The following is a 56,201-nucleotide window of genomic DNA, read 5'->3' as shown; positions in this document are numbered from 1 at the left end:
ATCGGCCGGGCCGATGGGGCCGGAAGCGGCCGGCCGGAATACCCCTTGGGGCCGGGGCCGTTGGCACCGGGGAACCACCCACCGGACGGAGCACATGACATGACCCTCGACGCCCCGCGCGCCCCGCACGGCCCGGACTTCTCGGACCGCTCGTTCCTCTTCGTCCTCGGCAGCTCCCGCCCGGACGGCAACTCCGAGATCCTGGCCCGCGCGGCCGCCGCCGGGCTCCCGGCCGGCGTCCCTCAGCGCTGGGTGGACCTGAACCGGCTGGACCTGCCCGACTTCCAGGACGGCCGGCACGAGGCCGGCGGTCCGCCGGCCGGCGAGACCGAGCGGATGCTGCTCGACGCGACGGTGCAGGCCACGGACGTCGTCATCGTGTCGCCCCTGTACTGGTACAGCCTGTCCGCCCAGGCCAAGCGCTATCTGGACTACTGGTCGGGCTGGCTGAACGTGCCGGGCTCCGACTTCAAGGAGCGCATGGCGGGCGGGACGCTGTGGGGCGTGACCGCACTGGCCCACGAGGAACACGTCGTCGCGGACGGCCTGGTGACCTCCCTGAGCAACTCGGCGGCGTACCTGCGGATGCGCTTCGGCGGCGTCCTGACGGGCACCGGTTCCCGCCCGGGCCGGGTGCGGGCGGACGCGGCGGCGATGACCCGCGCCGAGCGCTTCTTCCACCAGGAGGCCCCGCTCGCCCGCTTCCCGTACGAGGAGGTGGCCGTCGGCGTGTGAGTGCGCCGACGGCCTGCGCCCGACCGGTCGGTGGCCGGTCAGGAAGGGGGCGCGGGATGGCAGGCGCACCCGCACACCAGATGACGGACGCCCTGTACGCCGCTGTCCCGGGGCGCGTGGTCCCGGCAGCGGTCGTGCCGGCCCACGATGCAGCGCGGTGACCGGAACTCCGGCTCGGGCCCGGCCGCCAGGGCGTGGGTCAGCAGGGACACGCTCACCGCGTCGGCGATCTCCGGCGTCACCCACCACGCGTCCCCCGCGCGGTCGCGGTGGGGGCCGCCATGCCCGACGGCGAGCACACAGACCGAGCCCGCGCACACCGCCCGCATCGCCTCGACGACCGCGATCACGGGCCGCCGGGCCCCGCAGCGGCTCATCGGGCGGCCCCGGCGTGGATGTTCCGGCGGTCGACGTCCACCCCCACGGTGGCCAGCCACAACGCCCGCCGGCGCCTGCGCTGCACCGCCCGCGCCGAGGCGGCGGCGAGGTAGGGACGCTCCAGGGGCGACCGGCCGCCGTCGAGGAGCATCGCCTGCTCCCGGGCGTAGGGGGACCGCGGGGCGGGGACGCGGGGACGCGGCGCGGGAGCAGGCGGAGGTGCCACGGGGCGAGGCCGAGCGCCCGGCCGGGGCCGGTGCCTGCCGGTCGGTGGGAGGGTCAGAACGAGCAGCCAGATGAGCAGGTGCGCGATAGGGTTCCGCACGTCATCAACTCCTGTGTAGTTGGTGGCCATGCCCCGGGGCCGGTCGCACGGCCGCCGGGGTTTTTGTGGCTCCGACTCTATGAGCGATGTATAGCTCTGCATAGCTCAACGATGGTCCGCACAGGTATTCGATGCTTACGTTGGCCGTGTGACCGACCGAAGCCAGATCCCCGAGTTCGACCCGCAGGGCCCCCAGCTGGTCTACGTCGCCCTGGCGGACCACATCACCGCCCGCATCGCGGCCGGCGAGCTGACGCCGGGCGCCCGGCTGCCCGCCGAGCGGGACCTCGCCGAGGAGTACGGGGTCGCCTACCTGACGGTCCGCCGAGCAGCCAGAGTCCTGCGCGAGCGCGGCCTGATCCTGACCGTCCACGGCAAGGGCACGTTCGTCGCCGATCCGCTGCCGACCGACCAGGTGTGATCTTCGGCGTCCGTGGGGGAACAGTCCCCCCATGGACGACGACCACGCCCGCCGCCTGCTCCGCACCGCCCTCGACGAGGCGCGGGCCGGGCTCGCCGAGGGTGGGATCCCGATCGGCGCCGCGTTGTACGGGGCCGACGGCACGCTGCTCGGGCGAGGGCACAACCGGCGGGTGCAGGACGGGGACCCGTCGGCGCACGCCGAGACGGACGCGTTCCGGGCGGCCGGACGCCAGCGGTCGTACCGGGGGACGACGATGGTGACGACCCTGTCGCCGTGCTGGTACTGCTCCGGCCTGGTGCGGCAGTTCGGCATCTCCCGGGTGGTGATCGGGGAGGCCCGCACCTTCCACGGCGGCCACGACTGGCTCGCCGAGCACGGGGTCGACGTCCTCGTGCTCGACGATCCCGAGTGCGTCCTTCTGATGCGGGAGTTCGTCCACCGGCGGCCCGAACTGTGGAACGAGGACATCGGCGATGACTGAGGCGAGCCTTCCGACGATCGACCTCGGCCGGGACCCGGCGGATCAGCTGCCCGCCGTCGACCGCGCCCTGCGGCAGGCCGGCTTCCTGCTGGTCACCGGACACGGAGTCTCCCCCGGACTGCGGGCGGAGATCCGGAAGAGCGCCCGCGCCTTCTTCCACCTGCCCGCCGCCGTGAAGGAGCCGTACGCCGTGAAGGTCGGCGGGCGCGGCTGGCTCGGCCCCGGCGCCGAGGCCAACGGTCATGCCGAGGGCACCGCCACCCCGCCCGACCTGAAGGAGTCGCTCTCCTTCGCCGCGGAGGAGCCCACCGGCGACCCGGCGGTGGACGCCGAGTGGTTCCTGCCGAACACCTGGCCCGCCGAGGTGCCGGAACTGAGGCCGCTCGTCGAGGAGTACCTGGGCCGGATGCGGGCCCTGTCGGACCGGGTCCTGGACGTGCTGGGCCTCGCGCTCGGCGAGGGGGCCGACTTCTTCACCCGGCACACCGGCCATCCCACCTTCGGCTTCAACATCAACTGGTACCCGGGCAGGGAAAGGGTCGGAGACCCGGCGCCGGGTCAGTTCCGCATCGGCCCGCACACCGACTTCGGCACGGTCACGATCCTCGACCGGCAGGCGGGCAGGGGCGGACTGCAGCTGCACACGGAGGCGGAGGGCTGGCAGGACGCCCCGTACGACCCGGAGGCCCTCACCGTCAACATCGGCGACCTGATGGCGGGCTGGACCGGCGGCCGCTGGCGCTCCGGCCGCCACCGGGTCCTCCCGCCGCCGGCCGACGCGCCCGCCGAGGAGCTGATGTCGCTCGTCTACTTCTACGAGTGCGACCCCGGGACCACGGTGAACGGCATCGAGTCCCACGCCTATCTGCGCGCGCAGCTCGACGCGATCGCCGCCGCATAGCCGCACGACTTGCCGCCGCCTTCCCAAAAACCTGGCCGAAGCCCAACTCCCCGTCGATAATTCGTTCTTGGGGATGTGACGGGGCACGTCTGGTGGGATACGGGGGGTAGCGGGTGGAGAGGGTCCTTTACGGCCGCGAGGCGGTGCTCCACCGCACGGGGCTCGCCGCGCGACTGACCGGGCTCGGCGGCGAGGGCCTGGCCCGGGTGCCGTACGAGCACGGGGACGACCCGCCGGTCGTCGTGTTCACCGGCGGGCGCGGCCTCGGCAAGACCGCCCTGCTCAAGCAGCTCCGCAACACCTACAAAGGGGCCACCCCGCTCGCTCTGCTCGACTGCGCGCACATCGAGCCGCCCGCCGACCACGGCCCCGGCTGGACCGAGGTCACCGGCGCGCTCTCCGAGCTCGCCGTGCAGCTGTCCCCGCGGGTGACCGGGGCGAAGCCCGTGCAGTTCCCGCGGCTCTCGCTCGGTCTGGTCGCCGTCGCCTCCATCGGCTGGACGCAGGAGGACGACGAACGGGCCCAGCGCGACCTCCAGCGGCTCGGCCCGGTGCTCTCCACTGTCGACGCCACCAAGGGCGCCGCCGCCAACTGGGTCACCAAGGTGCTCAGCAAGCTCGCCGCCTCCTTCGCCGAGACCACCGCGCCGCTCGCCGGACTCCTCGCCGAGGCCACCGTCGAGACCGTCCTCGAAGAGGTCTTCGGCCGGGTCCAGCAGCGCTCCGAAGGCTTCTACGGCAGCTACCGCAACGCCGGCGGCCGCGGCAAGGCCGGGCTCCAGCAGCTCGCCGTCGACTTCGAGCAGGGCGGCCGGCGCCGCCAGGAAGCCGAGGACTTCCTCGTCGGCGCGCTCCTGGAGGACCTCGGCCAGGCGTACAAGGGCATCACCCGGGTCGGCACCCGCCGCGGCCGGCCCGTCCTGCTCCTCGACAACGCCCACGGCGAGCTCGGCCGCCGGCTGGTCGAACCGATCCTGCGCGCCCGCCACGACGGCCGGCGCGACAAGGTCGTCGTCCTCGCCACCTCCCGCGTCCGCGAACACGAGGGCATGCGCCACGCCCACCGGCTGCGGCTGCCCGAGACCGCCCACCGGGCGCCCGCCCCGCGCGGCGGGGACATCACCTCCGGCATCCTCGCCGTCGAGCTCACCCCGCTCTCCGCCGCCCAGACGCAGGCCGCCTTCGACCGCCTCGACCCCTCCGGCCGCACCCCCGCCGAGCTCGCCCGCGGCGTCCACCGGCTCACCGGCGGCCGGCCGCTCGGCGTGATGCTGCTCGCGCAGGCCGCCGCCGAGGCCCCGCGCCGCTCACGGCCCGCCCTCACCCCCGGCGCCCTGCTCGACCTGACCGTGGAGCTCCGCGAGGACGCCCGGCCCGTGCCCGTCGCCCCCGCCCTGCTCGGCGCCCTGCTCCCGCAGCCCCGCCTGGAGCCCTTCACCGTCCTGGCCGCCGCCCACGACGAGGAGTCGGCCCGGCTGCTGGCCCGCACCCGCCTGCACACCGAGTCCCGCGACGGCGACATGGCGCTCCTCGTCCGCGACGAGCTGCGCGCCGAGGACTGGCCCGAGGGCCCCGAGCACTTCGTCGCCGACCCGCTGCTGCGCGCCCTGCTGCTGCACCGGCTGCGCTTCGAGGACGCCGACCACCCGCGCCACGCCGCCTGGCGCGCCGTCCACGAGACCCTCCACCGGCACTACGAGCAGACCGGGAACATCCCGTACGAACTGCACCACGAACTGGCCCTCGGGCGGGTCGAGGACGCCGTGACCCACCTGCGGACCACCTTCCCCGAGCCCGACGTGGTGGGCTGGCTCGGCCGGCTCCGGTTCATCGCCTCCGCCCCCTATCCCCGCGACCCGCACGGCGACGGCGGCCCCGACCCGCGCCGCGCCGTCGCGCTGGGCCGGCAGGCGTCCGACCTGCCCGACGGGCTCGACGCCGAGGCGGTCGCCCTCCACCTGTCCGTACGGCGCCTGCTGCACGCCGTATGGCTGCTCACCGATCCACTCGCCCTGCCCGACGGCGAGGTGACCGAGAAGCTGGCCCACGAGCTGCGCCAGCTCTCCGGCCGCCACCTGACCGGCAACAGCCCCCTGTGGGACGCGGCCACCCACTGGCCGAGGGACATCCACGCCTGGCGCCGGCCCTCGCTGCCGCCGGGCCGCGACGAGGACGGAGTCTGAGCCGATGGCCAACCGGCTGCGCAACCGCTACCTCTACACCCCGAGACAGAAGCTCTTCGCCGCCCTGATCGCCCTCGTCGTGATCGGCGTGCCGCTGGGATACGGCATCAAGACCTGGACCACTCCGGAGGACCGTTCCTGCGCGCCGGGCGTCGAACGCCCGGCCGGCTCCGACGAGTGCATCGGCGTCAACGGCGACGGCTACGCCTTCGGCGTGCCCGAACTCGCCGAGGTCGCCGGGCTCATCGGCCGCGAGAACGCCACCCTCAAGGCCGACGAGTACGCCACCGTCGCCGTCCTCCTGCCGCTGACCTCCACCGACCCCGGCATGCGGGTCAAGGTCGTGCACGAGCTCCAGGGCGCCTACGCCCGCCAGTACCGGGCCAACCACGAGTCCAACAGCGAGACCCCGAGGATCCGGCTCGTCCTCGCCAACACCGGCAAGGGCAACGCCCACTGGAAGACCACCGTCGAGCAGCTGAAGACGATGACGGCCGCCCCGCAGCGGCTGCGTGCCGTCACCGGCGTGGCCACCTCCTCCGCCGAGGTGCGGCAGGCCGTCGCCGCCCTCACCGGCGCGGGCATCGCCGTCGTCGGCACCACGATCACCGCCGACGACCTCGCCAACGGCCCCGGGCCCGGCCACAACCGCTTCCCCGGCCTCGCCCGCGTCTCCCCCACCAACGGCGACGAGGCCAAGGCCCTCGCCCACTTCGGCGAGGTCGACGCCGCCAAGGCCATCCTCGTCCAGGACACCCGCACCGGCGACCACTACACCGACACCCTCAAGGCGGCCTTCGCCGCCTCCCTCCAAGGCGCCCCCTACGAGCCGCAGCTGTTCACCTCGCCCCCCGACCCCACCGAGGAGGGCACCACCGCCAACACCTTCCGGCAGATCACCCACCTCATCTGCGACACCCGCGCCGACACCGTCTTCTTCGCCGGCCGCCACACCCAGCTGCGCCAGTTCATCAACGCGCTCGGGGCGCGCGGCTGCGCCGAGCGCCCCTTCACCATCCTCACCGGCGACGAGGGCTCCTACCTGGGGGCCGACAGCAAGCTCAACCGCTCGGCGCTCAGGGCCCGGCTGACCGTCCGCTACGCGGCCCTGGCCCACCCGGACGCCTGGCGGCCCGCGCCGGGCCGCCCGGTGCCGGCGACGGGCGGCTCCACCGTCGCGTACGAGACCTTCCTGACGGACATCGCCCGCGCGTCGAAGCAGCCGGTCGCGCTCGCCGACGGGCAGGCGATCGTCGCGTACGACGCGATGGCGACCGCCGTCCACGCGATCCGCCAGGCCACCCCGGCCGGCGCGGCCCACCCCGAGCTCGCCGACGTCGCCAACCAGTGGCCGCAGGTGAAGGGCTCGCTGCGGGTGCAGGGCGCGAGCGGCTGGATCTGCTTGGACAACTTCGGCAACCCGTACAACAAGGCGGTGCCGATCGTGCAGCTGACCCAGGACGGCAAGCAGCGCTTCGTCGCCCTGGCCTGGCCGGAGCGCACCCCGCCGACGGCGAGCTGCCTGCCGCCGAAACGGGGCTGAGCGGCGGGGGCCGGTGCGCGGCAGGGTCAGGAGCGCACCGGCCCGTACGCGCCAGCGCCCAGGAGCGCACCGGCCCGTACGCGACCGGTGCGCGTGCGTCCCGGTGCGCGTGCGTCCCGGACGCGAGCGGCCCCGTTCGCGCCGGCCCCTACGGCACCCACTTCGGCCAGGGCGCGTCGTCCCGCGCGTACAGCTCCCGCAGCTCCTCACGGCGGTCGGCGGACCAGTCGAGCCAGTCGGTCGGCCGCCCGTCCAGCGCGTCCAGGAGCCGTTCCAGCTGCTCGTGCCAGCCGGCCAGCATGTCCAGCTTGACCTCCCGCGTCCCGCGGAACTCGGCCGTGAAACGCAGCACGGCCGACCCGGCGGCGTCCGGGCGGCCCGGTTCCAGGTGGAACCGGATCCGGCCGTGCGGCGGATCGACCGTGTACTCGGCCACGTACTCCGGGTCCCAGGCGGTCACCCGCCCCGAGGCGACGGCGTCGCTGTCGAACCGGCGCAGGGTGACGCGCCCGCCCAGCCGCGGCTCCAGCGGCTCCGCGGCGCACAGCCACTGCCGCAGGCCCTCGGGCGTGGCGACGGCGGCCCACACGCGTGCCATCGGGTGCGGCAGCTCGACCACGTACCGCAGCAGGTGCGCGTCGCCGTCGTGGGTCTCGCACCTGCCCCGCCGTATCCCGCTCGTACCTCCAGCGTGCATGTCTCCAGCGTGGCCCGGGGGCCCGCGCCCCGCCAACACGAGCGGCCGGCAGGGCTGCCCGGGTCACGCTCCGGGCTCACCCCTGGGGCTCACCCCCGGGGCGCACGCTCGGGGGCTCACACTCCGGCGTAGGAGTGCTTGCTGCTCACGAAGATGTTGACACCGTAGTAGTTGAAGAGGAAGCAGCCGAAGGCGATGAGCGCGATGTACGCGGCCTTGCGGCCCTTCCAGCCGGCCGTGGCCCGGGCGTGCAGGTACGCCGCGTAGCCGACCCAGGTGATGAAGGACCAGACCTCCTTGGCGTCCCAACCCCAGTAGCGGCCCCACGCGTCACCGGCCCAGATCGCGCCCGCGATGATCGTGAAGGTCCACAGCGGGAAGATCGCCGCGTTGACCCGGTAGGCGAACTTGTCCAGGCTGGCGGCGGCCGGCAGCCGCTCCAGGACCGAGCGCGCGAAGGCGCCGGGCTGGCCGCCGCCCGCGAGCTTGTTCTCGTACGCGTCCCGGAACAGGTACAGCAGGGTGGCGACGGCGCCCAGGTACAGGACGGCGCCGCAGAAGATGGCGGTGGAGACGTGGATCCACAGCCAGTACGAGTGCAGGGCGGGGACCAGCTGGTCGCTGTCGGTGTAGAGCCAGGTGGTGGCCACGCCGAGGTCGAGCAGGACGGTCGTCACCAGCGGCAGACCGATCCAGCGGACGTTCTTCTTGAACAGCAGGAAGCCGAGGTACACGCCGACCGCCACCGTGGAGAAGGTGGTGGAGAACTCGTACATGTTGCCCCAGGGGGCCCGCTGCACGGACAGCGCGCGGGTGACCACGCCGGCCGCCTCGACGAGGAAGCCCAGCGCGGTCAGGGAGACCGCGATCCGGCCGTACAGGTCGCCCTTGACGGTGCCGCCGGCCGCGCCGGGGCCGTCCGGGACGTCCCGGGCGCCGGCCGCGGAACGGGTGACCACCTTCGGCTTGTCGAGGACGGCGGTGCCGCCGCCCGCCGTCGTGCCCCGCACGGTCACGGCGGGGGCCGCGGCGGTGTCCGGCCGCGTGAGCGCGGCGGCGGTGCGGCCGACCTTGCTGCGGCTGCCGAGCACCCACTCGGCGATGTGGGCGAAAAAGGCCAGCGTGTAGACGGCCATGGACGAGTAGATGAGCGTGTTGCTCATCTGCGCCAGGCTCTCGTTGGTCGCGGCGGCGAGGATCACTTCTCAGCCCCTTCGGACTCTTCGGCAGGTTCTTCTGCGGGTTCCGGCGCGGTCGGCGCCTCGGTGTGGAGCGTGGCCGCGAGCTCGGCCAGCTCCTCGGGCAGCCGGGCGGACTCGCTCCGGCCGAGGCCCGCCATCTCGACGACGGTGACGCCGTCGGCCCCCTTCACGGCCCGCACCCAGATCCGGCGCCGCTGGATGAACAGCGAGGCGGCGAGTCCGGTGATGGCGGCGATCGCGCCCGCGAGGGCGAGGCCGTTGCCGGGCTGCTGGGAGATCTGGAAGCTCGCCCACTCCTTGATCTCCTTCTCGAAGGTGACCGAGCCGGCGCCGTTCGGCAGTGTCATGGTCTCGCCCGGCAGGAGCCGGTTGGCCTTGCCGGTGCCGCCCTCGACCGCGAACTGCTTCATCTTCGAGGTGTCGAGCTGGTACACGTTCTGCGGCAGACCGGAGTCGACGCGCAGGTCGCCGTGGTAGCCGGTGAGCGCCAGGACGGGGAAGTCGAGGGCGGGGAACTGGGAGAACATCGTGCCCTTGCCCGCGCCCGCGAAGGTCGGCACGAAGAACGCCTGGAAGCCGAGCTGTTCCTTCTTGCCGGACGGGTCGCGGTAGCCGTCCATCACCTTGAGCGCGCCGGTCGAGGTGATGTTGTTGTCGATCGGCAGCAGCGGTACGGGGCCGCTGCTGACGACCTTGCCGCGGCCGTCGCGCACGGTGATGACCGGTGCGTAGCCGTGGGCGATCAGATAGACCTTGGAGCCGCCGACCTGGAGCGGCTCGTTGACGCGGATGACGGCCTTCTTGTCCGGGCCGCCGTTCTCGGCGTAGGTGACGGCCGCCTCGAAGGTGCGGGGGGTGCCGCGCTGGGGGCCGTTCTTCTCGTACGTGCCGGTGAAGCTGTCCAGGCTGAAGCTGAACGGGGCCAGGTCCTCGGTGGAGAACTGGGAGCCGGACTTGAAGTCGTCGTACTGGGTGAGCGTGTTGGAGAAGCCGTCGCCCTCGACGATCAGCTTGCCGCCCTCGGACTTGTAGAGCTGTCCGACGGCGAAGGCCACGAGGATGACGATCAGCGCCACGTGGAAGAGCAGGTTTCCGGTCTCGCGCAGATAGCCCTTCTCGGCGGCGACGGCGTCACCTGCCACATGGGCGCGGAAGCGGCGTCCCCTGAGCATCGCGAGGGCGGCCTCGCGGACCTGCTCGGGCTCGCTCGCGGTGCGCCAGGTCGTGTAGGCCGGCAGCCGGGTGAGCCGCTTGGGGGCGCCCGGCGGGCGGCCGCGGAGCTGGCCGACGAACTGCCAGGTGCGGGGCACGATGCAGCCGATGAGCGAGACGAACAGCAGGATGTAGATCGCGGAGAACCACACCGAGCCGTAGACGTCGAAGAGCTGGAGCTTCTCGTAGACCGGCGTGAGGGTCTCGTGGGCGTCCTTGAACTGCTGGACCTTCAGCTCGTCCGCGCTGGTCTGCGGGATGAGCGAGCCGGGGATCGCGCCGAGCGAGAGCAGGAACAGCAGGATCAGGGCGACCCGCATGGAGGTCAGCTGCCGCCAGAACCAGCGGATCCAGCCGACCGGGCCGAGGACGGGGCCGCCGACGGCGCCGCCACCGGAGTCGGAGCCGTCCTCGCGTGGCGCGGTGGACAGCCGGTCGCCGGCCTCGCCGATGTCGTGCGTGTCAGTTTCGGTCTTGCTCATCTCGACAACTCTCAGATCCCCACCGTGAAACCGCTGGACCAGCCCTGCATCGTGGACACCATGCTGTCCCACGCACCTGTGAGGAGCAGAACGCCGGTGAGGATCATCATCCCGCCGCCGGTCCGCATCACCCACGTGTAGTGCTTCTTCACCCAGGCGAACGCGCCGAGCGCCTTGCGGAAGGCGACGGCGGTGAGCACGAACGGCAGCCCGAGGCCGAGACAGTACGCGACGGTCAGCAGCGCGCCGCGGCCGGCACTGGCCTGCTCGGCGGCGAGCGCCTGCACGGAGGCGAGGGTGGGGCCGATGCACGGGGTCCAGCCGATGCCGAAGAGCGCGCCGAGCACGGGCGCGCCGACGAGGCCGGTGACGGGCTTCTTGTGGAAGCGGAACTCGCGCTGGGTGAACCAGGGCATGAGGCCGAGGAAGAAGACGCCCATGGCGATCATGAGGATGCCGAGGACGGTGGTCAGGACCTCCCGGTGCGCCTGGAGCGTCCAGCCGAAGTAGCCGAAGAGGGCGCCGCCGGAGACGAAGACCGCGGAGAAGCCGAGCACGAACAGCCCGGCCCCGGCGACCATCCGGCCGCGGCGGGCCTCGGCGAGGTCGGTGCCGGTGACGCCGGTCACGTAGCTGAGGTAGCCGGGGACCAGGGGCAGGACGCACGGGGAGAAGAAGGAGACGAGTCCTCCGAGCACGGCGATGGGCAGGGCGAGCAGGAGCGCTCCGCTGAAGACCGTCTCGTTCACGTCACTTCTCCGCGACGAGCGGGTCGATCATGGACTTCAGCTTCGCCTCGTCGAGCGCCATGAGGGACCGCGCGGCGATCTTGCCGTCCTTGTCGAGCACGATGGTGGACGGGATGGACTGGGGCGGCAGGGAGCCCTTGGGGAACCCGTGGAGGACGATCTTGCCCATGGGGTCGTAGAGGCTCGGGTACGTGATGCCGTAGTCCGCCTCGAAGGCGATCGGCTTGTCCTTGGCGGAGTCGCGGGTGTTGAGGCCGACGAACTCGACGCCCTTGGCCTTGTACTCCTTGGAGACCTTCGCGAAGTGCGGCGCCTCGGCCCGGCAGGGGCTGCACCAGGAGCCCCACAGGTTGAGGACGACGACCTTGCCCTTGAGGTCGGCGACGTCGAGGTGCTCGCCGTCGAGGGTCTCGCCGGCGATCTTCTTCGGGGCCTGGCGCTCGCCCTTGGCGACGGTGGCGATACCGCCCGTGTTGGTCACGAAGTTGGTGTCGCCGCCGCCGCCCGACTTGCCCTTGGAGTCGGAGCTGCAGGCGGTCAGCGCGAGCGCGGCGGCCAGGGCTCCGGCCGTGAGCAGGGCGCGGCGGGGTGCGCGGCTAGGACTCATGTGAAAAGTTTCGCATGGGCGTTTCGCCGATCTTGGGCACCCCCCTACGTGCCCGTAACGCCCCTTGTCAAGATCGGTTAAGCCGGGCACGGCTACGCGGGGCGGAGAAAGGCGTTCCAGCCGCCGGCCGGGGACTCGCCGACCCCCAGCGTACGGAGCCTGGCGAGGATCTTCGGGTCCTGGACGTCCAGCCAGTCCACGAACTGGCGGAAGGAGACCAGCCGGACGTCCTTCTTGCCGGCCATGCCCTTCAGGGCCTCCTCGACGGCGTCCATGTAGATGCCGCCGTTCCACTGCTCGAAGTGGTTGCCGATGTAGAAGGGGGCGCGGTTGGACTCGTACGCGCGCCGGAAGCCGGCCAGGTAGGCCTCGGTGGCCTGCTTGCGCCAGCCGGGATAGCGCGAGGGCATGCCCTTGGTCGAGTTCTTCGACTGGTTGGCGAGCATGTTGTAGTCCATCGACAGGACCTCGAAGGAGCGGCCGGGGAAGGGTATGGCCTGCAGCGGCAGGTCCCATATGCCCTGGCGCTTGACCGGCCAGGTCTGGCGGCCGCCGGGCGAGCTGGCGTCGTAGCGCCAGCCGAGGCGCTTGGCGGTGGGCAGCAGCTTGTCCTGGCCGAGCAGGCAGGGGGTGCGGCCGCCGATGAGCTCCTTGGTGTAGTCGAAGGGCAGCGGGTCGAGGTCGGTCCAGCCGCTGTGGGTCTTCCACCGGGTGACGAATCCGACGGCCTGGTCGATCTCGTTCTGCCAGTCGGCGGGTGTCCAGTGGGCGACGGAGCCGGAGCCGCCGCAGAAGTGGCCGTTGAAGTGGGTGCCGATCTCGTGGCCTTCGAGCCACGCCTGGCGGACGTACTTCAGGGTGTCCTTGATGTGGTCGTCGGTGAGGTAGCCGATATCGGAGGCGCCGGCGCGGTTGTTCGGCGGGCGGTAGAGGTGCTTCTTCGACTCGGGCAGGAGATAGATGCCGGAGAGGAAGAACGTCATCGCCGCGTCGTGGGCCTTGGCCAGTTCGAGGAAGCGCGGGAAGAGACCGTTGCCGACCTCGCCGGCGCCGTCCCAGGAGAAGATCACGAACTGCGGCGGGGTCTGGCCGGGTTCGAGCGGCACGGGGGCGTCGGGCTGGTGCGGCTGCTTGCCGGTGTCGGCGGTCGAGCCGTCGCCGATCGGCCGGCCCGCGTCCTGGGTGGGGGTGGCGGGGGCGGTCGGACGGCCCGTGGCGTCACCGCCCTTGCCGGGCCCGGAGGGCCCCGCCTTGCCCTGGTCGTCACCGCCGCAGGCGGCCAGCCCCAGGGCCGCGGCGGCGCCGACCCCCGCCCCGAGCAGACTCCTTCGATTGATCCCGCGCATGACATCCCCATTCGCGCTGACACATGACCCGAACATCATCCAAACCGACAATGAGTGAGATGCGGGGAGGAACACGGAGGTTCCAGGAATTCGCACAGAAATTTCAAGGGGCGGCCGGACGTCTCACGATCGTCCGACCGCCCCTGGGGGTCTTCTACTCCCGGTCCGGGCCCGGCGTCTACGCCCCGGACCGGATCCGTCGCCTCCGCCTCGGCGGGCGGACGCGGCTACGCCCCGAAGGCCTTCGCCTTCCCCTTCACCGGCTTGGCGCCCGCGCGCAGGTGCGCCGGCACGAGGTCCAGGGCCGGCTCGCTGTAGCCGACCGACACGATCCTGTCGCCCTGGTACGTGAACGTGGTCAGCGAGGCCAGCGTGCACTGCCGGCGCCGCGGGTCGTGCCACAGCCGGCGCTTCTCCACGAAGCTGCGCACGATCCAGATCGGCAGCTGGTGGCTCACGCACACCGCCTCGTGTCCGCGGGCCGCGTCCTTCGCCGCGTCCAGCGCAGCCATCATCCGCACCACCTGCTCGATGTACGGCTCGCCCCAGGACGGCCGGAACGGGTTGGTGAGGTGCTTCCAGTTGCCCGGCTTGCGCAGCGCCCCGTCCCCGACGCCGAAGGTCTTGCCCTCGAAGACGTTGCCCGCCTCGATGAGCCGCTCGTCGGTGACCAGTTCCAGGCCGTGGGTCTTGGCGATCGGCGCCGCCGTCTCCTGCGCCCGCTCCAGCGGGGAGGCGACGACCCGGGTGATGTCCCGGCCCGCCAGGTGCTCGGCGACCCGGTCGGCCATCTGCCGGCCCAGCTCCGACAGGTGGTAGCCGGAGCGCCGGCCGTACAGGATCCCGTCGGGGTTGTGCACCTCGCCGTGCCGCATCAGGTGGACGACGGTGATGTCGCTCGCCCCGCCCGCCGTGGCGTTCTCGCTCATGCGGTCGCCTCCGCGGCGGCACGGGCGGCGGCCGGCAGGGCGGCGGCGATCCGCTCCACGGCGCGCTCGTCGTGCGCGGCGGACACGAACCAGGACTCGAAGGCCGACGGCGGCAGGTAGACGCCGTCCGCCAGCATCGAGTGGAAGAAGGCGTTGAAGCGGAAGGCTTCCTGCTTCTTGGCGTCCTCGTAGTCGCGGACCTCGGTGGAGGTGAAGAAGACCGAGAACATGTTGGACGCGGTCTGCAGCCGGTGCGCCACGCCCTCCTTGGCCAGCGCCTCGGTGACCAGGCCCTGGATCTCCTTCGAGACCGCGTTCACCTTCTCGTACGCGGCCTCGTCGAGCAGCCTCAGCTGCGCGAGCCCGGCGGCGGTGGCGACCGGGTTCCCGGAGAGGGTGCCCGCCTGGTAGACCGGTCCGGCCGGGGCGAGGTGGCCCATCACGTCGGCGCGACCGCCGAAGGCCGCCGCCGGGAAGCCGCCGCCCATGACCTTGCCGAAGGTCATCAGGTCCGGCTTCACGCCGTCGATGCCGTACCAGCCGGCCCGCGAGGTGCGGAAACCGGTCATGACCTCGTCGGAGATGAACAGGGCGCCGTTCTTCGCGCAGGCGTCCTTCAGGCCCTGGTTGAAGCCCGGCTGCGGCGGGACGACTCCCATGTTGCCCGGCGACGCCTCGGTGATCACACAGGCGATCTCGCCCGGGTGGCGGTGGAACGCCTCCTGCACCGCCTGGAGGTCGTTGTACGGCAGCACGATGGTGTCCCCGGCCTGCGCGCCCGTCACACCGGGCGTGTCGGGCAGGCCGAAGGTCGCCACACCGGAGCCGGCCGCGGCGAGCAGCGCGTCCACGTGGCCGTGGTAGCAGCCGGCGAACTTGATCACCTTGGCGCGGCCGGTGAAGCCGCGGGCGAGGCGGATCGCCGACATCGTCGCCTCGGTGCCGGAGGACACCAGACGCACCTGCTCGACCGGCTCGATCCGGGCGACGATCTCCTCGGCGAGCGCCACCTCGCCCTCACCCGGCGTACCGAACGAGGTTCCGCGCGCCACGGCCTCCTGCACCGCCGCGGTCACCTCGGGGTGCGCGTGCCCGAGGATCATCGGCCCCCAGGAGCAGACCAGGTCGACGTACTCGCGACCGTCCGCGTCGGTGAGGTACGGACCGGTACCGGACACCATGAACCGGGGCGTACCGCCCACGGCCCGGAAGGCTCGCACCGGAGAGTTCACGCCGCCGGGCGTCACAAGGGAGGCGCGGTCGAAAAGCGTCTGTGAGACTGGGGCTTCGTATGAATACGGCACTGTGATCCTGACCTGCGAGTACGACGTCGGGTACGGAGGAGCGGACGGAAGAGGACGGGGAAGGGCGGGGAAGAGGGACGGGGACGGGTGAGGACGGTGTGGGCATCCTGTGGACTACACCAGGGCGTTCGTCCTCCGCGTCTGCGAAACTGGGGCGTCATAGGGATGGCTCACGGAATCCATGGTGTCAGAGGCCACGGCGATCTTGCGGACAGGTGTTTCACCGCACGAGCGCGGGGGAGGTCACTGGCACGATGATCGGACCGCGCGGTCGGACGCGCGGACGTGCGGTCTGGAACAGCAGTCGGGTGGAGATATGCATCGCGGTGGCGGACCGGGCGAGGGGACTGACGACCTGGGTCCCGAGCCTGTCCGGCGGGGGAGGCACCGGCGCCGGAGGACGGAAGAACCGAGGGCGAACGAGCCGAGGACGGGCGGCGAGCCGAAGCCGGCCGACCCCCGGCCCGAGCCGCGCGCACCGGAGCCCCGGGCCGCCGAGGCGCGTGCTGCCGACGCCCGGCCCACGGACCGGGCCGCCGACTCCCGTGCCGCGGACCCCCGGGCCGCTCCCGACGCGCCGGCCGGGGAGCCGGACCAGGACGCGTCGTCCCGCGTGGCCAGGTCCCGGGCCCGCCGCGCCCGCGCCCACGAGGCCGGTCCGGCCGAAGGCCCGCCGCAGGGCGGCGCGAGCGGGGTGAGTGGCCTGGGCGGTCTGGGCGGCCTGGGCGGCCTGGGCGGCCTGGGCGGTCCGGGTGACGCGAGCACGGGAAGCGCCGCGGGCGGCGGCAACGGCGGAAGGGGCCGACTGGGGGTGACGTACAAGTACTTCGGCGCGCCCGACGGAGCGACGGCGGCGCGCGTCCCGATCTCGATGCGCCCCGAGGAGCTCGGCGGCGACGAGCTCGGCATGGGCGGCATGTTCACCAAGATCAAGCCGGAGACCATAGCCGCGATGGTCCTCACCGGCATCCAGGGCATGCCCCTGCACAAGGTCCCCCCGCTCGAACTGGTCGTCCTGCACCCGGACTACGCCGTGGTGAAGCTGCCCATGACCGTGGTCGACCCGCTGCGCGGCATCGGCGAGGAGTCGGTCGGCGCCGCCGCCTTCATCTGGTCCACGGTCCCCGACCGCGGCGGCCCGCAGGACGCCTTCAACGTGTACCAATTGCTCCACGAATGGCAGGACTTCAGCCACCGCCTGCACGAGGCGGGACACCAGCCGTACTGCCTCGTGTGGCCGTGAGCGGGCCCCCGCCGCACGAGCCCTGAACGGGTCCTCCGCACGGGCCACCGCACGAGCCGCTGAACGGGCCCTCCGCCGCCCTCCGTAGGCGTTTCACCGCACTTCCGGTGCTCATAAGTGATGAAGTGAGACAAATCGGATGTGATGTGCGGGTACGAGGGAAGGACCACCCTGTGGTGAGCGGCAGCACGGTGCGCCCCATGCAGATCGGCGAGGTCGCGGCACGGACGGAACTGTCCCTGCGCACCATCCGCCAGTACGAGGACAGCGGCCTCGTCGTCCCGTCCGCGGCCTCGGAGGGCGGCTTCCCGCTCTACACGGACGCCGATGTGGCCCGCCTGATGGTGATCCGCCGGATGAAGCCCCTCGGCTTCACGCTCGACGAGACCCGTGACCTCCTCACCGCCGTGGACCGCCTCGCCGCCGACGTCCCGGACACCCCGGGCGAACTCGACCCGGCCGCCCGCGCCTCCCTCGTCGCCCGGGTCCGCTGCTACGAGCAGGCCGCCGCCGAACGCGTCGCCGAACTCCGCGCCCAGCTGGCCCGGGCGGAGGAGTTCGCGCACTCGCTGCGGGCCCGCCTTCCGTAGCCGCGCGACTCCCGGCCCCTCACCCCTCACCCCGCACCGTCCGGCCGGTCCACGGAGTCACCGCTGTGCGGGTGACAGCTGCTCCTCCCGGCCCTCGTCCTCCAGCGCCGCCGCCAGGTCCTGGAAGAACCGGGCGAAGGCGGCCGGGCTGGGCGGGGTCTCCGGGTTCCAGGGGACCAGCCGGGCGCCCGCCGGCACCGCGTGCGGCGGCACCGCGTTGGTCCGGCTGTCGAAGAGCACCAGGTCCGGGCCGAGCCCGACGGCGTGCTCCCAGTCGGTGGTCAGCCAGCTCGCGCCGGGACCCGGCCCCGGGTCGACGAACCGGACACCGAGCTCCGCGAGCCGGGCCAGCTCCGGCCAGGCGTGCGGGCGCGCGAGGTGCACCTGCTCCGGGCCGGCGCCGGACAGCGCGAGGACGCTCACGCCGGTCCGCCCGGCCGCGGCCCGCACGGACGCCTCCGCGTCGCCCAACCGCCCGGCGCTCCCGCCGCCGTTCGCGCCCAGCGCCCCCGCGAGCGCACCGAAACGGTCGACGATCGCCGCCAGCGGCAGCTCACCGCCGACGGACAGCGCGACCAGCGGCACCCCCAGCCGCTCGGCGAGCGCCCCGTCCACCGCGTACGGGCTCTTGCCGTCGTACGTCACGTCCACGATCAGGTCGACGCCGCCCAGCTCCCGGATCCGCGCCTCGGTCAGGTTCCGCTCCAGGCTCCCGCCGGGGCCGAGATAGGGCACGCCCGACGCCGCGAGACCGCTCGCCTTGACCGGGTCGAGCAGATCGGCGTCGTGCCCGGAGCCGTAGACCGCGACCGGTCGTACCCCCAGGTCGAGCAGGGCCGCCCCGGCCCGTACGTAGGCCACCACCCGTTCCGGCCGGCGCGCGGCCGTGAGGTCCGTGCCCAGGTCGTCCGTGAACGCCCAATCCCCGGGACCGCCCGTACCATCCGCACCGCCCGCACCGCCGGTACCGGTCGCGCCGCCCGTACCGCCCGCGCCCTTCTCCTCGCCCGCCCCGCCCGTGCCCTTCGCGTCCGTCATGCGGCTGCTCCTCCCGGCCGGAAAGCTCCCTCTCCCCGCCCACCTTGAAGCGCCTGCCCGACCCGCACAAGAGGGCCTGCCCGCCCCCGCCGGGCCCGACCCGCCCGCTGCGCCGGGGCGTTGTCGGACCCCGGGCCTAGGGTGTGGCCATGGACACGGGCGGCGAGACGGATGGCGGGCCAGGCGGTGGGGCGGTCCGCCTGGAGGCGTGGTCAGCGGACGACTTCGGCCTGCTCCAGGCGGTGAACTCACCGGAGTTGACGGCCCATCTGGGCGGCCCGGAGAGCGAGGAGCGGTTGCTCGCGCGGCAGCGGCGGTACGAGGCGCTGAGCGCCGACGCCGATCGCCCGGGGGGCATGTTCCGCATCGTGCTGCTGCCGGAGGGCACGGCGGCGGGCAGCATCGGCTTCTGGGAGAGCGCGTGGGAGGGGGAGCCGGTGTACGAGACGGGGTGGACGGTGCTGCCCGGCTTCCAGGGCCGGGGCGTGGCGACCGCCGCCACGCGCGCGGTGGTGGAGCGGGCGCGGGCCGAGGGCCGGTTCCGTCACCTCTACGCCTTCCCGTCGACGGACAACGGCCCTTCGAACGCGGTGTGCCGCAAGGCCGGCTTCACCCTCCTCGGGGAGCGGGACTTCGAGTACCCGCCGGGCCGGCCGATGCGCTGCAACGCCTGGCGGCTCGCCCTCACCGCGGAAGGGGCTGCTCCGGCAGGGACTTCAGTTCCCGGGTGAAGTGGAAGGCGGCGATGTCGAAGCGCTCCCGCAGGTAGAAGCGGTGGGCTCCGGTGCGGTGGGTACCGGAGTCCAGGCTGAGCTCGTAGCAGCCGGCCTCCCGGGCGTGCGCTTCCAGGTGCGCGATCAGGGCGTGTCCGACACCGGTGGAGCGGGCCGTCTCCCGGGTCACCAGGTCGTCCACGTACAGCTTCTTCACCGAACTCGTGTTGACGACGATCCGCCAGCCGGCCGCTCCGACGCAGACGCCGTCGGTTCCGTCCGTTCCGCTGTCCGCTCCGTCGACGGCCGGGGCGTCGGCGAACGCGGCGCTGAAGCGCAGTCCCTGCGCGTGTCCGTTCGCGTAGACCTCGCGGAAGAGTTCCGGCGTGAGGTGGGGGCGCAGTTCGCGCAGGACGGGCAGGAGCCGGCTCTCCAGGCGCGGGTCGCCGGGCGCGAGGTCGATGATCTTCATGCCGGGACCGTACCGTGCGGCCGGCCGCCCGCCCGGGGCGGGCCGCGGGTGCGCGGAGGGGGCGGGTGGAACGGCCGGGGCGTGGCAGCGGAATTGCCTGGCCGCCCCGGCGCACCGGGTGCCATCCTGTGTGCGTGAACGGACCGGAGATCCAGATCAGTTTCGCCCCGGGCCTGCGGCTCTTCGTCCCGGCGGAGCGGCGTGCGGGCCGCACGTCCGTGGCGACCGACGGCGTCTCGTCGCTCGGCCATGTGGTCGAGTCGCTGGGCGTGCCGCTGACCGAGGCGGGGCGGCTGCTGGTGGACGGACGGCCGGTGGACCCCTCGCACGTCCCCTCGGCCGGCGAGACGGTCGAGGTGGAGGCCGTCGTGCGCCCCCAGCCGGTCCCGGGTGCCCCGCTGCGCTTCCTCCTCGACGTACACCTCGGGACCCTGGCGCGCCGGCTCCGGCTGCTCGGCGTGGACGCGGCGTACGAGAGCGAGGACATCGGCGACCCGGCCCTGGCCGCGCTGTCGGCGAAGGAGCGCCGCGTGATGCTGTCCCGGGACCGCGGGCTGCTGCGCCGCCGGGAGTTGTGGGCGGGTGCGTACGTCTACAGCGACCGGCCCGAGGAGCAGCTGCGGGACGTGCTCGAACGCTTCGCGCCGCCGCTCGCGCCCTGGACCCGCTGCACGGCGTGCAACGGGCGGCTCGCGGACGCCGACAAGGACGCGGTGCGCGAGCAGTTGGAGAAGGGCACGGAGAACACCTACGACGTCTTCGCCAGGTGCACCGACTGTGCCCGGGTGTACTGGCGGGGCGCCCACCACGCCCGCCTGGAGGCGATCGTCACGGACGCGGTGCGCGAGTTCGGCGGCGCGGCCGCCCGCTGAGGGGTGAGGGGGTCCGCGGGCGCCGGGACGCGCCGCGGGCCGTGCGCGGACGTACGCCGCCGCGGGTCGCCGGCGCCGGCCGTCGCGGGGTCTACGGCGCCTGGGCGGTCAGGTAGCGCTGCACGGTCGGCGCGAGCCACGCCTCGATCTCCTCGCGGGACATCTCCACGAGCGGCGGCAGGCGCAGCACGTAGCGGGTGAGCGCCATGCCGAGGATCTGGGAGGCGACGAGGCCGGCCCGGCGCGGCGCGTCGGCGGGGTCGGGGCACAGGCCCGCCGTGATCGGCCCGAGCTGCTCGGCGAAGACCGCCCGCATCCGTTCGGCCCCGGCCTCGTTGGTGACGCCGACCCGCAGGAGCCCGGTCAGGACCTCGTCGCGCTCCCAGCGGTCGAGGAAGTGCGCGACGAGCGTGGCACCGGCGTGCCGTGCGGGCAGCGCGCCGAGCTCCGGGAGCTCCAGCTCGAAGGTGGAGGCGGCGGCGAAACACCGGCCTCCAGGACGCCGCCAACCTCTCCTGGAAACTCACCGCCGTCCTGCGCGGCGAGGCCCCCGACCCCGACGCCCTCCTCGACAGCTACCAGGCCGAACGACACCCGATCGGCACCCTGGTCCTGCGCAGCAGCGGCACCCTGATCCGCCTCGCCATCGCCCACACCCCCCTCCAGCGAGCCGTCCGCACCGTGGCCACCCGACTCCTCGGCGCCCTCCGCCCCGCCGTGGACCGCGTCGTCGGCCAGATCAGCGGCATCGGCCTCTCCTACGGCCCCACGGCCCGCCGCGCCCCCGACCACGACCTGCGCGAAGGCCGGCTCTACGAACTCCTCCGCGAGGGCGAATTCGTCCTCATCGCCCCCGACGGCGCCAGCCCGGCCCTGCCCCCCACGGCCCCCGTCTCCCCCACCCGGGCGGTACGGGCCACCTGGGCCGACCCCGCGCGCCGCGACACCCTCCTCGTCCGCCCCGACGGCTACACCGCCCCCCTCCACACCTGAGAGCCCGCTCAGAAGACGTACGGGTCACCGGTCGCCAGGACGAGCACACGGTGCCGGTCGTTGCGCGGGTTGCCGTCGGCCACCCCGTCCCGCCACACGGTCCGGATGTCCACGGTCAGCTCCTCCGGCCGGCCCGCCGTCCGCAGATCCAGCGCCAGCTCACCGACCGCACCGGCCGCCCGCAGCTCACCCGTACGACACGACACCACCCGGTCACTGCTCCACAGACACGCCGGAGGCAACACCTGCCCGCCCGCCATCGGCTCCGAGAAGGCGAGCCGCACCGTCGCCTCCGGCACGTGCGACGGCCCGTGGTTCTCGCTGACCAGCCACACACCGATCCGCCCGTCCCACAGCGAGACATGGCCGTGGTGGGCCAGGTCCGCCTCCGCCGGCGCGGCGACGGCCGAGGAGGTACCGGTCACCAGGGCAGCCGTCAGGGCCGCGCCGAGCAGCGCCTTGCGCATCACAGTCATGCCCCGAAGATACCCATAACGACCCATATCTTCTGACTATCCGTCAGTCGCGTGTCCCCGTGCCACCCTGCCTCCATGCTCATCGCCCGCTCCGCCGCCCTCTTCACCCTCGCCGCCCTCTTCGAGATCGGCGGCGCCTGGCTCATCTGGCAAGGCGTACGCGAACACCGCGGCTGGATCTGGATCGGCACCGGCGTCCTGGCCCTCGGCGTCTACGGCTTCGTCGCCACCCTCCAGCCCGACGCCCACTTCGGCCGCATCCTCGCCGCCTACGGCGGGATCTTCGTCGCGGGCTCCCTCGCCTGGGGCATGATCGCCGACGGCTACCGCCCCGACCGCTGGGACATCACCGGCGCCCTCGTCTGCCTCGCCGGCATGGCCGTCATCATGTACGCCCCCCGCGGCCACTGACCCGACCCCGCCCTATCCTGACCAGGCCACCGCGACCACCGACCCCACGCGCCAGGAGCACGCCATGACCGCCGCCGGTACCCCCATCGCCGTCGTCACCGGAGCCAGCAGCGGCATCGGCGCGGCCACCGCCCGACAGCTCGCCGCCGCCGGCTACCGCGTGGTCCTCACCGCCCGCCGCAAGGACCGCGTCGAAGCCCTCGCCGCCGAGATCAACGAAGCCGGCCACCAGGCGACCGCCTATCCCCTCGACGTCACCGACCGCGCCGCCGTCGACGAGTTCGCCACCGCCTTCCGCACCCTCGCCGTCCTCGTCAACAACGCCGGCGGCGCACTCGGCGCCGACCCCGTCGCCACCGGCGACCCCGACGACTGGCGCCGCATGTACGAGGTCAACGTCATCGGCGCCCTCAACGTCACCCAGGCCCTGCTTCCCGCCCTCACGGCGAGCGGCGACGGCACCGTCGTCGTCGTCTCCTCCACCGCCGGCCACGCCACCTACGAGGGCGGCGCCGGCTACGTCGCCGCCAAGAACGGCGCCCGCGTCCTCGCCGAAACCCTCCGCCTGGAAATCGTCGGCACCCCCGTCCGCGTCATCGAGATCGCCCCCGGCATGGTCAAGACCGAGGAATTCGCCACCACCCGCTTCCGCGGCGACACCGACAAGGCCGCCAAGGTCTACGCCGGCGTCCCCGAACCCCTCACCGCCGACGACGTCGCCGACACCATCACCTGGGCCTGCACCCGCCCCCCGCACGTCAACATCGACCTCCTGGTCGTCCGCCCCCGCGCCCAGGCCAGCAACACCAAGGTCCACCGGGAACTCTGACCGTTCGGGCGCCCGAGGCCGACGCCCCCCACCTCGCGGAGCCCGGGTCTCAGCCCTTCACGCAGACGACCTGCTTCAGCTTCGCCACCACTTCGACCAGGTCCCGCTGCCGTTCGATGACCTGCTCGATCGGCTTGTAGGCGCCCGGGATCTCGTCCACCACGCCCGAGTCCTTCCGGCACTCCACGCCCCGGGTCTGCTCCTCCAGGTCCCGCGTCGAGAAGCGGCGCTTCGCCGCGCTGCGGCTCATCCGGCGGCCCGCGCCGTGCGAGGCGGAGTTGAAGGAGGCCGCGTTGCCGAGCCCCTTCACGATGTACGAACCCGTCCCCATGGAGCCCGGGATGATCCCGTACTCCCCGGAGCCGGCCCGGATCGCACCCTTGCGCGTGACGAGCAGGTCCATCCCCTCGTACCGCTCCTCCGCCACGTAGTTGTGGTGGCAGGAGATCACCGGCTCGAAGGCCACCTTCGCCTTCCGGAACTCCCGGCGGATGACCTCCTGGAACAGCGCCATCATGATCGCCCGGTTGTACTTGGCGTACTCCTGAGCCCAGAACAGGTCATTCCGGTACGCCGCCATCTGCGGCGTGTCCGCGACGAACACCGCGAGATCACGGTCGACCAGGCCCTGGTTGTGCGGAAGCTTCTGCGCCACACCGATGTGGTGCTCGGCGAGCTCCTTGCCGATGTTCCGGGAGCCGGAGTGCAGCATGAGCCACACCGAACCGGATGAATCGATACAAAGCTCTACGAAATGATTGCCCTGCCCGAGGCTTCCCATCTGCTTCTCGGCGCGGGAGCGGCGGAACTTCACCTGATCGGCGACCGTGTCGAACCTGGACCACAGGTCGCTCCACCCCGCCGTCGGGAACTGGTACAGCCGCCCGGGATCCACCATCTCCCGGTGCATGCCGGCACCCACCGGAATCGCCTGCTCGATCTTGGACCGCAGGCGCGACAGATCCCCCGGCAGGTCGTTCGCCGTCAGCGACGTCTTGACCGCCGACATGCCGCAGCCGATGTCCACGCCGACCGCCGCCGGGCACACCGCGCCCTCCATCGCGATCACCGAACCGACCGTCGCACCCTTGCCGTAGTGCACGTCCGGCATGACCGCCAGGCCCTTGATCCACGGCAGGGTCGCCGTGTTCTGGAGCTGTCGCATCGCGCCGTCCTCGACGGACGACGGGTCCGTCCACATCCGGATCGGCACCTTCGCGCCCGGTACCTCCACGTACGACATACCTACCCACTTCCCCCAGAAAGTCCGATAACGCAAAAACCGGAGCCAAAGCCCGTACAGGTGACTGCGGACCGGCATCAACGGCCATGCGTGCGATACACATTGTGTTCACCGCGCCCCTTGGGGCAGCAAACAGTTTTTCGGGGGATTCCTCCGGGAGAAGGGAGCCTGGGATCGTGCAGCGCAAGGCGTACGCAACCGGTCGATCCGGGTCCGCGGTCCTCTCGGCGGCGGCCCTCGCCCTGGGGCTCGGGATGGGCCTGACGGCCTGCTCCTCCGGCGCGGCCGTGGACACCGAGGCCGTCGACTCGAAGGCGGGTCCGGCGGCTCCCGCCGCGCCTCCCGGTCGTTACCGGACGCTTTTCGAGCCCTGCGGGGCGGTGCCGGCGGCCACGCTGAAGGATCTGCTGCCGGGGGCCGCCGCCCTGCCGGAGCCGGAGCGCGCCCGGGTGTACCGGGGTGTCGCTGCGGCCACGTTCGACACGGACCGGCGGGTGGGGTGCAGCTGGAGGTCGGACGCGCCTGACGCCGTCCACCGGCTGACCCTCGACATCGAGCGGGTGGTCTCCTACGACCCGGCGGTGAGTGACGACGCGCGGGCGCAGGAGGTGTACGCCCGTAAGCAGTCGGCCGCGGGTGTGGCGCCGGTGAGCCCGACCGTGCCGCCGTCGTCGGCGCCCGCGTCGGGGGCGACGGGCCCGGGCGGGGCGAAGGGGCCTTCGTCCACGGCCCCGGCCCTGCCGCCGGCCGGTCATCAGCCGGCTCACGCGCCTCGGGCGCCTCACACCACCCCTCCGAGCGCTCCGCCCGCCTCGACCGACCCGTCCACCCCGGCGACCACTCCGGCACCGCCCGCGACCACGGGTCTGGAGTCGCGGGTACTCGAGGGTCTGGGTGAGGTCGCGTTCCTGGACGACACCCTGGAGAGCGCCGGTCCGTCGGGGGCGAAGCGTCTGGTGAGCGTGGTGTTCCGCACATCGAACGTGATCGTGACGGTTCAGTACGAGGAGCAGACGGTGGCTCCGGCCGAGGCTCCGGACAGCAAGGAACTGCAGGAAAAGACCCGGAATCTGGCGCGTCTGCTGGCGGACCGGCTGGAGGAGTAGGCGTCCGGGTGCGCTTCGCGGGGGCCGTCGGGTGGTGTGGCGGAGCGCGTAACGTGTCGGCGTACCCCCGGCCGCCCGGCCGTGCGCCGCCCAAGCGACTGAAGGAACCATGCAGCGATCAGCCCCGCGATTCTCCCGCATTCTCGCCTGTGCCGCCGTCCCGGTGATGCTTGTGGCCGCAGGTTGTTCGTCCGGTTCGGATTCCGGTGACAAGGGGTCCGGTTCGTCGGACGCGTCGTCGTCGGTTTCCGCGACGCCGACGCCGTCGCAGTCGACGAAGGCGGTGGAGCCGGCGCGGTACGCGAAGCTTCCCGAGGTGTGCAAGGCGATCTCGGCGAAGACGATCGAGACGCTGGTGCCGAAGGCGAAGAACAAGAACGGCACCGCCGCGGCGTCCAGTGACGTGACGAGTCGTGGCGGCTGTGCGTGGAACGGCCTGGAGGACAAGGGCGTCAAGGGGTCGCAGTACCGCTGGCTCGACGTGTCCTTCTACCGGTACGCGTCGGATGCGACGCTCGGCAGTGGGCAGGAGCGGGCGGCGGAGAGCTACACCAAGGAATTGGCGAAGGTCCAGGCGACGCCGGGGGCGAAGAAGCTGCGGACGGTGGCCGCGCCGGGGATCGGCGACAAGGCCGAGTCGGTGGCCTTCGAGCTGCGCAAGACGGACGAGGACTTCAAGTACGCCTCGGTGGTGGCGCGGACGGGCAACGTGGTGGTGTTGCTGTCGTTCAACGGGGCCGGTTACGCGGGCGCGAAGACGCCGTCCGACAAGTGGATCCTGGATGGCGCGCTGAAGGCGGCGAAGGAGGCCGTGGCGTCGGTGGCGGCGGCCAATCAGTAGGCCGCGCGGCTGCGGGGCGGTCGTCCTGTAGGCGTTTGTGCGTTTTCGTACGGGGTCCGTCCCTCCCCAGGGGGCCGGGCCCCGTGCGCATGTGCCAGTCTGTGCCCGCGAGATGTCGATCGACGGGAGGGATCGCGGGTGGCCGCGATGCAGCTGACACGGACGCACCGCATACTCATCGGCCTCGTGGTCGCGGGTGCGGTGATCATTGCCGGGATCGGTTTCGCCGGCTCGTACGCTGCGGTGCGCGAGCTTGCCCTCGACAAGGGTTTCGGTGATTTCTCGTATTTCTTCCCCATCGGTATCGATGCGGGTATTTGTGTGCTTCTGGCGCTCGATCTGCTGTTGACGTGGTTCCGCATTCCGTTCCCGTTGTTGCGGCAGACGGCTTGGCTCCTGACGGCGGCGACGATCGCGTTCAACGGTGCGGCTGCGTGGCCGGATCCGTTGGGCGTGGGGATGCACGCGGTGATTCCGGTGCTGTTCGTGGTCGCGGTGGAAGCGGCGCGGCATGCGGTGGGGCGGATCGCGGACATCACGGCCGACAAGCACATGGAGGGCGTGCGGCTGACGCGTTGGCTGTTGTCGCCGATTCCGACGTTTCGGTTGTGGCGTCGGATGAAGCTGTGGGAGCTGCGGTCGTATGAGCAGGTGATCAAGCTGGAGCAGGACCGGCTGATCTACCAGGCGAGGCTTCAGGCGCGCTTCGGGCGTGGGTGGCGGCGCAAGGCGCCGGTGGAGGCGCTGATGCCGTTGCGGCTCGCGAAGTACGGGGTGCCGTTGTCGGAGACGGCTGCGGCGGGTCTGGCGGCCGCGGGCGTGGAGCCGGTGTTGTTGCCGCCGTCCCCGCCGGTGGCGGAGTTGGAGCAGTCGCGGGTGGCTCAGGTGCCGGCGCAGGCGGGCGCTGTGGCGGGGGCGCAGGGTGTGGTGCCTCAGCAGGGTCCGGGGCCCCAGGGTCCGGGGCCCCAGGGTCCGGGGCCTCAGGGCCTGGGATCGCAGGGCCTGGGATCCCAGGGCCCGGGGGCCGGGCCGCAGCAGGGGGCCGTGCCCGCACAGGGGGCCGCGGGCCAGGGCGGCCCGTTGCCGCAGGCCGTGCCGGTCAACCACGAGAGTCCGTGGTTCGATGCTCCGCAGGTCTCGCCGGAGGCGTACGAGGGTACGTACAACCCGAGCATCGTGGAGGGCCTGGAGCCCACGCCGGTGGCGGTCCCGCACGGTCCGGAGGATGTGCCTCCGCCCGGCCCGGAGGAGTTCCAGCCGTACCCGGAGTACGTGGACGAGGCGCTGTCCCCGGAGGAGTTCGCGGACGCGGCGTACAAGGCCATGTGGGACTACGTGGAGGAGAAGCAGGACTTCCCCAACGCGGAGCAGCTCGACATATGGCTGAGCGACATGTACAAGATCACGCATCCGCGGAGCGCGTCGATCCTGCGTGAGCTGACGCCTCGGCTGCGGGATCGGATCCAGCAGGAGTGGGCGGAGAACCACACGCCCTGACGGCCGCCGAGCCGCCCTGCCGCCTGCCCTGTCCGTCCGGGCGCCGTGAGACGGAAACCGCCCTCCTCCGCGTGATGCGGAGGAGGGCGGTGGTGTCTGTCCGGCCGGGTCGGGTGGCCGGTGGGGGTCAGGCCCCGAGGAGCTTGCGGACCCGGTCGGCGCCGACGGCGAGGAGCAGGGTGGGCAGGCGGGGGCCGGTCTCGCGGCTGACGAGGAGCTTGTAGAGCAGGGCGAAGAAGGAGCGCTGGGCGAGCTTGAGCTCCGGGGTGGGCTTGGCCTCGGGGGTGAGACCGGCCATGACCTTCGGGACGCCGTAGACCAGGGTGGTCAGTCCGTCCAGGGACCAGTGGGTGTCCAGACCCTCCAGGAGCAGCCGCAGTGACGCACGGCCCTCGTCGTCGAGCGAGCCGAGGAGCTCGGTGTCCGGCTCGTCGCGGACGATGGTGCGCTGGTCGGCCGGGACCTGGGTGGTGATCCAGTTCTCGGCGCGGTCGAGCCGGGGCCGGACCTCGTCGAGGGAGGTGACCGGGTTCTGCGGGTCGAGGTCGCTGAGGATCCGCAGGGTCTGCTCGTCGTGTCCGGCGGTGATGTCGACGACCGAGGCGAGCGTGCGGTAGGGCAGGGGGCGCGGCGTGCGGGGCAGCTCGCCCGCGGCGGTGCGGGCGGCCCGCGCGTACGCGGCGGCGTCGGCGGGGAGCACCGAGCCGTCGGCGACCTTGGCCTCGAGCTTGTCCCACTCGTCGTAGAGCCGCTGGATCTCCTGGTCGAAGGCGATCTTGAACGACTGGTTGGGGCGGCGTCGGGCGTAGAGCCAGCGCAGGAGCTGCGGCTCCATGATCTTCAGGGCGTCGGCGGGCGTGGGGACGCCGCCGCGCGAGGACGACATCTTGGCCATGCCGCTGATGCCGACGAAGGCGTACATGGGGCCGATGGGCTGGACGCCGTCGAAGATGCCGACGATCTGGCCGCCGACCTGGAAGGAGGAGCCGGGCGAGGAGTGGTCGACGCCGGAGGGCTCGAAGATGACGCCCTCGTAGGCCCAGCGCATGGGCCAGTCGACCTTCCACACGAGCTTGCCGCGGTTGAACTCGCTGAGCTTGACGGTCTCGGCGAAGCCGCAGGCGGTGCAGGTGTAGGCGAGCTCGGTGGTGTCGTCGTCGTAGGAGGTGACGGTGGTGAGGTCCTTCTCGCACCGGCCGCAGTACGGCTTGTACGGGAAGTAGCCGGCGCCGCCGCCGGAGCCGTCGTCCTCGTTGGCCGCGCCGGAGCCCTCCTCGGCTTCGAGCTCGGCGGCGTCGAGGGGCTTCTGGGACTGCTTCTTCGGCGCCTTCTTCGTCCGGTACTGGTCGAGGATGGCGTCGATGTCGGCGCGGTGGCGCATGGCGTGCAGGATCTGCTCGCGGTAGGCGCCGGAGGTGTACTGCTCGGTCTGGCTGATCGGGTCGTACTCGACGCCGAGCTCGGCGAGCGCCTCGACCATGGCGGCCTTGAAGTGCTCGGCCCAGTTGGCGTGGGGGGAGCCGGCCGGGGCGGGGACGGAGGTCAGCGGCTTGCCGATGTGCTCGGCCCAGGACTCGTCGACCCCCTCGACGCCGGCCGGCACCTTGCGGTAGCGGTCGTAGTCGTCCCAGGAGATGAGGTGGCGGACCTGGTGGCCGCGGCGGCGGATCTCGTCGGCGACCAGGTGCGGGGTCATGACCTCGCGGAGGTTGCCGAGGTGGATGGGGCCGGACGGGGAGAGGCCGGAGGCGACGACGACCGGTTTGCCAGGCGCACGTCGCTCCGACTCGGTGATGACCTCGTCCGCGAAACGGGAGACCCAGTCGGTCTCGGTGCTGCTCTGAGCCACGGTCGGTACGTCCTTCTTCCTTGGTTTCCCTCGAAGCCTTACAGCCCTACGCGGGCCATTCTCCCAGACGGACGGAGGCGCTCGGAGGTTGTCCACAGGTCGGGGTTCCTCGGGGCGCGGCGTCCGGGGTTGTCCACAGGGGAGAAAACACGTTGCTCTGCCGTGGGACACTTGACAAGCGAAATAGACCACCGGGACACCCGGACTCGACACAACAGGAACGGAAGCTCATGGCCTCGGTCCCTTCCCTCGCTTCGACCGTGCAGCAGCGCCTCGCGGAAGGTCTCTCGGCAGCCCTGCCGGAGGCCGGTTCCGCCGACCCGCTGCTGCGACGAAGCGACCGGGCCGACTTCCAGGCCAACGGCATCCTGGCGCTGGCCAAGCGGCTCAAGGGCAATCCGCGTGAGCTGGCGACGAAGGTCGTCGAGGCGATCGGGTCGGATGGGGTCCTGAAGGAGATCGAGGTCTCGGGGCCCGGGTTCCTCAACATCACGGTGTCGGACGCGGCGATCATCGAGACGCTGGCGGCGCGTGCCGCCGACGACCGGCTCGGTGTGCCGTTCAATCCGGACGCCGGGACGACGGTGATCGACTACGCGCAGCCGAACGTGGCGAAGGAGATGCACGTCGGGCACCTGCGGTCGGCGGTGATCGGCGCGGCGATGGTCGAGATCCTGGAGTTCACGGGCGAGACGGTGGTCCGGCGCCATCACATCGGCGACTGGGGCACCCAGTTCGGCATGCTGATCCAGTATCTGATCGAGCACCCGCACGAGCTGGACCACAAGGTCGAGGGCGCGGACGTGGAGGTCTCCGGCGAGGAGGCCATGTCCAACCTGAACCGGCTGTACAAGGCCTCGCGCACGCTGTTCGACTCCGACGAGGACTTCAAGACGCGCGCGCGGGCGCGGGTCGTGCAGCTTCAGGCGGGCGACGAGGAGACGCTGGCGCTGTGGCAGCGGTTCGTCGACGAGTCGAAGATCTACTTCTACTCGGTGTTCGAGAAGCTCGACATGGACATCCGTGACCCCGACATCGTCGGCGAGTCCGGTTACAACGACATGCTCCAGGAGACGTGCCGGCTGCTCGAGGAGTCGGGCGTGGCGGTCCGCTCGGAGGGTGCGCTGTGCGTGTTCTTCGACGACGTGAAGGGCCCGGACGGCAATCCGACGCCGCTGATCGTGCAGAAGTCCGACGGCGGTTTCGGCTATGCGGCGACGGACCTGTCGGCGATCCGTGACCGGGTGCAGAACCTGAAGGCGTCGACGCTGCTGTATGTGGTGGACGCCCGTCAGTCGCTGCACTTCAAGATGGTGTTCGAGACGGCCCGCCGGGCGGGCTGGCTGAACGACGAGGTGAAGGCCGTCCAGCTGGCGTTCGGCACGGTCCTCGGCAAGGACGGCAAGCCGTTCAAGACCCGTGAGGGCGAGACGGTGCGGCTCGTGGACCTGCTGGACGAGGCGATCGAGCGGGCGACGGCCGTCGTCGAGGAGAAGAAGGAGAAGGCCGGTCTCTCCGACGACGAGGTCGCCGAGAACGGCCGCTACGTCGGCATCGGTGCGGTGAAGTACGCCGACCTGTCCACGTCGGCCGTGCGGGACTACAAGTTCGACCTGGACCAGATGGTCTCGCTGAACGGTGACACGTCCGTGTACCTCCAGTACGCGTACGCCCGTATCCAGTCGATCAAGCGGAACGTCACGGACGCCCAGCCGACCGCTCACGCGGAGCTTGAGCTGGCCCCGGCCGAGCGCGCGCTCGCCCTGCACCTGGACCAGTTCGGTGCCACGGTCACGGAGGCCGCCGAGGAGTACGCGCCGCACAAGCTGGCCGCGTACCTCTACCAGCTGGCGTCGCACCTCACGACCTTCTACGACCAGTGCCCGGTCATGAAGGCCGAGACCCGGGAGCTGAAGGAGAATCGCCTGTTCCTGGTCGATCTGACGGCCCGGACCCTGCACCGGGGCATGGCCCTGCTGGGCATCCGGACCCCTGAGCGTCTCTGACGCTCAGGGCCGGGCGGTGACGGTGGCGGACGGCCGTGCCTTCGGGCACGGCCGTCCGTCGTTCACCGGGCGACCCATGTGCCCTTGTCGGGCCAGTAGCCGTAGGTCGGCCGCCCCTCGATCGCACTGGTACGGAACGGCTCGCCGCCGTCGTCGACGCGGACGACCCCCTTGTGGGCGCCGCTGCTCCAGTGCAGCTCCAGATACCAGGAAGCGGCGTACTCCTCGGTGTGCACGTCGAGGTTGAGCACCTGGGGGTCACCGGTGGCGACCTTGTACGGGAAGTCCTTCGCGGGCACCACGCGGTCGCCGTCCTGGCCGGCGACCGGTGTCACGTGGGGGCGGGGCGCGTCGAGGTCGACGTCGAAGGTCTGCGGGGTGACGCCGCTGCCGCAGCCATCGCCCATGGAGTAGGCGGGGTGGTCCAGTGGGGCGCCGCGTTGCACGACCCGTACGTGCAGGGCGGTCAGGACGACGGGTTGCTGGGTGCGGCCGGTCACGGTGAGCTGGAGCTGCATGTGGCCGCCGTCGATCCCGCCGAGCGCGCGGGCCCAGCCGCGGGTGTCCTGCGGCGGGGGCGGCGGGGGTACGTGGCCGGGTTCCTGGTCGAGGACGTAGTACTGGCCGCAGGGCTCGGCCCAATTGTAGGAGCTGATGCCGGCGCTGAGGGGTGCGGGTGAGGCGGGGCTGTCCCCCGGGGTGGCATCGGTGGTGGGGCGGTCGCCGGTGCGCCCGACGAGGTACGCGGTGGGCACGGCGAGGGCGACGACGGCCGCCACGGCGAGGGCTCCCCGGCGCCCGCGGCTCCCTGGGCGCGGTGTGCCGGAGGGCCCGGCGATCTCCTCGACGGTGAGCTCGACGGGCTCGGCCGCGGGCTGCCGGGCCGCGTGCTCGGCGGGGGGCGGGGCCGCGGGCTGGACGGGGGGCCGGGGCGCCGGCTCGGCGGCGGCTTCGGGAGCGTCCGTCGCCGAGGGCGGCCCGGCCTCGGGCCGGGGCGCCGGCCGGGGCTCCGGGTCCGGTGCCGGCTCGGCCTTGCCCCGCCTGCGGGCCTCGTCGGCGAGGATCCAGGCCCGGTGGAGTGCGACGAATTCCTCGCGGGAGGCCCCGCACAGTCGCCCGAGCCGCTCGACGGGCGCGAACTCGGTGGGCACGGCGTCGCCGTTGCAGTAGCGGTGGAGCGTGGAGGTGCTGACGTGCAGCCGGCGGGCGAGCGCCCCGTAGCTGAGTCCGGACCGGTCCTTCAGTGCGCGCATCCGCTGCGCGAAGCCGTCCACCGTGTCCGCCGCGTCCATCCGCGTCCCCCCGTCGCCCGTTCCGCATCCCAGGAACGCATTCCAGGGGACGGTCATCTCCCCAGGTCACGGCCGGTGCCGGCGTTCCAGCGTTCCCCATTGTCCCGTGCCGATTGCAGTGGGATCACGCCGCCCCGAGGGTGGTGGTCATGCCGAACAGCCGCGTCACCGACGCTCTGGCGGCCGCGGTGCTGATCGCCTGCACCGCGGTCGTGATCGCACTGCTGCACCACCGCTGACCGACCGGTACCACTCTCACGGGGGAACCACCATGCGCTCACTCGCTCGCCGTCTCGCCCTGCCCGTCGCCGCCCTCTCGGCGGCCCTCGCCCTCACCGCCTGCCAGTCGGGCGACACCTCCGCTGCGGCGCCGAAGGCACCGTCCCAGCCGTCGGCCCGCACGACGGGGGCCACGCCGCAGCCCGCGCCCACCGGGACACCGACCGGGACGCCCACCGGGGCGCCGGCGAACGCGGACACCACCCGCCCGACCGCCGCGCCGACCAGCCGGCCGACCGGCCGGCCGGGCACCCAGCCCGCCGCCAGGCCCCAGGGCGCGGACCGCGTCCCCTGCACGGCGGCGAACACCAAGATCGTGGCGAGCAAGGTGAGCCGCCCCATCAACCACCTGGTGCTCACCGTCACCAACGTGGGCAGCCGGCCCTGCGACGCTCCGCACGCGCCGCTGGTCGGCTTCGACCACAGCCAGGCGCCCATCAGGGTCCTCCAGGGCAGCAAGCCGCAGGCGGTGCTGGGCCTGGCGCCCGGCGAGTCGGGCTACGCGTCGGTGATCCTCACCGGCGAGCCGGGCGGGCCGGGGGAGGACACCCACGGGACGACCGTGCGCACGATCCGGGTGAACATCACCCCCGACAGCAGCACGACGGTGACGGCGCCGAGCGGCACCTACGCCGATGACGGCGCCGCCGTGTCGTACTGGCAGCAGACCCTCGAGGACGCCCTCACGTACTGACGTCGCACGCACGGTTTCCGCCCGCCCGCCCGGAGAACGCCCGACGCCCGGACCCCCGGACGTCTGGACACCCCGACGGCGGGCCGAGGAAACGCCCGGCCGTCCTCCCTCCCCCGGCACCCCGCCCTAGCGGCGGATCGGGTGGGAGGTCCGCCCCGAGGCCTCGTCGATCTCGGTGTGGGCCTTCTGGAGCAGCTGCGAGGCGAGGTCCATGAGCGCGCGGGCGCCGGCGATCTCCTCGCCGACCCGCAGCTGCTCGGGGTCGGAGGGGTGGCGGTTGGCGTTGCCGTGGGCGCGGAACTCGGTGCCGTCGCCGAGCCGCACCATGGCCGCCGCCCGCGTCCGGTCGCCCTCCTCCTTGAACTCCATCTCGATGTGCCAGCCGACAAGCGTGTTCATGTGCGTCATGAGGACCACCTCCAGAGAGGTACCTGTCGGTACCTCTCCAGGGTGCATCCGCGTGCGGGCAGTCCGCTCGCTCAGAGCCCGCGGCCGAGCTTCTGCGCGACCTCCGTCGCCCAGTAGGTGAGGATCATCTGCGCACCCGCCCGCCGGATGCCGGTCAGCGTCTCCAGGATCGCCCTGTCGCGGTCGATCCAGCCCTTCTCGGCGGCGGCCTCGACCATCGCGTACTCGCCGCTGATCTGGTAGGCGGCGAGGGGCACGTCCACCGCCGCGGCCACCTTGGCGAGGATGTCCAGGTACGGGCCGGCCGGCTTGACCATCACCATGTCGGCGCCCTCTTCGAGGTCGAGGGCCAGTTCCCGCATCGACTCGCGCACGTTGGCGGGATCCTGCTGGTAGGTCTTGCGGTCGCCGGTCAGGGAGGAGGCGACGGCCTCGCGGAAGGGCCCGTAGAAGGCGGAGGAGTACTTCGCGGTGTACGCGAGGATCGACACGTCCTCCTTGCCGATGGTGTCGAGGGCGTCGCGGACCACGCCGACCTGGCCGTCCATCATTCCGGAGGGCCCGACGACGTGGACGCCGGCGTCGGCCTGGACCTGGGCCATCTCGGCGTAGCGCTCCAGGGTGGCGTCGTTGTCGACCCGCCCGTCGGCGTCCAGGACGCCGCAGTGGCCGTGGTCGGTGTACTCGTCCAGGCACAGGTCCGACATGATCACCAGGTCGTCGCCGACCTCGGCCCTCACGTCCCTGATGGCGACCTGGAGGATGCCGTCCGGGTCGGTGCCCGCCGTGCCGGCCGCGTCCTTCTTGGCGTCCTCGGGCACGCCGAACAGCATGATCCCGGAGACCCCGGCCTCCACGGCCTCCACGGCCGCCTTGCGCAGGGTGTCGCGGGAGTGCTGGACGACGCCGGGCATCGCGGCGATCGGCACGGGCTCGGTCACGCCCTCGCGTACGAAGGCGGGCAGGATGAGATCGGCCGGGTGCAGCCGTGTCTCGGCCACCATGCGCCGCATGGCGGGACTGGTCCGCAGCCGCCGCGGCCGCGCACCGGGAAAGCTTCCGTACGAGTTCATGTCATCGAGGCTACGCCCGCGCCCTCGATGCACTTGCCGACACCGTGTTGCCGTCCCGGCAGGCCCCCGGCCGGGACGGCGGGCCCCGGCACCGGCCGCTCGCCCGACAAGAGACCCCGGCACCGGCCGCTCGCCCGACAAGAGGCTCCCGCACCGGCCACGCCCCCGTCGCGCGGCCGGCCCTGCGCCCGGTCCGAAAACGCCCCGGGGCGCGGGCCCCGTGAAGGAACCCGCGCCCCGAAGGTGGTCGACTCCGTCGACTACGTCGACTACGTCGTGCGGCGCCTGCGCGCACCCGGGCGCCGCTCGCTCGGCCGGGTCACCGGGTCACCGGCCTCCAGGGCCGCCGCCCGCCGCCGCAGACCGAAGTCCGCGAGGGCCTCCGCCAGCTTGTGGACGGACGGCTCCGGGGAGAGGACGTCGACCCGCAGTCCGTGCTCCTCCGCCGTCTTCGCGGTGGCGGGGCCGATGCAGGCGATGACGGTCACGTTGTGCGGCTTGCCGGCGATGCCGACGAGGTTGCGCACGGTGGACGACGAGGTGAAGAGCACCGCGTCGAAACCGCCGCCCTTGATCGCCTCGCGGGTGTCCGCCGGCGGCGGCGAGGCCCGCACCGTCCGGTAGGCGGTGACGTCGTCGACCTCCCAGCCGAGCTCGATCAGGCCCGCGACCAGGGTCTCGGTGGCGATGTCGGCACGCGGCAGGAAGACGCGGTCGATCGGGTCGAAGACCGGGTCGTACGGCGGCCAGTCCTCCAGGAGGCCGGCCGCGGACTGCTCGCCGCTGGGCACCAGGTCCGGCTTCACACCGAAGTCGATCAGCGCCTTGGCGGTCTGCTCGCCGACGGCCGCGACCTTGATGCCGGCGAAGGCGCGGGCGTCGAGCCCGTACTCCTCGAACTTCTCCCGGACCGCCTTGACGGCGTTGACCGAGGTGAAGGCGATCCACTCGTAGCGGCCGGTGACCAGGCCCTTGACGGCCCGCTCCATCTGCTGCGGGGTGCGCGGCGGTTCGACGGCGATGGTCGGCACCTCGTGCGGCACGGCGCCGTAGGAGCGCAGCTGGTCGGAGAGCGACGCGGCCTGTTCCTTGGTGCGCGGCACGAGGACCCGCCAGCCGAAGAGCGGCTTGGACTCGAACCAGGACAGCTGGTCCCGCTGCGCCGGGGCGCTGCGCTCGCCGACCACGGCTATCGCCGGCCGGTGCCCCTCGGGCGAGGGGAGGACCTTGCCCTGCTTGAAGACCTGGGCGATGGTGCCGAGGGTGGCGGTCCAGGTCCGCTGCCTGGTCGTCGTGCCGGCGATGGTGACGGTGAGGGGGGTGTCCGGCTTACGGCCCGCCGCCACCAGTTCACCGGCGGCCGCGGCCACCGCGTCGAGAGAGGTCGAGACGACGACGGTGCCGTCGGAGGCGCCGACCTCGGCCCAGCAGCGGTCGTCGGCGGTGCGGGCGTCGACGAAGCGGACGTCGGTGCCCTGCGCGTCGCGCAGCGGTACGCCGGCGTACGCGGGGACGCCGACGGCGGTCGCCACGCCGGGCACGACCTCGAAGGGGATGCCCTCGGCGGCGCAGGCCAGCATCTCCTGGCCGGCGTTGCCGTCGAGGCCGGGGTCGCCGGTCACCGCTCGGACGACCCGCTTGCCGCCGCGCGCGGCCTCCATGACAAGATTGGTCGCATCCCTCAACACGGGGACACCGACGGTTGTTGACGCTTCGTCGACAATCGTCAGCTCAGGCGTGCTCACGCCCGGACGGGCGTGGCCGCGGACGACTTCGAGCACCTCCGGCTCGGCGATCAGGACGTCCGCGCCGGCCAGGGCGTCGACGGCCCGGAGCGTCAGCAGTCCGGGGTCGCCGGGTCCGGCGCCGAGGAAGGTGACGTGACCGTGGCCGGTGAAGGCGGCGGTCGCGGGGCTGGTGGTCGGGCTGGTGGGGCTCAAAGTGCTCGCTCCCCCATAAGACCGGCCGCACCCTTGGCGAGCATCTCGTCCGCGAGTTCGCGTCCGAGGGCCACCGCCTCGTCGTAGGAGGTGGGTACGGGACCGGTGGTGGACAGCTGCACCAGCGTGGAGCCGTCGGTGGTGCCGACGACGCCGCGGAGGCGCATTTCGGTGACAACCTGCCCGTGACCGGGGCCGTCGGCCAGCAGGTCGGCCAGCGCACCCACGGGTGCGGAGCAGCCGGCCTCCAGGGCGGCGAGCAGGGATCGCTCGGCGGTCACGGCGGCCCGGGTGTACGGGTCGTCGAGCTCGGCGAGCGTGGCGACGAGGTCGGCGTGGGACGCCGCGCACTCGACGGCCAGGGCCCCCTGGCCAGGGGCGGGCAGGACCGTGTCGACCGACAGGTGGTCGACCGACAGGGAGCCGGTGAGCTCCTCGGTTCCGCCGATGCGGTTGAGTCCGGCCGCGGCGAGTACCACCGCGTCCAGTTCTCCGCTGCGTACATAGCCGACGCGGGTGTCGATGTTGCCCCGGATCGGTACGGTCTCGATGGTCAGGCCGTGGCTGCGCGCGTACGCGTTGAGCTGGGCCATGCGGCGCGGGGAGCCGGTGCCGACGCGGGCGCCGGCCGGCAGGGTCGCCAGGGTGAGGCCGGGCCGGGCGACGAGGACGTCGCGCGGGTCCTCGCGCTCGGGGATCGCCGCGAGCACCAGGTCGGGGTGCTGGGCGGTCGGCAGGTCCTTGAGGGAGTGCACGGCGAAGTCGACCTCGTCGGCGAGCAGCGCGTCGCGCAGGGCGGCGACGAAGACGCCGGTGCCGCCGATCTGTGCGAGGTGCTCGCGGGAGGTGTCCCCGTACGTCGTGATCTCCACGAGCTCGACGGGCCGGCCGGTCAGCTGCCGGACGGCGTCGGCCACATGTCCGGACTGGGCCATGGCGAGCTTGCTGCGCCTGGTCCCGAGCCTCAGTGCCCTCTCGGTCATACTCGCCCTCGGTTCTTGACGTCGCCGTCGTTCAGGTCGGCCCGGCTGACAGAGGCAACCGTCCCCGGGTCGAGGTCGAAGAGTGTGCGCAGTGCGTCGGCGTAGCCGGCGCCGCCGGGCTCGCTGGCGAGCTGCTTGACGCGCACGGTGGGCGCGTGCAGCAGCTTGTCGACGACGCGCCGCACGGTCTGGGTGATCTCGGCGCGCTGCTTGTCGTCGAGTCCGGGCAGCCGGCCTTCGAGGCGGGCGACCTCGCCGGCCACCACGTCGGCGGCCATGGCGCGCAGGGCGACCACGGTCGGCGTGATGTGGGCGGCGCGCTGCGCGGCGCCGAAGGCGGCGACCTCGTCGGCGACGATGGTGCGCACCTGGTCGACGTCGGCGGCCATGGGGGCGTCGGCGGAGGCTTCGGCCAGCGACTCGATGTCGACGAGGCGGACGCCCGGCATGCGGTGGGCGGCGGCGTCGATGTCGCGGGGCATGGCGAGGTCGAGCAGGTGGAGCGGGGCGGTGCGGCCGTGCAGGGCGGTCTCGACGGCCTCGCCGGTGAGGACGAGTCCGGTGGCTCCGGTGCAGGAGACGACGACGTCGGCACGTGTCAGTTCGTCGCCGACGGCAACCATCTCGACCGCGCGTGCGGCCACGCCCGTGGATCCGGGCTCGGTGAGGATCTCCACGAGCCGGTGGGCGCGTTCCATGGTGCGGTTGGCGACGACGATCTCGGCGACACCGGCCCGGGCGAGGGTGGCGGCGGCGAGCGAGGACATGGAGCCGGCGCCGATGACCAGGGCGCGCTTGCCCTTGGCCCAGGTGTCGACGTCGGTGTCCCCGGCCATCTGCTCGAGCCCGAAGGTGACGAGCGACTGGCCGGCGCGGTCGATGCCGGTCTCGCTGTGGGCCCGCTTGCCGACCCGCAGGGCCTGCTGGAACAGGTCGTTCAGGAGGCGGCCGGCGGTGTGGAGTTCCTGGCCGAGGGCGAGGGCGTCCTTGATCTGGCCGAGGATCTGGCCCTCGCCGACGACCATGGAGTCCAGGCCGCAGGCCACCGAGAAGAGGTGGTGGACGGCCCGGTCCTCGTAGTGCACGTAGAGGTACGGGGTGAGCTCTTCCAGGCCGACGCCGCTGTGCTGGGCGAGCAGCGTGGACAGCTCGGCGACACCGGCGTGGAACTTGTCCACGTCGGCGTAGAGCTCGATGCGGTTGCAGGTGGCGAGGACGGCGCCCTCGGCGGCCGGTTCGGCGGCGAGGGTGTCGTGGAGCAGCTTGGTCCGGGCGTCCGGGGAGAGCGCGGCGCGCTCCAGGACGCTGACGGGGGCGCTGCGGTGGCTGAGGCCGACGACGAGGAGGCTCATGCCGGCATCACGGCGGGCATGTCCCCGTCAGGTCCCTTGCGGCCGGCGTCCTCCGCGGCACGGGCGGCCGGCGGCACGGCGGCGGCGGTGGCGCCGGGCTCGGCGGACGGCTCGGCGCCGGCCTCGGCGCCGAGTTCCTCGCCGGCCTTGCGCTGCTCGTGGAACGCGAGGATCTGCAGCTCGATGGAGAGGTCGACCTTGCGTACGTCCACGCCGTCGGGCACGGAGAGCACGGTGGGCGCGAAGTTCAGGATGGAGGTGACGCCGGCGGCCACGAGCCGGTCGCAGACCTGCTGGGCGACGCCTGCGGGGGTGGCGATGACGCCGATGGAGACGCCGTCCTCGCTGATGATCTTCTCGAGGTCGTCGCTGTGCTGGACGGGGATCCCGGCGACCGGCTTGCCGGTCATGGCGGGGTCGGCGTCGATCAGCGCGGCGACGCGGAAGCCGCGGGAGGCGAAGCCGCCGTAGCCGGCGAGGGCGGCACCGAGGTTACCGATGCCGACGATGACCACGGGCCAGTCCTGGGTGAGCCCGAGTTCGCGCGAGATCTGGTAGACGAGGTACTCGACGTCGTAGCCGACGCCGCGCGTCCCGTACGAGCCGAGGTAGCTGAAGTCCTTGCGCAGCTTCGCGGAGTTGACCCCCGCGGCGGCCGCGAGCTCCTCGGAGGAGACCGTGGGCACGGAGCGCTCCGACAGTGCCGTGAGGGCACGCAGATACAGCGGGAGGCGGGCGACGGTGGCCTCGGGAATTCCTCGGCTACGGGTCGCCGGTCGGTGAGTTCGGCCAGTTGCCACGGTGCTCCTGCGGGATGAGCGGGGCTGTAGGCGGCCGTGTGTCCCAGGACCGCCCCGTCGAATGCAGGCTATGTCTTTGTGAACGCGTGCACAAAGATGGTGTCCGTTTTGTCTGGCCAAAGTGACCGGGGTCACGCGGCTGGTTCGTATCGGTACGGAACCACGGAGGGCGTGGACGCGTTCAGAAGGCGAAGGGGGCAAAACCGCTCACTCTCCTGACGACGCTGCCCCCGAAACCCAACAAATCGTCCACGATGGTAGCCGTCTTCCGGTCACGCACCCAGTTCGCGCCGGAGCCGCCCGGCGTCCACCCGCCAGAAGGTGTGCTGCTCGCCGTCGACCAGGACCACCGGGATCTGCTCCCAGTAGGCGCGGTGCAGCTCCTCGTCCTGGGTGATGTCCTTCTCCTCCCACCGCGCGCCCGTCTCCGCGCAGACGGCCTCGATCACCGCCCTGGCGTCGTCGCACAGGTGGCACCCCGGCCTGCCGATCAGCGTCACCGTGCGCGGCCCGCTCTTCTTCTTACGTCCGAACATGCCGTCCATTCTGCGCGGCCTCGGCGGCGGCGCGGCCGCGGCCGTTCCGGACCGTCCACCACTGTTCACCGGGCGGCGGCCCGACACGTCGGGAACGGCCGAACAGACTGGCTATGCTCAACGACATGGCCGCTCTGGGATGGCTCACCACCCGTAGGCGCTCCGCCACCGCGCGCAGCGTCCTGGCAGGCGAGGCCGCCGCCGAGGCGGCGCGCAAGACCTCGGCGCAGCTGGAGCTGGAGCGCGGTCAGACCGCGCCCGCCGAGCCGGTGTTCCCGGTCGCCGGTGACGTGGAGGCCGCCGCCTTCTTCGACCTGGACAACACCGTCATGCAGGGCGCGGCGATCTTCCACTTCGGCCGCGGCCTGTACAAGCGGAAGTTCTTCCAGCGCCGTGAGCTGGCCCGCTTCGCCTGGCAGCAGGCGTGGTTCCGGCTCGCCGGCGTCGAGGACCCCGAGCACATGCAGGACGCCCGCGACAGCGCCCTGTCCATCGTCAAGGGCCACCGGGTCTCGGAGCTGATGGCGATCGGCGAGGAGATCTACGACGAGTACATGGCCGACCGCATCTGGCCCGGCACCCGGGCCCTGGCCCAGGCACACCTGGACGCCGGCCAGAAGGTGTGGCTGGTCACCGCCGCCCCCGTCGAGACCGCCACGATCATCGCCCGCCGTCTCGGCCTCACCGGCGCGCTCGGCACGGTCGCCGAGTCCGTGGACGGCGTCTACACCGGCAAGCTGGTCGGCGAGCCCCTGCACGGCCCGGCCAAGGCCGAGGCCGTGCGCGCGCTGGCCGCCGCCGAGGGCCTGGACCTCGCCCGCTGCGCCGCGTACAGCGACTCGCACAACGACATCCCGATGCTGTCGCTGGTCGGGCATCCCTACGCCATCAACCCGGACACCAAGCTGCGCAAGTACGCCAAGGAGCGGGACTGGCGGCTGCGCGACTACCGGACCGGCCGCAAGGCGGCCAAGGTCGGCATCCCGGCCGCCGCCGGCGTGGGCGCCCTGGCCGGCGGCACGGCCGCCGCGCTCGCCCTGCACCGCCGTCGGCGCTGACCCGGCACCCTCTCCCCCGGGCCCGCGGGCGCCCGGACGACCGGTGACCTGCCGATACGTTTCGGCCGCGATCGACTGCGACAACCCCGGACCGGCGCCGCTCACCCGTACGTGGTCGAACATCCCTGCACCGCACCCGCCCCGGGCATTCCCCGCTCCCTACCCGCCAGCGGGCCGGATCACTCCCCCCTATCGCACTCGACCACAACCGCGCCCAGCGTTGATCACAAACGAAACCAAACCGATCAACAATCAGTCACTAAGTGGGACTTGATCCGACTCCAAGCAGTAACGGATAAGACTGAATCGATGATTTGAGCAACTGGGTGTAGCGCTGCCTGTACGAAGCGTTATTCTCCTCAGACGCACACCGGAACCCTCACGTCGCCACGACGAGTGAACGGTCCCGCACTGCACGTGATGGAAGCTCTGCCTCTGGGAGTCCCGTGTACCCACACGTCGGGGTTGACGCCTCGGGCCTGGCTACGCTGCGCGCAACGGTCCTCGACCACTTGCGCGGCTTCGTCCCCACCGCGTACGCCGGCCTCGCACCCGCCTTCAGCGGGCCCGCCCTCACAGGGCCGGCACCCGCCGGTCCCTGCTACGCCCTCGCCGAGAGCGGTGCCGCTGTCGGCAGACGCGGCACCCGGGGCGCCACCGGAACCTCGACCGCCGCCCGGCGGCCCACCGCCGACAGCGACAGCGCCCGCATGATGGACCTGGTCGAGCGCGCCCAGGCCGGAGAGGCCGAGGCCTTCGGCCGCCTCTACGACCAGTACAGCGACACCGTCTACCGGTACATCTACTACCGCGTCGGCGGGAAGGCGACCGCCGAGGACCTCACCAGCGAGACGTTCCTGCGCGCCCTGCGCCGGATCTCCACCTTCACCTGGCAGGGCCGCGACTTCGGCGCATGGCTGGTCACCATCGCCCGCAACCTGGTCGCCGACCACTTCAAGTCCAGCCGCTTCCGCCTGGAGGTCACCACCGGCGAGATGCTCGACGCCAACGAGGTCGAGCGCAGCCCGGAGGACTCCGTCCTCGAGTCCCTCTCCAACGCCGCCCTCCTCGACGCGGTCCGCCGCCTCAACCCCCAGCAGCAGGAGTGCGTGACCCTCCGCTTCCTCCAGGGCCTCTCGGTCGCCGAGACCGCGCGGGTCATGGGCAAGAACGAGGGCGCGATCAAGACCCTCCAGTACCGGGCCGTCCGCACCCTGGCCCGCCTCCTCCCGGACGACGCCCGCTGAGCGCAGCGCGCCCCCCACACGCGTCCCGTCGACCCGTCCCGCCCTCCCCACCCGGCCCGGCCCCCCACGCCACCACGACCCCCGTCCAACTCACAGTCGGTGACGCCCCGATGACGCACTGGTCCGATCATCTTTCGCGCGTAACCCAAGTGCCGCGCCGCTCGTTGTGCGAAATGCAGGCTCCCTGTGGTCACGCCATGTCCGCATCCACTCACTCTTTCGTGTGGATGCGCTCAAGGTGTGCAACCCTCCGAACCCCCCGGGGAGTCGACCGTCATGACGAGAGGAGGTGCCGCCAGTGATCGCGAACGTTTCGGCGCACCGGCGGGCGAACGCCTTCGCCCAGGCCCTGGAGGATCGGACGTCCGAGGGCGCGGCGGCCGAGCAGCCCGAGGTATCGGCCGAACCAGCCGATCACGGACGGCTGTTGGCCCTGGCGAACGGTCTCGGCGACATGCCGAAGCCGCAGATGGACCCCGAGGTCAAGGTGGTGCAGCGAGCCCAGCTCGTCGCCGCCATGGAAGCGATGCTCGCGGAGGGGAGCGCGGGTGCGGGCCCTACGGTGCCGGAACAGCGGACCGCAGGCCGGGGAGCCCACCGGGCCTCCCCGCTCCGCAAACTGCGTCCCCGTTCCCGCTGGTCCAAGGGGCTCGCCGCCGGCGGCCTCACCGTCGGTGTCGCCGCGGGAGCGTTCAGCGGAGTGGCCGCCGCCAGCTCCGACGCCCTCCCCGGTGACTCGCTCTACGGGCTGAAGCGCGGCATGGAGGACATCAAGCTCGGGATGGCGGACGACGACGCCGACCGGGGCGGGATCTACCTCGACCAGGCGTCCACCCGCCTGAGCGAGGCCCGCAGACTGATGGAGCGCGGCCGCTCCGGCGACCTCGACCACGAGTCGCTCAGCGAGATCCGCCGCGTCCTCGGCGGCATGAAGCACGACGCCTCCGAGGGCCACCGCCTGCTCCGCCTGGCCTACGAGCGGGACGGCGAGATCGGCCCCATGGCCCGGCTGAACTCCTTCGCCCAGGCCCACCGGGCCACCTGGGACGGGCTGCGCGAGCGGCTTCCCGTCCAGCTGACCGACGTCGGCAACGAGGTGAGCGACGTCTTCGACGCCATACACGAAGAGGTCGAGCCGCTGCAGTCCGTGCTCCCGCGCACCCCCGAGCGCGGTTCCGTCGGTTCCGGCGACCCGAGCGCGCCGCGAAACACCCCCTCCGCCGGCACCCAGCAGCCGCACACCTCGCCCGCCGCCCCCTCCACGGGCGGCGACACCTCCCAGCCCCGCCCCTCCGGCTCCGGCCCGGGCACGGGCGCACCGGAGGACGACGGGCTTCTGGGCGGCAACACGGGCGGACTGCTCGACCCGCCGCACACGGGCCCGAGTGCACCCTCGACCGGGCAGGACCCCACCTCCCGGGTCCCGGACGTGGAGATCCCGCCGCTCCTCCCGGGTCTGCTGCCGGGCCTCGGCATCGACAGCAAGGACGCGCAGTAACCGCGATACGGGTGGGGGTCGTCGTCCGTCGGGACGGCGCCCTCCACCCGTACGCACACCCCGGCCCGTACGGTCAGAAGAACACCGACCGGCGCTGCACCAGCAGCTTGTACAGCGCGTGCTGGATCTGCTCCCGCACCTGGTCCGTCAGGTTGAACATCAGCATGGGGTCCTCTGCCGCCTCCAGCGGATAGCCGTCCGTCGGGATCGGCTCGCCGAACTGGATCGTCCACTTCGTCGGCAAGGGCAGCGCGCCGAGCGGCCCCAGCCAAGGGAAGGTCGGGGTCAGCGGGAAGTACGGCAGACCCAGGATCCTCGCCAGCGTCCTGGCGTTGCCCAGCATGGGATAGATCTCCTCCGCGCCCACGATCGAGCACGGCACGATCGGCACCCCGGCCCGCAGCGCCGTCGACACGAAACCGCCGCGCCCGAAGCGCTGCAGCTTGTACCGCTCGGAGAACGGCTTCCCGATGCCCTTGAAGCCCTCCGGCATCACACCGACGACCTCTCCGGCGCGCAGCAGCCGTTCCGCGTCCTCCGCGCAGGCCAGCGTGTGCCCCGCCTTGCGGGCCAGCTCGTTGACCACCGGCAGCATGAAGACCAGGTCCGCGGCGAGCAGCCGGAGGTGCCGGCCGGCCGGGTGGTGGTCGTGGACGGCGACCTGCATCATCAGGCCGTCCAGCGGCAGCGTCCCCGAGTGGTTGGCCACCACCAGGGCGCCGCCCTCCTTCGGGATGTTCTCGACGCCCTTCACCTCGACCCGGAAGTACTTCTCGTACAGCGGGCGGAGCAGCGACATCAGGACCTGGTCGGTGAGCTCCTCGTCGTAACCGAACTCGTCGACCTCGTAGTCGCCCGTCACGCGCCGCCGCAGGAAGGCCAGTCCGCCGGCCAGCCTCCGCTCCCAGTCGCCCCGCGCCGGGGCTCCGGCCCGCTCAGGGGCTTCGGGACCCCTCGGCGCCTCCTCGGGCCCCTGCTGGGTCGGCAGGGCCCGTACGGCGGCCTCCTGGCCGCGTGCCGGGGGCCTGCGGCGCGCCCGTGACCGGTCGTCGTCGAACGGAATGACCTTGGCGTCCGCCATCGCGATCTGGGCTCCTCTTCGGCTATTCCGCTTCAGCGGGCTGGGGGAAGGACGGCGCGGCGGCGAGACGACCGGCGGCCCGGTCCACGGCCCCCGCGAGCAGCTCGGGGGGCAGCAGGCCCGGCCCCTGACTCGCGGCGAAGTCCGCGAAGGCCCCCGCGGTCGTGTAGCGGGGTTCGAACCCGAGGGTCTCGCGCATCTGGACGGTGGAGACCACCCGGCCGTGCGTCAGCAGCCGGATCTGCTCCGGTGAGAAGTCGGTCACCCCGAGCGTGCGCAGCGCCTGACCCACCCAGGTCACCGCGGGCAGCAGCACCGGCACCGTGGGCCGGCCGAGCCGCCGCGCGCACTGGGACAGCAGCAGCACCCCGTCCCCGGCCACGTTGAAGGTGCCGCTGTTCAGGGTGGCCCGGCGCGGCTCGCGCGCCGCGAGCTCCAGGACGTCCATGACGTCGTCCTCGTGCACGAACTGCAGGCGCGGGTCGTAGCCGAAGACGGTCGGCAGGACCGGCAGCGCCAGATACTCCGCGAGCGGGGAGTCCACCCGCGGCCCGAGGATGTTCGCGAACCGCAGCACGCACACCGCCACGTCCGGCCGGCGCCGGGCGAAGCCCCGGACGTACCCCTCGACCTCGACCGCGTCCTTGGCGAAACCACCGCTCGGCAGCGACTTCGCCGGCGTGGTCTCGGTGAACACGGCCGGGTCCCGGGGCGCCGAGCCGTACACGCTGGTGGTGGACTTCACCACGAGCCGTTTGATCCGGGGCGACTTCTGGCAGGCGCCGAGCAGCTGCATGGTGCCGATGACGTTGGTCTCCTTGACCGACGTACGGCCGCCGGAGCCGAGCGGCGTCCCGGTGACGTCCATGTGGACGACCGTGTCGACGTCGTACCGGGCGAGGACCTTCGCGACCGCGGGCCGGCGGATGTCGGCGCGGACGAACTCGGCCGCGCCGAGCGGGTGCGGGGAGTCGACCGCGTCCACGGCGATCACGCGCTCGACCTCCGGATCCCGCTGGACGCGCCGTACGAAACGGGCACCGAGGTGCCGCGCCGCACCGGTGACGAGCACGACCTTGCCCAAGATCAGCGCCTTCCGTCGGTCTTTCGTGGGGTGTTCCGTCGGTGTTCCGTCGACCGCCACCGTAGCGCCTTCACATTTCGGCGCAATGAAAGCCCGCCAGAACAAAAGCGTGGCCCCCCACCGTGGAACGGTGAAGGGCCACGCCCGACGCGAAACGCCGTCGTTGCAGCGACGCTTACTTCTTGTTGCGACGCTGAACGCGGGTGCGCTTGAGCAGCTTGCGGTGCTTCTTCTTGGCCATCCGCTTACGCCGCTTCTTGATAACAGAGCCCACGACTACCCTCGCTCACTTCTCGGAACATCCCCGCGCCAGCGGGGATCGGTGCGGGGCGTCTGGGCCCACACGACCTACGAGGGGCTAGCCTACCGCCCCGAGCGACCCGCTTGTAATCCGAGGGGCGCAATGGGGCATACGGGAGGCGGTCCGGACCGTCTGGGCTCCCCGCCGCGCGCTCGCTACGCGGTCGCCACCCCCACGAAGGACTCCCTCAGGTACTCGTGAACCGCCTGTTCCGGCACCCGGAATGACCTGCCCACCCGGATCGCCGGCAGATGACCGCTGTGCACCAAGCGGTACACGGTCATCTTCGAGACGCGCATCACCGAGGCGACCTCCGCCACGGTCAGGAACTTCACCTCGTTGAGAGGCCTGTCGCCAGCAGCCATGACCCACCTGTACCTTCCGCCGCGACGCCCACCGGCTTCCCCTCCGGTGACTCTTCGTCGCTGAGCGCTCACGCCCAGAGTAGGGGCGGGTGGTACGAGTGGGGAAGAGGAGCTGCCATCGGCCGTTTACCGTGACAGACACGCTCGATTGAGTACATAGCGAGTGAGTGGACGGTAGTAGTCGGAGCGGACCCCGTCATCAAGCGGAACGGCCACGGACACCTGCCCCTCCGCCTCCCCGACGAACAGCGCGGGATCGTCCGTGTCGGCCAGACCGATGGCTTCGATACCCAGCTGACCTGCCCCGCAGACCCAGCCGTGGTCTCCCACCACCAGCTCCGGAAGCGGCCCGCCGCTCTCCGCCGCGCTGTCGAGCGCCACCCGAACCGGCAGCGGCGAGTGGGTGTGCGCCCCGGGTTCGCGCCCTGCGGCCCGCAGATCCGGTTCTCGCACCAGGGCGACACCCCGTACGTAGTCCAGGAGGTGCGTGCGTACGCCGAACCGGGTCGTTATGTCGACACATCTCCCCTGCGCCGGGGTGAGAACAAGACATCCCGCCGCCGACAAAGCGTCTGCGAGAGCGGCGTAGAAACCCAGCAGCCGGTGCGGATGCCCCGTCCCGAAGAGCACCGGGGCCCGCCGCGCCGCCGCCTCCCCGAGCCGCTCCGCGAACGCCCCGAGCGCCCCGAGGGTCCGCTCCGGGTCGATCACGTCCGGGCCCGAGCGGTGCGCCGGGTCCCCGGACACCCCGCAGCGGTCGGCCATCAGCCGCAGCAGCTCGGCCTCGTCCCAGCGCCACGCCGGGTCCAGACCGAGCGTCACCCGCGGATCCCGCGCGGCGAACAGCCGGTAGCTCCGCAGGCTCGCCTCCCGCGACGTCGCCACGGTCCCGGCCAGCCCGGCCGCCAACAGATGCGCCCGCAGCGCCCCGGTACTCAGCACCCGACCGATGCTGCCGGACCCCACCCGGGAAAGGGCGGGAACCGGCCGCACACCGCACAGTCGGCGTAACGGCCGAGCACACGCACGCACGCCGGTTCCCGGCCCGAGCCACGCATACACCGGTTCTCGCCCCGGGCCGCGGGCCCGTGCTCCGGTTCCCGGCCGCGCCTCAGGCCAGCAGGCCGCGCAGCGGGAACGCCGCGCGACGCGTCGCCAGCACCGCCTGGTCGAGCCGGTCCGCCGGGTCGTACCCCTCCGCCCAGTCGCGCCACCCGACCGGCCAGCGCCCGTCCGTCATCCGCAGCGGACCCGGCTGCCGGGTCCGCGCGTACACCTCGTCGCGCCACGACGACGGGATCACCGACTCCGGATCGACCGGAGCGTGCGCCGCGATCCCCACCAGATGCGTCCACGACCGCGGTACGACGTCCACCACCGCGTACCCGCCACCGCCGAGCGCCACCCACCTGCCGCCCTCGACATGCGCGTGCGCCAGCTCGTGGCACGCCTCCTGCACCGCCCGCTGCGCGTCGAGCGACACCGCCAGGTGCGCCAGCGGATCCTCGAAGTGGGTGTCCGCGCCGTGCTGGGTGACCAGCACCTGCGGCCGGAAATCGGCGAGCAGCTCCGGCACCACGGCGTGGAAGGCCCGCAGCCACCCCGCGTCCCCGGTCCCCGCCGGCAGCGCCACGTTCACCGCCCCGCCCTCGCCGGGGCCCGCCGCGCCCGTCTCCTCCGGCCAGCCCGTCTGCGGGAACAGCGTCCGCGGATGCTCGTGCAGCGAGACCGTCAGCACCCGCGGGTCCTCCCAGAACGCCGCCTGCACGCCGTCGCCGTGGTGCACGTCCACGTCCACGTACGCGACCCGCTCGGCGCCCAGCTCCAGGAGCCGGGCGATCGCGAGCGCCGCGTCGTTGTAGATGCAGAAACCCGACGCGGCTCCCGGCATCGCGTGGTGCAGGCCGCCCGCGAAGTTCACCGCGTGCGCCGCCTCGCCCCGCCACACCGCCTCCGCCGCGCCCACCGACTGCCCCGCGATCAGGGCCGACACCTCGTGCATCCCCGCGAACGCCGGATCGTCCACCGTGCCGAGCCCGTACGCCTGGTCGGCCGACCGCGGATCCGCCGACGCCGCCCGCACCGCCGCCACGTAGTCCTCACGGTGCACCAGCCGCAGCGTCGACTCCCCGACCGGCCGTCCCGCCACCACGTCCACCGCCCGGTCGAGGCCGTACGCCCGCACCAGAGCCATGGTCAACGCCAGCCGCACCGGGTCCATCGGGTGCTCGGGCCCGAAGTCGTAACCCGTGACAGCTTCATCCCACATCAACAGTGCGCGGCCGCTCATGCCCGCCACCGTATCGGGCCTTCGGAGAAGCGAACGACGTGGCGTACACCACCGTCACGAGCACCAGCACCATCGGCACCAGCATCGCGCCCCGATAGCTCCACGCGTCACCGAGCGCCCCCACCAGCGGCGACCCGATCAGGAACCCCACGTAGTTGAAGACGTTCAGGCGCGCGACGGCCGCGTCGCTCGCGCCCGGGCCGTGCCGGTCGAAGGCGAGCCGGCCCGCCGCGGCGAAGGTCTGCGGCACGATCACGCTCAGCCCGAGTCCCAGCAGCGTGAACCCGGCCATGCCCACCCATGCCCCCGGCGCCACCGCGACCACCGCGAAGCCCAGCGCGGCGAGCACCGCCCCGCCCCGCACCACCAGGACGGCTCCGAACCGCCGCACCCCGAAGTCGCCGACGGCCCGCCCGAGCAGCGTCGTCACCATGTACGCGTTGTACGGCACGGTGGCCAGTTCCTCGGAGCTGTGCAGCACGTCCTGGAGGTACTTCGCCGACCAGTTGGAGACCGTGGAGTCCCCGATGTACGCGAACGTCATCACCAGGCACAGCGGCAGCAGCGCCTTGAACGCCACCCCGCCCGAAGCCGACCCGGCCTCCGCCGTCCCTGCCCCCAGTCCCGGTCCCGGTCCCGGCTCCCCGTCCACGTACCAGCGGCCGCCGGCGAACGCCACCGGCAGCAGCACCGCCACGACCGGCAGATACGACACGAACAGCGGCAGGTCCCCGTGCGCCCCGACCCAGGCCAGCGTGGCCCCCGCGATCCCGCCGAGGCTGTACGAGGCGTGGAAGCCGAGCATGATGCTGCGCCCGTACGCCCGCTGGAGGCTCACCCCCAGCATGTTCATGGACGCGTCCAGGGCGCCGACGGCGAGCCCGAACACGCCGAGCGCGACGGCCACCGTCCACAGCTCCGAACCGGCCCCCACCGCCAGGAGCGACAGGAGCACCACCGGCTGGGACCAGCGCAGCACCCGCCCCGCCCCGACGCGGACGACGAGCTTCTCGGTGAACACGCTGGCCACGCCGGCGAGCACGGGCACGGCCGCGAGGAAGACGGGCAGCAGCCCGTCGGATATCCCGTACCGGTCCTGGATCGCCGGTATCCGGGTCACGAGCAGGGCGAAGGTGACCCCCTGCACGAAGAAGCCGACCGCCAGGGATCCCCGCCCACGCCGCAACCGCGCATCCGTCATGGCGGCTCAGCGTAGGCCCGGGTCTTACCGAGGGGTAGGTCGATCACAGACCCAAAATCGCCGGCAGCTCCTCCATCGCGCGGAAGTATCCGCCGGCCCCCGGCAGCTTCGCCTCGGGCGTCATCGCCGTGAACCCGTAGACGTCCATCCCGGCGGCGACGGCGGCCTGGACACCGAGGGGGCTGTCCTCGACCACCAGACAGCGCTCGGGCGGAACGCCCATGCGCTCGGCCGCGTGGAGGAAGAGGTCGGGCGCCGGCTTGCCCCGTCCGACGTCCTCGGCGCTGAAGACGATCTCCTCCGGGAACCACACGTCGAGCCCGGTCTTGCGGTGGCCGACCCGGATGCGCTCATGGCTCCCCGAGGACGCCACGCAGTAGGGAATTCCTTCGGCGGTCAGCCTCTTGAGCACGTCGGCGGCACCGGCCACGGCTTCGAGGTCCCGCTCGAACGCGGCGAAGACGCGGACGTGGAAGGTGTCGTCGAAGTCCTCCGGCAGCCGCCGCCCGCTGCGCTCTCGGACCAGCTCGTGGATCCGGTGCATCGCGGAGCCCATGTAGTCCCGCACCGACTCCTCGTACGTGGTGGGGTGCCCGAGCTCGGTGAGGTAGGCGGCGAGCAGCCGGTTGGAGATCGGCTCGCTGTCGACGAGCACACCGTCGTTGTCGAAGACGATCAGGTCGTACGAGTCATGGGGCATGCGCCCCACCTTACGAGGCGCCCTCACGACGGGCCGTTCGCGCACGGGCCCCTCACGTACGGTCCCGGTGAACTCGGCCGGAGCCGTGGAAATACACCTGAACGCAAAAATGCCTCAACCCCCGGACAAGGTCCGGGGGTTAAGGCTAAAAATTGTTCGGCGGTGTCCTACTCTCCCACAGGGTCCCCCCTGCAGTACCATCGGCGCTGAAAGGCTTAGCTTCCGGGTTCGGAATGTAACCGGGCGTTTCCCTAACGCTATGACCACCGAAACACTATGAAGTTGAACCGCCGCGCCCCTGACCAATAGGGGGGCGTGTTCGTTACTTCAGAACTAACACAGTGGACGCGAGCAACTGAGGACAAGCCCTCGGCCTATTAGTACCGGTCAGCTCCACCCATTACTGGGCTTCCACATCCGGCCTATCAACCCAGTCGTCTACTGGGAGCCTTACCCTCTCAAGGAGGTGGGAATACTCATCTCGAAGCAGGCTTCCCGCTTAGATGCTTTCAGCGGTTATCCCTCCCGAACGTAGCCAACCAGCCATGCCCTTGGCAGGACAACTGGCACACCAGAGGTTCGTCCGTCCCGGTCCTCTCGTACTAGGGACAGCCCTTCTCAATATTCCTACGCGCACAGCGGATAGGGACCGAACTGTCTCACGACGTTCTAAACCCAGCTCGCGTACCGCTTTAATGGGCGAACAGCCCAACCCTTGGGACCGACTCCAGCCCCAGGATGCGACGAGCCGACATCGAGGTGCCAAACCATCCCGTCGATATGGACTCTTGGGGAAGATCAGCCTGTTATCCCCGGGGTACCTTTTATCCGTTGAGCGACGGCGCTTCCACAAGCCACCGCCGGATCACTAGTCCCGACTTTCGTCCCTGCTCGACCCGTCGGTCTCACAGTCAAGCTCCCTTGTGCACTTACACTCAACACCTGATTGCCAACCAGGCTGAGGGAACCTTTGGGCGCCTCCGTTACCCTTTGGGAGGCAACCGCCCCAGTTAAACTACCCATCAGACACTGTCCCTGATCCGGATCACGGACCCAGGTTAGACATCCAGCACGACCAGAGTGGTATTTCAACGGCGACTCCACCATGACTGGCGTCACGGCTTCAAAGTCTCCCACCTATCCTACACAAGCCGAACCGAACACCAATATCAAACTGTAGTAAAGGTCCCGGGGTCTTTCCGTCCTGCTGCGCGAAACGAGCATCTTTACTCGTAGTGCAATTTCACCGGGCCTATGGTTGAGACAGTCGAGAAGTCGTTACGCCATTCGTGCAGGTCGGAACTTACCCGACAAGGAATTTCGCTACCTTAGGATGGTTATAGTTACCACCGCCGTTTACTGGCGCTTAAGTTCTCAGCTTCGCCCACCCGAAAGTGAGCTAACCGGTCCCCTTAACGTTCCAGCACCGGGCAGGCGTCAGTCCGTATACATCGCCTTACGGCTTCGCACGGACCTGTGTTTTTAGTAAACAGTCGCTTCTCGCTGGTCTCTGCGGCCACCCCCAGCTCACGGAGTAAATCCGATCACCAGGCGTGGCCCCCCTTCTCCCGAAGTTACGGGGGCATTTTGCCGAGTTCCTTAACCATAGTTCACCCGAACGCCTCGGTATTCTCTACCTGACCACCTGAGTCGGTTTAGGGTACGGGCCGCCATGAAACTCGCTAGAGGCTTTTCTCGACAGCATAGGATCATCCACTTCACCACAATCGGCTCGGCATCAGGTCTCAGCCTTAATGTGTGACGGATTTGCCTATCACACGGCCTACACCCTTACCCCGGGACAACCACCGCCCGGGCTGGACTACCTTCCTGCGTCACCCCATCGCTTACCTACTACCACCTTGGGTCAGCGGCTCCACCACTCCCCTTTGCCCGAAGGCTCCGGGGCGGCTTCACGGCCTTAGCATTAATGGATTCGATATTGGGCGTTTCAAAGCGGGTACCGGAATATCAACCGGTTGTCCATCGACTACGCCTGTCGGCCTCGCCTTAGGTCCCGACTTACCCTGGGCAGATCAGCTTGACCCAGGAACCCTTAGTCAATCGGCGCACACGTTTCTCACGTGTGTATCGCTACTCATGCCTGCATTCTCACTCGTGAACCGTCCACAACTCGCTTCCGCGGCTGCTTCACCCGGCACACGACGCTCCCCTACCCATCACAGCCTCCGTTGGGAGTATTGCTGCAATGACACGACTTCGGCGGTACGCTTGAGCCCCGCTACATTGTCGGCGCGGAATCACTTGACCAGTGAGCTATTACGCACTCTTTCAAGGGTGGCTGCTTCTAAGCCAACCTCCTGGTTGTCTCTGCGACTCCACATCCTTTCCCACTTAGCGTACGCTTAGGGGCCTTAGTCGATGCTCTGGGCTGTTTCCCTCTCGACCATGGAGCTTATCCCCCACAGTCTCACTGCCGCGCTCTCACTTACCGGCATTCGGAGTTTGGCTAAGGTCAGTAACCCGGTAGGGCCCATCGCCTATCCAGTGCTCTACCTCCGGCAAGAAACACACGACGCTGCACCTAAATGCATTTCGGGGAGAACCAGCTATCACGGAGTTTGATTGGCCTTTCACCCCTAACCACAGGTCATCCCCCAGGTTTTCAACCCTGGTGGGTTCGGTCCTCCACGAAGTCTTACCTCCGCTTCAACCTGCCCATGGCTAGATCACTCCGCTTCGGGTCTTGAGCGTGCTACTGAAACGCCCTGTTCGGACTCGCTTTCGCTACGGCTTCCCCACACGGGTTAACCTCGCAACACACCGCAAACTCGCAGGCTCATTCTTCAAAAGGCACGCAGTCACGACCCACATCCAAAGATGTGAGCGACGCTCCCACGGCTTGTAGGCACACGGTTTCAGGTACTATTTCACTCCGCTCCCGCGGTACTTTTCACCATTCCCTCACGGTACTATCCGCTATCGGTCACCAGGGAATATTTAGGCTTAGCGGGTGGTCCCGCCAGATTCACACGGGATTTCTCGGGCCCCGTGCTACTTGGGTGTCTCTCAAGCAAGCCGCTGATGTTTCGTCTACGGGGGTCTTACCCTCTACGCCGGACCTTTCGCATGTCCTTCGACTACACCAACGGTTTCTGACTCGCCTCACAGCCGGCAGACTGTGAAAGAGAGATCCCACAACCCCGCATGCGCAACCCCTGCCGGTATCACACGCATACGGTTTGGCCTCATCCGGTTTCGCTCGCCACTACTCCCGGAATCACGGTTGTTTTCTCTTCCTGAGGGTACTGAGATGTTTCACTTCCCCTCGTTCCCTCCACATGCCCTATGTGTTCAGGCATGGGTGACAGCCCATGACGACTGCCGGGTTTCCCCATTCGGAAACCCCCGGATCAAAGCCTGGTTGACGGCTCCCCGGGGACTATCGTGGCCTCCCACGTCCTTCATCGGTTCCTGGTGCCAAGGCATCCACCGTGCGCCCTTAAAAACTTGGCCACAGATGCTCGCGTCCACTGTGTAGTTCTCAAGCAACGACCAGCCACCCATCACACCCTGCCGAAGCAAAGCTTTACTGGGGCCGGCATCGCGAAGGCAAGACCTTTCGGCCGTACCCTCAGATACCCAACAACGTGCCAAGCACGATCCTTCAAGACCTCATCACGTTCCACGCCGAAGCAGTACTGGTGACGGACTCTCACGATCGTGCCAACTAATCAACGTTCCACCCATGAGCTGACCGTGCAGAACGTTTGCCTGCAATCGGTACTGTGCTCCTTAGAAAGGAGGTGATCCAGCCGCACCTTCCGGTACGGCTACCTTGTTACGACTTCGTCCCAATCGCCAGTCCCACCTTCGACAGCTCCCTCCCACAAGGGGTTGGGCCACCGGCTTCGGGTGTTACCGACTTTCGTGACGTGACGGGCGGTGTGTACAAGGCCCGGGAACGTATTCACCGCAGCAATGCTGATCTGCGATTACTAGCAACTCCGACTTCATGGGGTCGAGTTGCAGACCCCAATCCGAACTGAGACCGGCTTTTTGAGATTCGCTCCGCCTCGCGGCATCGCAGCTCTTTGTACCGGCCATTGTAGCACGTGTGCAGCCCAAGACATAAGGGGCATGATGACTTGACGTCGTCCCCACCTTCCTCCGAGTTGACCCCGGCGGTCTCCTGTGAGTCCCCATCACCCCGAAGGGCATGCTGGCAACACAGGACAAGGGTTGCGCTCGTTGCGGGACTTAACCCAACATCTCACGACACGAGCTGACGACAGCCATGCACCACCTGTATACCGACCACAAGGGGGGCACTATCTCTAATGCTTTCCGGTATATGTCAAGCCTTGGTAAGGTTCTTCGC

The 56,201-nt window shown here is 71.2% G+C and carries 52 protein-coding genes, 3 rRNA genes and 1 pseudogene (1 of these 56 running past the window's edge); 21 read left to right on the top strand and 35 right to left on the bottom strand.

Annotation, left to right across the window (positions count from 1 at the left end):
* The first annotated feature begins 99 nt into the window (after positions 1–99).
* Positions 100–735, top strand: a complete 636-nt coding sequence (locus tag ABD954_RS19405; protein ID WP_345487303.1) for an NAD(P)H-dependent oxidoreductase — start codon at positions 100–102, stop codon at positions 733–735.
* A 38-nt stretch (positions 736–773) separates the two neighbouring features.
* On the opposite strand, the gene ABD954_RS19400 is transcribed toward ABD954_RS19405, so the two are convergent.
* A complete protein-coding gene (locus ABD954_RS19400; protein WP_345487302.1) occupies positions 774–1,112 on the bottom strand; it encodes a hypothetical protein in 339 nt (112 codons plus the stop codon).
* The gene (locus ABD954_RS19395) at positions 1,109–1,264 is read right to left on the bottom strand and encodes a hypothetical protein (protein WP_345487301.1); all 156 of its coding nucleotides are present in this window, start codon (positions 1,262–1,264) and stop codon (positions 1,109–1,111) included. Before ABD954_RS19395 ends, ABD954_RS19400 begins: the two co-directional genes overlap by 4 nt.
* Positions 1,265–1,586: 322 nt before the next feature.
* Here ABD954_RS19395 and ABD954_RS19390 point away from each other — a divergent pair, with 322 nt between their 5' ends.
* The 5 genes from ABD954_RS19390 to ABD954_RS19370 all read left to right on the top strand — a co-directional run bounded on the left by ABD954_RS19390 (position 1,587) and on the right by ABD954_RS19370 (position 6,970).
* Positions 1,587–1,859 carry a GntR family transcriptional regulator gene (locus tag ABD954_RS19390; RefSeq protein WP_345487300.1) on the top strand — a complete coding sequence of 91 codons (273 nt, stop codon included), beginning with the start codon at positions 1,587–1,589 and terminating at the stop codon, positions 1,857–1,859.
* Positions 1,860–1,890: 31 nt separating this feature from the next.
* The gene (locus ABD954_RS19385; RefSeq protein WP_345487299.1) at positions 1,891–2,343 is read left to right on the top strand and encodes a nucleoside deaminase; all 453 of its coding nucleotides are present in this window, start codon (positions 1,891–1,893) and stop codon (positions 2,341–2,343) included.
* Entirely contained in the window at positions 2,336–3,244 is a 909-nt protein-coding gene (locus ABD954_RS19380) for an isopenicillin N synthase family dioxygenase (RefSeq protein WP_345487298.1), read from the top strand. The genes ABD954_RS19385 and ABD954_RS19380 overlap by 8 nt, the downstream gene beginning before the upstream one ends.
* Before the next feature lie 113 nt (positions 3,245–3,357).
* Positions 3,358–5,427: a hypothetical protein gene (locus ABD954_RS19375; protein ID WP_345487297.1), complete on the top strand. Its 2,070-nt coding sequence runs from the start codon at positions 3,358–3,360 to the stop codon at positions 5,425–5,427.
* Between the two features lie 4 nt (positions 5,428–5,431).
* Positions 5,432–6,970, top strand: a complete 1,539-nt coding sequence (locus ABD954_RS19370) for an ABC transporter substrate-binding protein (protein WP_345487296.1) — start codon at positions 5,432–5,434, stop codon at positions 6,968–6,970.
* A 148-nt stretch (positions 6,971–7,118) separates the two neighbouring features.
* Here ABD954_RS19370 and ABD954_RS19365 read toward each other — a convergent pair whose 3' ends face one another.
* The 8 genes from ABD954_RS19365 to hemL form a co-directional block, all read right to left on the bottom strand.
* Positions 7,119–7,667: an SRPBCC domain-containing protein gene (locus tag ABD954_RS19365; RefSeq protein ID WP_345487295.1), complete on the bottom strand. Its 549-nt coding sequence runs from the start codon at positions 7,665–7,667 to the stop codon at positions 7,119–7,121.
* Between the two features lie 116 nt (positions 7,668–7,783).
* Positions 7,784–8,869 (bottom strand): c-type cytochrome biogenesis protein CcsB, encoded by a 1,086-nt coding sequence (gene ccsB / locus ABD954_RS19360; RefSeq protein WP_345487294.1) that lies wholly within the window; start codon positions 8,867–8,869, stop codon positions 7,784–7,786.
* Complete coding sequence (resB, locus tag ABD954_RS19355) at positions 8,866–10,563, bottom strand: cytochrome c biogenesis protein ResB (protein ID WP_345487293.1); 1,698 nt, start codon at positions 10,561–10,563, stop codon at positions 8,866–8,868. The genes ccsB and resB overlap by 4 nt, the downstream gene beginning before the upstream one ends.
* 11 nt (positions 10,564–10,574) lie before the next feature.
* Positions 10,575–11,312: a cytochrome c biogenesis CcdA family protein gene (locus ABD954_RS19350; RefSeq protein WP_345487292.1), complete on the bottom strand. Its 738-nt coding sequence runs from the start codon at positions 11,310–11,312 to the stop codon at positions 10,575–10,577.
* Position 11,313: 1 nt separating this feature from the next.
* Positions 11,314–11,919 carry a TlpA family protein disulfide reductase gene (locus ABD954_RS19345; RefSeq protein ID WP_345487291.1) on the bottom strand — a complete coding sequence of 202 codons (606 nt, stop codon included), beginning with the start codon at positions 11,917–11,919 and terminating at the stop codon, positions 11,314–11,316.
* Between the two features lie 92 nt (positions 11,920–12,011).
* Entirely contained in the window at positions 12,012–13,265 is a 1,254-nt protein-coding gene (locus ABD954_RS19340; RefSeq protein WP_345487290.1) for a polysaccharide deacetylase family protein, read from the bottom strand.
* 227 nt (positions 13,266–13,492) lie between these two features.
* Positions 13,493–14,194 carry a histidine phosphatase family protein gene (locus ABD954_RS19335; RefSeq protein WP_345487289.1) on the bottom strand — a complete coding sequence of 234 codons (702 nt, stop codon included), beginning with the start codon at positions 14,192–14,194 and terminating at the stop codon, positions 13,493–13,495.
* Entirely contained in the window at positions 14,191–15,498 is a 1,308-nt protein-coding gene (gene hemL / locus ABD954_RS19330) for a glutamate-1-semialdehyde 2,1-aminomutase (protein ID WP_345487288.1), read from the bottom strand. Before hemL ends, ABD954_RS19335 begins: the two co-directional genes overlap by 4 nt.
* A gap of 739 nt (positions 15,499–16,237) precedes the next feature.
* Between hemL and ABD954_RS19325 the strand changes: the two genes are divergently transcribed.
* Complete coding sequence (locus ABD954_RS19325; RefSeq protein ID WP_345492307.1) at positions 16,238–16,741, top strand: hypothetical protein; 504 nt, start codon at positions 16,238–16,240, stop codon at positions 16,739–16,741.
* A gap of 200 nt (positions 16,742–16,941) precedes the next feature.
* Positions 16,942–17,331, top strand: a complete 390-nt coding sequence (locus ABD954_RS19320) for a MerR family transcriptional regulator (RefSeq protein ID WP_345492305.1) — start codon at positions 16,942–16,944, stop codon at positions 17,329–17,331.
* A 57-nt stretch (positions 17,332–17,388) separates the two neighbouring features.
* Here the strand turns inward: ABD954_RS19320 and ABD954_RS19315 are convergent, their stop codons facing one another.
* The gene (locus ABD954_RS19315) at positions 17,389–18,369 is read right to left on the bottom strand and encodes an ABC transporter substrate-binding protein (RefSeq protein ID WP_345487287.1); all 981 of its coding nucleotides are present in this window, start codon (positions 18,367–18,369) and stop codon (positions 17,389–17,391) included.
* Positions 18,370–18,518: 149 nt separating this feature from the next.
* Between ABD954_RS19315 and ABD954_RS19310 the strand changes: the two genes are divergently transcribed.
* Positions 18,519–19,100, top strand: a complete 582-nt coding sequence (locus ABD954_RS19310) for a GNAT family N-acetyltransferase (protein WP_345487286.1) — start codon at positions 18,519–18,521, stop codon at positions 19,098–19,100.
* Here ABD954_RS19310 and ABD954_RS19305 read toward each other — a convergent pair.
* Positions 19,054–19,554, bottom strand: a complete 501-nt coding sequence (locus ABD954_RS19305) for a GNAT family N-acetyltransferase (protein WP_345487285.1) — start codon at positions 19,552–19,554, stop codon at positions 19,054–19,056. The two genes, ABD954_RS19310 and ABD954_RS19305, sit on opposite strands and share 47 nt — an antisense overlap.
* 134 nt (positions 19,555–19,688) lie before the next feature.
* Here ABD954_RS19305 and ABD954_RS19300 point away from each other — a divergent pair, with 134 nt between their 5' ends.
* The gene (locus ABD954_RS19300) at positions 19,689–20,426 is read left to right on the top strand and encodes a Mut7-C RNAse domain-containing protein (RefSeq protein ID WP_345487284.1); all 738 of its coding nucleotides are present in this window, start codon (positions 19,689–19,691) and stop codon (positions 20,424–20,426) included.
* A gap of 91 nt (positions 20,427–20,517) precedes the next feature.
* Here the strand turns inward: ABD954_RS19300 and ABD954_RS19295 are convergent.
* Positions 20,518–20,910: pseudogene (locus ABD954_RS19295) on the bottom strand (TetR/AcrR family transcriptional regulator); the annotation flags it as partial.
* On the opposite strand from ABD954_RS19295, the gene ABD954_RS19290 reads away from it, so the two are divergent.
* Positions 20,853–21,419, top strand: a complete 567-nt coding sequence (locus tag ABD954_RS19290) for an FAD-dependent monooxygenase (protein WP_382746030.1) — start codon at positions 20,853–20,855, stop codon at positions 21,417–21,419. The pseudogene ABD954_RS19295 and the gene ABD954_RS19290 sit on opposite strands and share 58 nt — an antisense overlap.
* A gap of 8 nt (positions 21,420–21,427) precedes the next feature.
* On the opposite strand, the gene ABD954_RS19285 is transcribed toward ABD954_RS19290, so the two are convergent.
* A complete protein-coding gene (locus ABD954_RS19285; RefSeq protein ID WP_345487283.1) occupies positions 21,428–21,895 on the bottom strand; it encodes a hypothetical protein in 468 nt (155 codons plus the stop codon).
* Between the two features lie 75 nt (positions 21,896–21,970).
* On the opposite strand from ABD954_RS19285, the gene ABD954_RS19280 reads away from it, so the two are divergent.
* Both ABD954_RS19280 and ABD954_RS19275 read left to right on the top strand, forming a co-directional pair.
* Positions 21,971–22,306 (top strand): YnfA family protein, encoded by a 336-nt coding sequence (locus tag ABD954_RS19280; protein ID WP_345487282.1) that lies wholly within the window; start codon positions 21,971–21,973, stop codon positions 22,304–22,306.
* Positions 22,307–22,370: 64 nt separating this feature from the next.
* The gene (locus tag ABD954_RS19275; RefSeq protein WP_345487281.1) at positions 22,371–23,135 is read left to right on the top strand and encodes an SDR family NAD(P)-dependent oxidoreductase; all 765 of its coding nucleotides are present in this window, start codon (positions 22,371–22,373) and stop codon (positions 23,133–23,135) included.
* 49 nt (positions 23,136–23,184) lie between these two features.
* Here ABD954_RS19275 and ABD954_RS19270 read toward each other — a convergent pair whose 3' ends face one another.
* Positions 23,185–24,378, bottom strand: coding sequence for an RtcB family protein (locus ABD954_RS19270; protein WP_345487280.1), 1,194 nt, complete (start codon positions 24,376–24,378; stop codon positions 23,185–23,187).
* Positions 24,379–24,554: 176 nt separating this feature from the next.
* Between ABD954_RS19270 and ABD954_RS19265 the strand changes: the two genes are divergently transcribed.
* The 3 genes from ABD954_RS19265 (at position 24,555) to ABD954_RS19255 (ending at position 27,822) form a co-directional block, all read left to right on the top strand.
* Positions 24,555–25,484: a DUF3558 domain-containing protein gene (locus ABD954_RS19265; protein ID WP_345487279.1), complete on the top strand. Its 930-nt coding sequence runs from the start codon at positions 24,555–24,557 to the stop codon at positions 25,482–25,484.
* Between the two features lie 109 nt (positions 25,485–25,593).
* The gene (locus ABD954_RS19260; protein ID WP_345487278.1) at positions 25,594–26,325 is read left to right on the top strand and encodes a DUF3558 domain-containing protein; all 732 of its coding nucleotides are present in this window, start codon (positions 25,594–25,596) and stop codon (positions 26,323–26,325) included.
* Between the two features lie 138 nt (positions 26,326–26,463).
* Positions 26,464–27,822: a DUF2637 domain-containing protein gene (locus tag ABD954_RS19255; protein ID WP_345487277.1), complete on the top strand. Its 1,359-nt coding sequence runs from the start codon at positions 26,464–26,466 to the stop codon at positions 27,820–27,822.
* Positions 27,823–27,949: 127 nt separating this feature from the next.
* Here the strand turns inward: ABD954_RS19255 and lysS are convergent, their stop codons facing one another.
* Positions 27,950–29,671, bottom strand: coding sequence for a lysine--tRNA ligase (gene lysS / locus ABD954_RS19250; protein WP_345487276.1), 1,722 nt, complete (start codon positions 29,669–29,671; stop codon positions 27,950–27,952).
* Positions 29,672–29,901: 230 nt separating this feature from the next.
* Between lysS and argS the strand changes: the two genes are divergently transcribed.
* A complete protein-coding gene (gene argS / locus ABD954_RS19245; protein WP_345487275.1) occupies positions 29,902–31,677 on the top strand; it encodes an arginine--tRNA ligase in 1,776 nt (591 codons plus the stop codon).
* Between the two features lie 62 nt (positions 31,678–31,739).
* On the opposite strand, the gene ABD954_RS19240 is transcribed toward argS, so the two are convergent.
* Positions 31,740–32,969, bottom strand: coding sequence for a helix-turn-helix domain-containing protein (locus ABD954_RS19240; protein ID WP_345487274.1), 1,230 nt, complete (start codon positions 32,967–32,969; stop codon positions 31,740–31,742).
* A 271-nt stretch (positions 32,970–33,240) separates the two neighbouring features.
* On the opposite strand from ABD954_RS19240, the gene ABD954_RS19235 reads away from it, so the two are divergent.
* Positions 33,241–33,942: a DUF4232 domain-containing protein gene (locus ABD954_RS19235; RefSeq protein ID WP_345487273.1), complete on the top strand. Its 702-nt coding sequence runs from the start codon at positions 33,241–33,243 to the stop codon at positions 33,940–33,942.
* Between the two features lie 126 nt (positions 33,943–34,068).
* On the opposite strand, the gene ABD954_RS19230 is transcribed toward ABD954_RS19235, so the two are convergent.
* The 7 genes from ABD954_RS19230 to ABD954_RS19200 all read right to left on the bottom strand — a co-directional run bounded on the left by ABD954_RS19230 (position 34,069) and on the right by ABD954_RS19200 (position 41,043).
* Positions 34,069–34,341, bottom strand: a complete 273-nt coding sequence (locus ABD954_RS19230; protein ID WP_345492303.1) for a DUF1876 domain-containing protein — start codon at positions 34,339–34,341, stop codon at positions 34,069–34,071.
* 80 nt (positions 34,342–34,421) lie between these two features.
* Positions 34,422–35,423 (bottom strand): porphobilinogen synthase, encoded by a 1,002-nt coding sequence (hemB, locus tag ABD954_RS19225; RefSeq protein WP_345487272.1) that lies wholly within the window; start codon positions 35,421–35,423, stop codon positions 34,422–34,424.
* 269 nt (positions 35,424–35,692) lie between these two features.
* Positions 35,693–37,363 (bottom strand): bifunctional uroporphyrinogen-III C-methyltransferase/uroporphyrinogen-III synthase, encoded by a 1,671-nt coding sequence (locus ABD954_RS19220; protein ID WP_345487271.1) that lies wholly within the window; start codon positions 37,361–37,363, stop codon positions 35,693–35,695.
* A complete protein-coding gene (gene hemC / locus ABD954_RS19215; protein WP_345487270.1) occupies positions 37,360–38,346 on the bottom strand; it encodes a hydroxymethylbilane synthase in 987 nt (328 codons plus the stop codon). The genes ABD954_RS19220 and hemC overlap by 4 nt, the downstream gene beginning before the upstream one ends.
* The gene (locus tag ABD954_RS19210; protein ID WP_345487269.1) at positions 38,343–39,698 is read right to left on the bottom strand and encodes a glutamyl-tRNA reductase; all 1,356 of its coding nucleotides are present in this window, start codon (positions 39,696–39,698) and stop codon (positions 38,343–38,345) included. The genes hemC and ABD954_RS19210 overlap by 4 nt, the downstream gene beginning before the upstream one ends.
* On the bottom strand, positions 39,695–40,498 hold the full coding sequence (locus tag ABD954_RS19205) for a redox-sensing transcriptional repressor Rex (protein WP_345487268.1): 804 nt from the start codon (positions 40,496–40,498) through the stop codon (positions 39,695–39,697). The genes ABD954_RS19210 and ABD954_RS19205 overlap by 4 nt, the downstream gene beginning before the upstream one ends.
* Positions 40,499–40,770: 272 nt before the next feature.
* On the bottom strand, positions 40,771–41,043 hold the full coding sequence (locus tag ABD954_RS19200; protein ID WP_345487267.1) for a glutaredoxin family protein: 273 nt from the start codon (positions 41,041–41,043) through the stop codon (positions 40,771–40,773).
* Between the two features lie 116 nt (positions 41,044–41,159).
* Between ABD954_RS19200 and ABD954_RS19195 the strand changes: the two genes are divergently transcribed.
* The 3 genes from ABD954_RS19195 to ABD954_RS19185 all read left to right on the top strand — a co-directional run bounded on the left by ABD954_RS19195 (position 41,160) and on the right by ABD954_RS19185 (position 44,837).
* Positions 41,160–42,092, top strand: a complete 933-nt coding sequence (locus tag ABD954_RS19195) for an HAD family hydrolase (protein WP_345487266.1) — start codon at positions 41,160–41,162, stop codon at positions 42,090–42,092.
* A 446-nt stretch (positions 42,093–42,538) separates the two neighbouring features.
* Positions 42,539–43,339 carry an ECF subfamily RNA polymerase sigma factor, BldN family gene (locus ABD954_RS19190; protein ID WP_345487265.1) on the top strand — a complete coding sequence of 267 codons (801 nt, stop codon included), beginning with the start codon at positions 42,539–42,541 and terminating at the stop codon, positions 43,337–43,339.
* Positions 43,340–43,637: 298 nt separating this feature from the next.
* Positions 43,638–44,837, top strand: coding sequence for a DUF5667 domain-containing protein (locus ABD954_RS19185; protein WP_345487264.1), 1,200 nt, complete (start codon positions 43,638–43,640; stop codon positions 44,835–44,837).
* A gap of 73 nt (positions 44,838–44,910) precedes the next feature.
* Here the strand turns inward: ABD954_RS19185 and ABD954_RS19180 are convergent, their stop codons facing one another.
* The 11 genes from ABD954_RS19180 to ABD954_RS19130 form a co-directional block, all read right to left on the bottom strand.
* Complete coding sequence (locus ABD954_RS19180) at positions 44,911–45,918, bottom strand: lysophospholipid acyltransferase family protein (protein ID WP_345487263.1); 1,008 nt, start codon at positions 45,916–45,918, stop codon at positions 44,911–44,913.
* A 22-nt stretch (positions 45,919–45,940) separates the two neighbouring features.
* The gene (locus tag ABD954_RS19175) at positions 45,941–47,002 is read right to left on the bottom strand and encodes an NAD-dependent epimerase/dehydratase family protein (protein ID WP_345487262.1); all 1,062 of its coding nucleotides are present in this window, start codon (positions 47,000–47,002) and stop codon (positions 45,941–45,943) included.
* Between the two features lie 175 nt (positions 47,003–47,177).
* A complete protein-coding gene (locus ABD954_RS19170) occupies positions 47,178–47,276 on the bottom strand; it encodes a 30S ribosomal protein bS22 (RefSeq protein WP_003948845.1) in 99 nt (32 codons plus the stop codon).
* Between the two features lie 182 nt (positions 47,277–47,458).
* Entirely contained in the window at positions 47,459–47,668 is a 210-nt protein-coding gene (locus ABD954_RS19165) for a helix-turn-helix domain-containing protein (RefSeq protein WP_046910004.1), read from the bottom strand.
* Positions 47,669–47,794: 126 nt separating this feature from the next.
* Complete coding sequence (locus tag ABD954_RS19160) at positions 47,795–48,610, bottom strand: phosphatase (protein ID WP_345487261.1); 816 nt, start codon at positions 48,608–48,610, stop codon at positions 47,795–47,797.
* Positions 48,611–48,779: 169 nt separating this feature from the next.
* Complete coding sequence (locus ABD954_RS19155) at positions 48,780–49,958, bottom strand: acetoin utilization protein AcuC (protein WP_345487260.1); 1,179 nt, start codon at positions 49,956–49,958, stop codon at positions 48,780–48,782.
* A complete protein-coding gene (locus ABD954_RS19150; RefSeq protein WP_345487259.1) occupies positions 49,927–51,159 on the bottom strand; it encodes an MFS transporter in 1,233 nt (410 codons plus the stop codon). The genes ABD954_RS19155 and ABD954_RS19150 overlap by 32 nt, the downstream gene beginning before the upstream one ends.
* A 43-nt stretch (positions 51,160–51,202) precedes the next feature.
* Complete coding sequence (locus ABD954_RS19145) at positions 51,203–51,859, bottom strand: HAD family hydrolase (protein WP_345487258.1); 657 nt, start codon at positions 51,857–51,859, stop codon at positions 51,203–51,205.
* Between the two features lie 154 nt (positions 51,860–52,013).
* Positions 52,014–52,130 (bottom strand): 5S ribosomal RNA (gene rrf / locus ABD954_RS19140).
* Between the two features lie 86 nt (positions 52,131–52,216).
* Positions 52,217–55,336, bottom strand: a 23S ribosomal RNA gene (locus ABD954_RS19135).
* 283 nt (positions 55,337–55,619) lie between these two features.
* Positions 55,620–56,201: ribosomal RNA gene (locus ABD954_RS19130) — 16S ribosomal RNA — on the bottom strand; it runs 943 nt beyond the window's last position.
* Together the 16S, 23S and 5S rRNA genes form the textbook arrangement of a ribosomal RNA operon.

It is taken from the genome of Streptomyces roseoviridis (assembly GCF_039535235.1).
Classification (GTDB): Bacteria; Actinomycetota; Actinomycetes; order Streptomycetales; family Streptomycetaceae; genus Streptomyces; species Streptomyces roseoviridis.
Note: the sequence above shows the minus strand (reverse complement) of the source record. Positions and strands in the feature narration are given on the sequence as shown.

Excerpts from the sequence above, each read along its gene's own strand:
- hemB (WP_345487272.1), bottom strand. The coding sequence starts at position 35,423 with ATGAACTCGTACGGAAGCTTTCCCGGTGCGCGGCCGCGGCGGCTGCGG.
- ABD954_RS19345 (WP_345487291.1), bottom strand. The coding sequence starts at position 11,919 with ATGAGTCCTAGCCGCGCACCCCGCCGCGCCCTGCTCACGGCCGGAGCC.
- ABD954_RS19280 (WP_345487282.1), top strand. The coding sequence starts at position 21,971 with ATGCTCATCGCCCGCTCCGCCGCCCTCTTCACCCTCGCCGCCCTCTTC.
- ABD954_RS19365 (WP_345487295.1), bottom strand. The coding sequence starts at position 7,667 with ATGCACGCTGGAGGTACGAGCGGGATACGGCGGGGCAGGTGCGAGACC.
- ABD954_RS19260 (WP_345487278.1), top strand. The coding sequence starts at position 25,594 with ATGCAGCGATCAGCCCCGCGATTCTCCCGCATTCTCGCCTGTGCCGCC.
- ABD954_RS19145 (WP_345487258.1), bottom strand. The coding sequence starts at position 51,859 with ATGCCCCATGACTCGTACGACCTGATCGTCTTCGACAACGACGGTGTG.
- argS (WP_345487275.1), top strand. The coding sequence starts at position 29,902 with ATGGCCTCGGTCCCTTCCCTCGCTTCGACCGTGCAGCAGCGCCTCGCG.
- ABD954_RS19285 (WP_345487283.1), bottom strand. The coding sequence starts at position 21,895 with ATGACTGTGATGCGCAAGGCGCTGCTCGGCGCGGCCCTGACGGCTGCC.
- ABD954_RS19210 (WP_345487269.1), bottom strand. The coding sequence starts at position 39,698 with ATGAGCCTCCTCGTCGTCGGCCTCAGCCACCGCAGCGCCCCCGTCAGC.
- ABD954_RS19310 (WP_345487286.1), top strand. The coding sequence starts at position 18,519 with ATGGACACGGGCGGCGAGACGGATGGCGGGCCAGGCGGTGGGGCGGTC.
- ABD954_RS19385 (WP_345487299.1), top strand. The coding sequence starts at position 1,891 with ATGGACGACGACCACGCCCGCCGCCTGCTCCGCACCGCCCTCGACGAG.
- ABD954_RS19400 (WP_345487302.1), bottom strand. The coding sequence starts at position 1,112 with ATGAGCCGCTGCGGGGCCCGGCGGCCCGTGATCGCGGTCGTCGAGGCG.
- resB (WP_345487293.1), bottom strand. The coding sequence starts at position 10,563 with ATGAGCAAGACCGAAACTGACACGCACGACATCGGCGAGGCCGGCGAC.
- ABD954_RS19230 (WP_345492303.1), bottom strand. The coding sequence starts at position 34,341 with ATGAACACGCTTGTCGGCTGGCACATCGAGATGGAGTTCAAGGAGGAG.
- ABD954_RS19200 (WP_345487267.1), bottom strand. The coding sequence starts at position 41,043 with ATGGACGGCATGTTCGGACGTAAGAAGAAGAGCGGGCCGCGCACGGTG.
- ABD954_RS19305 (WP_345487285.1), bottom strand. The coding sequence starts at position 19,554 with ATGAAGATCATCGACCTCGCGCCCGGCGACCCGCGCCTGGAGAGCCGG.
- ABD954_RS19270 (WP_345487280.1), bottom strand. The coding sequence starts at position 24,378 with ATGTCGTACGTGGAGGTACCGGGCGCGAAGGTGCCGATCCGGATGTGG.
- ABD954_RS19150 (WP_345487259.1), bottom strand. The coding sequence starts at position 51,159 with ATGACGGATGCGCGGTTGCGGCGTGGGCGGGGATCCCTGGCGGTCGGC.
- ABD954_RS19335 (WP_345487289.1), bottom strand. The coding sequence starts at position 14,194 with ATGAGCGAGAACGCCACGGCGGGCGGGGCGAGCGACATCACCGTCGTC.
- ABD954_RS19340 (WP_345487290.1), bottom strand. The coding sequence starts at position 13,265 with ATGCGCGGGATCAATCGAAGGAGTCTGCTCGGGGCGGGGGTCGGCGCC.
- ABD954_RS19195 (WP_345487266.1), top strand. The coding sequence starts at position 41,160 with ATGGCCGCTCTGGGATGGCTCACCACCCGTAGGCGCTCCGCCACCGCG.
- ABD954_RS19180 (WP_345487263.1), bottom strand. The coding sequence starts at position 45,918 with ATGGCGGACGCCAAGGTCATTCCGTTCGACGACGACCGGTCACGGGCG.
- ABD954_RS19320 (WP_345492305.1), top strand. The coding sequence starts at position 16,942 with ATGCAGATCGGCGAGGTCGCGGCACGGACGGAACTGTCCCTGCGCACC.
- ABD954_RS19165 (WP_046910004.1), bottom strand. The coding sequence starts at position 47,668 with ATGGCTGCTGGCGACAGGCCTCTCAACGAGGTGAAGTTCCTGACCGTG.
- ABD954_RS19395 (WP_345487301.1), bottom strand. The coding sequence starts at position 1,264 with ATGCTCCTCGACGGCGGCCGGTCGCCCCTGGAGCGTCCCTACCTCGCC.
- ABD954_RS19405 (WP_345487303.1), top strand. The coding sequence starts at position 100 with ATGACCCTCGACGCCCCGCGCGCCCCGCACGGCCCGGACTTCTCGGAC.
- ABD954_RS19315 (WP_345487287.1), bottom strand. The coding sequence starts at position 18,369 with ATGACGGACGCGAAGGGCACGGGCGGGGCGGGCGAGGAGAAGGGCGCG.
- ABD954_RS19240 (WP_345487274.1), bottom strand. The coding sequence starts at position 32,969 with ATGGACGCGGCGGACACGGTGGACGGCTTCGCGCAGCGGATGCGCGCA.
- ABD954_RS19380 (WP_345487298.1), top strand. The coding sequence starts at position 2,336 with ATGACTGAGGCGAGCCTTCCGACGATCGACCTCGGCCGGGACCCGGCG.
- ABD954_RS19275 (WP_345487281.1), top strand. The coding sequence starts at position 22,371 with ATGACCGCCGCCGGTACCCCCATCGCCGTCGTCACCGGAGCCAGCAGC.
- ABD954_RS19155 (WP_345487260.1), bottom strand. The coding sequence starts at position 49,958 with ATGAGCGGCCGCGCACTGTTGATGTGGGATGAAGCTGTCACGGGTTAC.
- ABD954_RS19235 (WP_345487273.1), top strand. The coding sequence starts at position 33,241 with ATGCGCTCACTCGCTCGCCGTCTCGCCCTGCCCGTCGCCGCCCTCTCG.
- ABD954_RS19370 (WP_345487296.1), top strand. The coding sequence starts at position 5,432 with ATGGCCAACCGGCTGCGCAACCGCTACCTCTACACCCCGAGACAGAAG.
- hemC (WP_345487270.1), bottom strand. The coding sequence starts at position 38,346 with ATGACCGAGAGGGCACTGAGGCTCGGGACCAGGCGCAGCAAGCTCGCC.